The sequence below is a fragment of the Photobacterium arenosum genome (assembly GCF_014841115.1).
Lineage (GTDB): Bacteria > Pseudomonadota > Gammaproteobacteria > Enterobacterales > Vibrionaceae > Photobacterium > Photobacterium arenosum.
The window spans coordinates 517,215-574,885 of the sequence record NZ_JACYTP010000002.1; the positions used below are offsets into that span (position 1 = coordinate 517,215).

49 protein-coding genes and 1 tRNA gene (1 of these 50 only partly in view) are annotated in these 57,671 nt (G+C 49.9%); 31 read left to right on the forward strand and 19 right to left on the reverse strand.

Annotated features, from left to right (window positions below; translation table 11 throughout):
* Positions 1–1,803, forward strand: the 3' portion of a protein-coding gene (gene ydiJ, locus IFO68_RS05595) for a D-2-hydroxyglutarate dehydrogenase YdiJ (protein ID WP_192014963.1). It extends 1,257 nt beyond the left edge of the window; the window shows 1,803 of its 3,060 coding nt (coding positions 1,258–3,060); the start codon falls outside the window, past its left edge; the stop codon is at positions 1,801–1,803.
* Between the two features lie 58 nt (positions 1,804–1,861).
* Here ydiJ and IFO68_RS05600 read toward each other — a convergent pair whose 3' ends face one another.
* Positions 1,862–2,710, reverse strand: a complete 849-nt coding sequence (locus IFO68_RS05600) for a UDP-2,3-diacylglucosamine diphosphatase (protein WP_192014964.1) — start codon at positions 2,708–2,710, stop codon at positions 1,862–1,864.
* 267 nt (positions 2,711–2,977) lie between these two features.
* Between IFO68_RS05600 and IFO68_RS05605 the strand changes: the two genes are divergently transcribed.
* The 6 genes from IFO68_RS05605 to IFO68_RS05630 all read left to right on the forward strand — a co-directional run bounded on the left by IFO68_RS05605 (position 2,978) and on the right by IFO68_RS05630 (position 9,197).
* Complete coding sequence (locus IFO68_RS05605) at positions 2,978–4,792, forward strand: diguanylate cyclase (RefSeq protein WP_192014965.1); 1,815 nt, start codon at positions 2,978–2,980, stop codon at positions 4,790–4,792.
* A 103-nt stretch (positions 4,793–4,895) separates the two neighbouring features.
* A complete protein-coding gene (locus IFO68_RS05610; RefSeq protein WP_192014966.1) occupies positions 4,896–5,051 on the forward strand; it encodes a hypothetical protein in 156 nt (51 codons plus the stop codon).
* Between the two features lie 342 nt (positions 5,052–5,393).
* Positions 5,394–5,930, forward strand: a complete 537-nt coding sequence (gene ectA / locus IFO68_RS05615) for a diaminobutyrate acetyltransferase (RefSeq protein WP_192014967.1) — start codon at positions 5,394–5,396, stop codon at positions 5,928–5,930.
* 23 nt (positions 5,931–5,953) lie between these two features.
* Positions 5,954–7,219: a diaminobutyrate--2-oxoglutarate transaminase gene (gene ectB, locus IFO68_RS05620; RefSeq protein WP_192014968.1), complete on the forward strand. Its 1,266-nt coding sequence runs from the start codon at positions 5,954–5,956 to the stop codon at positions 7,217–7,219.
* 11 nt (positions 7,220–7,230) lie between these two features.
* Positions 7,231–7,626 (forward strand): ectoine synthase, encoded by a 396-nt coding sequence (locus IFO68_RS05625; RefSeq protein WP_027252509.1) that lies wholly within the window; start codon positions 7,231–7,233, stop codon positions 7,624–7,626.
* 137 nt (positions 7,627–7,763) lie between these two features.
* On the forward strand, positions 7,764–9,197 hold the full coding sequence (locus tag IFO68_RS05630; protein ID WP_192014969.1) for an aspartate kinase: 1,434 nt from the start codon (positions 7,764–7,766) through the stop codon (positions 9,195–9,197).
* Between the two features lie 92 nt (positions 9,198–9,289).
* On the opposite strand, the gene IFO68_RS05635 is transcribed toward IFO68_RS05630, so the two are convergent.
* From IFO68_RS05635 to IFO68_RS05655, 5 genes are all read right to left on the reverse strand, one after another.
* On the reverse strand, positions 9,290–11,572 hold the full coding sequence (locus tag IFO68_RS05635) for a YgiQ family radical SAM protein (protein ID WP_192014970.1): 2,283 nt from the start codon (positions 11,570–11,572) through the stop codon (positions 9,290–9,292).
* Between the two features lie 335 nt (positions 11,573–11,907).
* Entirely contained in the window at positions 11,908–12,318 is a 411-nt protein-coding gene (locus IFO68_RS05640; protein ID WP_192014971.1) for a DUF2000 family protein, read from the reverse strand.
* A 35-nt stretch (positions 12,319–12,353) separates the two neighbouring features.
* Positions 12,354–12,965: a LysE family translocator gene (locus IFO68_RS05645; protein ID WP_192014972.1), complete on the reverse strand. Its 612-nt coding sequence runs from the start codon at positions 12,963–12,965 to the stop codon at positions 12,354–12,356.
* 22 nt (positions 12,966–12,987) lie between these two features.
* Positions 12,988–13,815 carry an AraC family transcriptional regulator gene (locus IFO68_RS05650; RefSeq protein WP_192014973.1) on the reverse strand — a complete coding sequence of 276 codons (828 nt, stop codon included), beginning with the start codon at positions 13,813–13,815 and terminating at the stop codon, positions 12,988–12,990.
* Positions 13,816–13,981: 166 nt separating this feature from the next.
* Positions 13,982–15,526 (reverse strand): methyl-accepting chemotaxis protein, encoded by a 1,545-nt coding sequence (locus IFO68_RS05655; RefSeq protein ID WP_192014974.1) that lies wholly within the window; start codon positions 15,524–15,526, stop codon positions 13,982–13,984.
* Between the two features lie 295 nt (positions 15,527–15,821).
* Here IFO68_RS05655 and IFO68_RS21980 point away from each other — a divergent pair, with 295 nt between their 5' ends.
* Complete coding sequence (locus IFO68_RS21980; protein WP_272872718.1) at positions 15,822–15,953, forward strand: hypothetical protein; 132 nt, start codon at positions 15,822–15,824, stop codon at positions 15,951–15,953.
* A gap of 8 nt (positions 15,954–15,961) precedes the next feature.
* On the opposite strand, the gene asnS is transcribed toward IFO68_RS21980, so the two are convergent.
* From asnS to queE, 3 genes are all read right to left on the reverse strand, one after another.
* Positions 15,962–17,362, reverse strand: coding sequence for an asparagine--tRNA ligase (gene asnS, locus IFO68_RS05660; protein ID WP_192014975.1), 1,401 nt, complete (start codon positions 17,360–17,362; stop codon positions 15,962–15,964).
* A 207-nt stretch (positions 17,363–17,569) separates the two neighbouring features.
* Entirely contained in the window at positions 17,570–20,431 is a 2,862-nt protein-coding gene (locus IFO68_RS05665) for a hypothetical protein (RefSeq protein WP_192014976.1), read from the reverse strand.
* A 206-nt stretch (positions 20,432–20,637) separates the two neighbouring features.
* Positions 20,638–21,306, reverse strand: coding sequence for a 7-carboxy-7-deazaguanine synthase QueE (queE, locus tag IFO68_RS05670; protein ID WP_192014977.1), 669 nt, complete (start codon positions 21,304–21,306; stop codon positions 20,638–20,640).
* Between the two features lie 282 nt (positions 21,307–21,588).
* Here queE and mlc point away from each other — a divergent pair, with 282 nt between their 5' ends.
* Both mlc and IFO68_RS05680 read left to right on the forward strand, forming a co-directional pair.
* On the forward strand, positions 21,589–22,806 hold the full coding sequence (mlc, locus tag IFO68_RS05675; protein ID WP_192014978.1) for a sugar metabolism global transcriptional regulator Mlc: 1,218 nt from the start codon (positions 21,589–21,591) through the stop codon (positions 22,804–22,806).
* A gap of 119 nt (positions 22,807–22,925) precedes the next feature.
* Positions 22,926–23,291 carry a thiol-disulfide oxidoreductase DCC family protein gene (locus tag IFO68_RS05680; RefSeq protein WP_192014979.1) on the forward strand — a complete coding sequence of 122 codons (366 nt, stop codon included), beginning with the start codon at positions 22,926–22,928 and terminating at the stop codon, positions 23,289–23,291.
* Between the two features lie 9 nt (positions 23,292–23,300).
* On the opposite strand, the gene IFO68_RS05685 is transcribed toward IFO68_RS05680, so the two are convergent.
* Positions 23,301–23,870 carry an LON peptidase substrate-binding domain-containing protein gene (locus IFO68_RS05685; RefSeq protein ID WP_192015062.1) on the reverse strand — a complete coding sequence of 190 codons (570 nt, stop codon included), beginning with the start codon at positions 23,868–23,870 and terminating at the stop codon, positions 23,301–23,303.
* Between the two features lie 130 nt (positions 23,871–24,000).
* Positions 24,001–25,260 carry an adenosylmethionine--8-amino-7-oxononanoate transaminase gene (gene bioA / locus IFO68_RS05690; RefSeq protein ID WP_192015063.1) on the reverse strand — a complete coding sequence of 420 codons (1,260 nt, stop codon included), beginning with the start codon at positions 25,258–25,260 and terminating at the stop codon, positions 24,001–24,003.
* A 191-nt stretch (positions 25,261–25,451) separates the two neighbouring features.
* Here bioA and bioB point away from each other — a divergent pair, with 191 nt between their 5' ends.
* The 4 genes from bioB to bioD are packed head-to-tail and all read left to right on the forward strand — an operon-like array spanning position 25,452 to position 29,156.
* A complete protein-coding gene (gene bioB / locus IFO68_RS05695; protein ID WP_192014980.1) occupies positions 25,452–26,504 on the forward strand; it encodes a biotin synthase BioB in 1,053 nt (350 codons plus the stop codon).
* Positions 26,491–27,690, forward strand: a complete 1,200-nt coding sequence (gene bioF, locus IFO68_RS05700) for an 8-amino-7-oxononanoate synthase (RefSeq protein ID WP_192014981.1) — start codon at positions 26,491–26,493, stop codon at positions 27,688–27,690. Before bioB ends, bioF begins: the two co-directional genes overlap by 14 nt.
* 16 nt (positions 27,691–27,706) lie before the next feature.
* Complete coding sequence (gene bioC / locus IFO68_RS05705) at positions 27,707–28,486, forward strand: malonyl-ACP O-methyltransferase BioC (protein WP_225445053.1); 780 nt, start codon at positions 27,707–27,709, stop codon at positions 28,484–28,486.
* A complete protein-coding gene (bioD, locus tag IFO68_RS05710) occupies positions 28,479–29,156 on the forward strand; it encodes a dethiobiotin synthase (RefSeq protein ID WP_192014983.1) in 678 nt (225 codons plus the stop codon). The genes bioC and bioD overlap by 8 nt, the downstream gene beginning before the upstream one ends.
* Before the next feature lie 78 nt (positions 29,157–29,234).
* On the opposite strand, the gene IFO68_RS05715 is transcribed toward bioD, so the two are convergent.
* A complete protein-coding gene (locus IFO68_RS05715; protein ID WP_192014984.1) occupies positions 29,235–29,897 on the reverse strand; it encodes a hypothetical protein in 663 nt (220 codons plus the stop codon).
* A gap of 146 nt (positions 29,898–30,043) precedes the next feature.
* Positions 30,044–30,199: a hypothetical protein gene (locus IFO68_RS05720; RefSeq protein WP_192014985.1), complete on the reverse strand. Its 156-nt coding sequence runs from the start codon at positions 30,197–30,199 to the stop codon at positions 30,044–30,046.
* Between the two features lie 278 nt (positions 30,200–30,477).
* Here IFO68_RS05720 and htpX point away from each other — a divergent pair, with 278 nt between their 5' ends.
* Positions 30,478–31,356 carry a protease HtpX gene (htpX, locus tag IFO68_RS05725; RefSeq protein WP_192014986.1) on the forward strand — a complete coding sequence of 293 codons (879 nt, stop codon included), beginning with the start codon at positions 30,478–30,480 and terminating at the stop codon, positions 31,354–31,356.
* A gap of 44 nt (positions 31,357–31,400) precedes the next feature.
* On the opposite strand, the gene IFO68_RS05730 is transcribed toward htpX, so the two are convergent.
* Together IFO68_RS05730 and IFO68_RS05735 are read right to left on the reverse strand one after the other, a co-directional pair.
* Positions 31,401–32,531: a PQQ-dependent sugar dehydrogenase gene (locus tag IFO68_RS05730; RefSeq protein ID WP_192014987.1), complete on the reverse strand. Its 1,131-nt coding sequence runs from the start codon at positions 32,529–32,531 to the stop codon at positions 31,401–31,403.
* A 47-nt stretch (positions 32,532–32,578) separates the two neighbouring features.
* Positions 32,579–34,042 (reverse strand): aminotransferase-like domain-containing protein, encoded by a 1,464-nt coding sequence (locus tag IFO68_RS05735; RefSeq protein ID WP_192014988.1) that lies wholly within the window; start codon positions 34,040–34,042, stop codon positions 32,579–32,581.
* Positions 34,043–34,169: 127 nt separating this feature from the next.
* On the opposite strand from IFO68_RS05735, the gene IFO68_RS05740 reads away from it, so the two are divergent.
* On the forward strand, positions 34,170–35,048 hold the full coding sequence (locus IFO68_RS05740; RefSeq protein ID WP_192015064.1) for a DMT family transporter: 879 nt from the start codon (positions 34,170–34,172) through the stop codon (positions 35,046–35,048).
* A 138-nt stretch (positions 35,049–35,186) separates the two neighbouring features.
* Positions 35,187–35,277, forward strand: a tRNA-Ser gene (locus tag IFO68_RS05745).
* Positions 35,278–35,500: 223 nt separating this feature from the next.
* Here IFO68_RS05745 and IFO68_RS05750 read toward each other — a convergent pair.
* A complete protein-coding gene (locus IFO68_RS05750; RefSeq protein WP_192014989.1) occupies positions 35,501–36,448 on the reverse strand; it encodes a LysR family transcriptional regulator in 948 nt (315 codons plus the stop codon).
* 150 nt (positions 36,449–36,598) lie between these two features.
* On the opposite strand from IFO68_RS05750, the gene hutH reads away from it, so the two are divergent.
* The 7 genes from hutH (at position 36,599) to IFO68_RS05785 (ending at position 46,958) form a co-directional block, all read left to right on the forward strand.
* On the forward strand, positions 36,599–38,089 hold the full coding sequence (gene hutH / locus IFO68_RS05755) for a histidine ammonia-lyase (protein WP_192014990.1): 1,491 nt from the start codon (positions 36,599–36,601) through the stop codon (positions 38,087–38,089).
* A gap of 15 nt (positions 38,090–38,104) precedes the next feature.
* Positions 38,105–40,117 carry a urocanate hydratase gene (locus IFO68_RS05760; RefSeq protein ID WP_192014991.1) on the forward strand — a complete coding sequence of 671 codons (2,013 nt, stop codon included), beginning with the start codon at positions 38,105–38,107 and terminating at the stop codon, positions 40,115–40,117.
* Positions 40,118–40,947: 830 nt separating this feature from the next.
* Complete coding sequence (locus IFO68_RS05765; protein WP_192014992.1) at positions 40,948–42,303, forward strand: hypothetical protein; 1,356 nt, start codon at positions 40,948–40,950, stop codon at positions 42,301–42,303.
* Between the two features lie 223 nt (positions 42,304–42,526).
* Complete coding sequence (gene slyA, locus IFO68_RS05770; protein ID WP_192014993.1) at positions 42,527–43,009, forward strand: transcriptional regulator SlyA; 483 nt, start codon at positions 42,527–42,529, stop codon at positions 43,007–43,009.
* Between the two features lie 6 nt (positions 43,010–43,015).
* Positions 43,016–44,074, forward strand: a complete 1,059-nt coding sequence (locus tag IFO68_RS05775; RefSeq protein ID WP_192014994.1) for an HlyD family secretion protein — start codon at positions 43,016–43,018, stop codon at positions 44,072–44,074.
* Between the two features lie 12 nt (positions 44,075–44,086).
* Positions 44,087–45,127 (forward strand): DUF2955 domain-containing protein, encoded by a 1,041-nt coding sequence (locus IFO68_RS05780; protein ID WP_192014995.1) that lies wholly within the window; start codon positions 44,087–44,089, stop codon positions 45,125–45,127.
* A gap of 214 nt (positions 45,128–45,341) precedes the next feature.
* Entirely contained in the window at positions 45,342–46,958 is a 1,617-nt protein-coding gene (locus IFO68_RS05785) for a methyl-accepting chemotaxis protein (protein WP_192014996.1), read from the forward strand.
* 51 nt (positions 46,959–47,009) lie between these two features.
* On the opposite strand, the gene IFO68_RS05790 is transcribed toward IFO68_RS05785, so the two are convergent.
* Together IFO68_RS05790 and IFO68_RS05795 are read right to left on the reverse strand one after the other, a co-directional pair.
* The gene (locus IFO68_RS05790) at positions 47,010–48,599 is read right to left on the reverse strand and encodes an EAL domain-containing protein (RefSeq protein ID WP_192014997.1); all 1,590 of its coding nucleotides are present in this window, start codon (positions 48,597–48,599) and stop codon (positions 47,010–47,012) included.
* A gap of 213 nt (positions 48,600–48,812) precedes the next feature.
* Entirely contained in the window at positions 48,813–50,270 is a 1,458-nt protein-coding gene (locus tag IFO68_RS05795) for a diguanylate cyclase domain-containing protein (RefSeq protein ID WP_192014998.1), read from the reverse strand.
* A gap of 383 nt (positions 50,271–50,653) precedes the next feature.
* On the opposite strand from IFO68_RS05795, the gene IFO68_RS05800 reads away from it, so the two are divergent.
* The 4 genes from IFO68_RS05800 to IFO68_RS05815 all read left to right on the forward strand — a co-directional run bounded on the left by IFO68_RS05800 (position 50,654) and on the right by IFO68_RS05815 (position 54,482).
* The gene (locus IFO68_RS05800) at positions 50,654–51,172 is read left to right on the forward strand and encodes a GNAT family N-acetyltransferase (protein WP_192014999.1); all 519 of its coding nucleotides are present in this window, start codon (positions 50,654–50,656) and stop codon (positions 51,170–51,172) included.
* Between the two features lie 43 nt (positions 51,173–51,215).
* Positions 51,216–51,806 (forward strand): GNAT family N-acetyltransferase, encoded by a 591-nt coding sequence (locus IFO68_RS05805; protein WP_192015000.1) that lies wholly within the window; start codon positions 51,216–51,218, stop codon positions 51,804–51,806.
* A gap of 172 nt (positions 51,807–51,978) precedes the next feature.
* Positions 51,979–54,318: a membrane-bound PQQ-dependent dehydrogenase, glucose/quinate/shikimate family gene (locus tag IFO68_RS05810; RefSeq protein ID WP_192015001.1), complete on the forward strand. Its 2,340-nt coding sequence runs from the start codon at positions 51,979–51,981 to the stop codon at positions 54,316–54,318.
* A gap of 8 nt (positions 54,319–54,326) precedes the next feature.
* Positions 54,327–54,482, forward strand: coding sequence for a hypothetical protein (locus IFO68_RS05815; protein WP_192015002.1), 156 nt, complete (start codon positions 54,327–54,329; stop codon positions 54,480–54,482).
* Here the strand turns inward: IFO68_RS05815 and IFO68_RS05820 are convergent.
* Complete coding sequence (locus IFO68_RS05820; protein WP_192015003.1) at positions 54,479–55,162, reverse strand: hypothetical protein; 684 nt, start codon at positions 55,160–55,162, stop codon at positions 54,479–54,481. The two genes, IFO68_RS05815 and IFO68_RS05820, sit on opposite strands and share 4 nt — an antisense overlap.
* A gap of 384 nt (positions 55,163–55,546) precedes the next feature.
* Here IFO68_RS05820 and IFO68_RS05825 point away from each other — a divergent pair, with 384 nt between their 5' ends.
* From IFO68_RS05825 to IFO68_RS05835, 3 genes are read left to right on the forward strand one after another with little or no spacing between them, the layout of a single operon-like run.
* A complete protein-coding gene (locus IFO68_RS05825) occupies positions 55,547–56,065 on the forward strand; it encodes a GAF domain-containing protein (RefSeq protein ID WP_192015004.1) in 519 nt (172 codons plus the stop codon).
* A gap of 19 nt (positions 56,066–56,084) precedes the next feature.
* Positions 56,085–57,032, forward strand: coding sequence for an alpha/beta hydrolase (locus tag IFO68_RS05830; protein ID WP_192015005.1), 948 nt, complete (start codon positions 56,085–56,087; stop codon positions 57,030–57,032).
* Positions 57,033–57,072: 40 nt separating this feature from the next.
* Positions 57,073–57,507: a DUF2214 family protein gene (locus IFO68_RS05835; protein ID WP_192015006.1), complete on the forward strand. Its 435-nt coding sequence runs from the start codon at positions 57,073–57,075 to the stop codon at positions 57,505–57,507.
* The last annotated feature ends 164 nt before the right edge of the window (positions 57,508–57,671 follow it).

The window sequence follows — 57,671 nt, forward strand, 5'->3', positions numbered from 1 at the left end:
GCCGAAGATACCTGTGTCCCACCGGAAAATCTGGCTGACTTCATTGTTGAGTTCCGCCAGTTACTGGATGAGAAACAGCTGCATTACGGCATGTTCGGTCATGTCGATGCCGGTGTACTGCATGTGCGTCCGGCGCTGGACATGTGCGATCCGGCGCAAGAAAAAATGATGAAGGAAATCTCCGATCAGGTGGTGGCGCTGGTCGCCAAATACGGCGGTCTGATGTGGGGTGAGCACGGTAAAGGCTACCGTTCGGAATACGGACCTGAGTTTTTCGGTGAAGAGCTGTTTACCGAACTGCGCCGTATAAAAGCAGCTTTTGATCCACACAACAGGCTGAACCCGGGCAAGATCTGCACCCCACTAGACAGCGATGCTGAACTGGTGAAAGTGGATGGCTTAAAGCGTGGTTATTTTGACCGCCAGATCCCGGTGAAAGTCAGAGACAGCTTCAAGCAGGCGATGGAATGTAACGGCAACGGCTTGTGTTTTAACTACGACACCAGCTCACCCATGTGCCCGTCGATGAAAGTCAGTGCCGATCGCCGTCACTCGCCGAAAGGGCGGGCCGGACTGGTTCGTGAATGGCTGCGTTTGCTGGCCGATCAGGGTGTGGACCCGGTCAGGCTGGAACAGGATCTGATGGAAAAGTCGCCGACGGTGAAGCAAATCATCGATCGCTTCCGCAATACCTTCGGATCTCAGCGTAAAGCGTACGATTATTCGCACGAAGTGATGGAAGCCATGAACGGCTGTCTGGCGTGTAAAGCCTGTGCCAGTCAGTGCCCGATCAAGGTGGATGTGCCGAGTTTCCGCTCGCGTTTCATTAACATGTACTACAGCCGTTACCAGCGTCCTGCCAAAGACTATCTGGTTGGCTATGTAGAAAGTTATCTACCGGTTATGGCCAAAGCCCCGTCACTGGTCAATGCCGTAATGCGGCCCGGCTGGTCAAAATCTTTGACGGCGAAAGTGCTCGGCTATGTGGATATGCCTGAACTGTCGGTGCCGACGCTGATGCAGGGACTGGCGGGCAGCCATGCAACCCGGTTTGATCTGCAGTGGCTGCAGGCTTTGTCTCAAGAAGAGCGGCAGCAGTATGTGCTGATTGTGCAGGACCCGTTCACCAGCTACTACGATGCGGAAGTGGTGCGCGACTTTGTCCATCTGATTGAAAAGCTCGGTAAGAAACCTATGCTGGTGCCGTTTAAGCCCAATGGCAAGGCGCAGCATGTCAAAGGTTTCCTGCGTCAGTTTGCCAAAACAGCGAAAAACACCGCCGACTTCCTCAATCAGCTTGATGAGCTGGGTATGCCTATGGTTGGTGTCGACCCGGCTTTGGTGCTCTGTTATCGCGATGAATACAATGAAATGCTGGGTGATAAGCGCGGTGATTTCAAAGTAATGACAGCCCATGAATGGCTGACGCCATTGCTGAGTGAAATAACCTCGTTGGCGCCCCGTACTGACAGTGAGTGGTATTTATTCGCCCACTGTACCGAGAAAACCAAGATGCCAAACGCTGAGAAAGAGTGGGCGGCCATTTTCCGTCACTTCGGTGCCAGCATGAAAGCTGTATCTGTCGGCTGTTGCGGCATGGCGGGCACTTTTGGTCACGAGAAAGATAAGCTGGAGACGTCCAAAGGGGTGTTTAATCTCAGCTGGCAGCCGAATCTGGCACAGTTGGATGGCGACCGTTGCATGGCAACCGGTTATTCGTGCCGAACTCAGGTAAAGCGTTTTGAGCATATTAAGATGAAGCACCCGGTTCAGGTGTTATTACGTTTGGTGAGTACAGCCTGATAGCAGGCTGTCTGTAACAAACACGGTTACGGCGGAGTGCTCAGGCCTCCGCCGTTTTTCAGGCCACTTTTTCTTTCTGCTTCTCTTTTTGTTTCTCTGTGTCTTTGTCAAACAGGCTGGTGATCTGAGGGTTGACCTTAAACCGTTCTGTGCTGTCGAGGCATTTTGCCTGTTCCGTCCACTGAATCAGTTCGATCACGCCGTCATGGTGCTCGGCCAGAAACGTGCAGTTTTCAATCCAATCCCCGTCATTCAGGTATACGATGCCATCCTGCTCGGTAATTTCCGGATGATGTATGTGGCCGCAGACAATGGCATCGACGTCTTTGTGTTTGGCCATAGTGACAGCGGCATGGCGAAATCTGGCAATCGCCAGGTTGGCCTTTTCGACTTTGCTTTTCAGGTAACTGGCCAGAGACCAGTATGGTTGCCGGGTTAAGCGGCGGTAGCTGTTTAACCAGCGATTTAAGAATAGAAGGAAATCGTAACCGGCATCGCCCAGTAAGGAGGTCAGTTTGCTGTGGCAAACCATGCTGTCGAATTCATCGCCATGAAGAGCCAGAATGCGGTTGCCGTTTGCGCTGGTGTGGATGTAGCGGTGTGCCAGTTCAACATTGCCAAGATTAAACTGAATAAACTTGCGGACGGCTTCGTCGTGGTTGCCCGGAATATAGATGATCCGGCATCCCTGATCCGCTCGCTCCAGTAACAGGCGGACAGCTTTGGTGTGGCTTTCCGGCCAGTGAAACCGCGATTTCAGCGACCAGAGGTCAACGATGTCACCAACCAGTATCAGGGTGTCGGCCTGATAGCGGGATAAAAAATCCAACAGATAGTCGACTTTACAATCCCTGTTCCCTAAGTGTATGTCTGATAACCAGAGTGTACGGTAGGTGTGGTTTCCCATAGTCGATTCAACCCTTATATCAAGGTATCAGTGTCAGAAATAAGACTAATTTTTTTATATGACATTCGGGTGTCGTATCAGTGACTCCTTCATTGCAATGGAACGGTTGTAAAGTGTTACTACCAGTGGCTATTTGTCAATTAGGTTGCGACAGGCATCCGGCGATTAAGATATAATCATCAACTTTCAGATTTTGACCGATGTTTTATTCAATAGATATTTTAGATGAATTTTAAGCCTAAGTATTTGATTAAAATGGTTCTTCCATTGCTTGTTCTACTGGTGTCAGCACTGGTGTATTTAGGCTATTCAGATTATCGTTCTATTCGGGAAAGTGCATACTCACAGGCGCGGGCTAATTTGAACGTGGCGAAAGGGTATTTAGACCTGAATTACATTGCGGCAACGAATCAGTTATTTTTATTATCTGAGATCCTGAAAGGATCAGGTAATATCCCGGCATTTCTTGATGCGGCTAACTATGTGGTTAACAACCAGAATAAATTTCTGGAAGTCGGATTACTGGTAGATTCAGACTATTACGGGACAGACGGATTTCGTTTGTCGGGGATTGATGAGCGGGTAAAGCGCCGGCCCTGGTATTCTGAAAGCCAGAAAATCGGTGATCTTTTTCTGTCTGACTTTTATCACAGTAACAGCACCAAAAAGTGGTGCGTTGCCTTGGTGAAAAAACTGGCGATACCCGGGAAAAAAAACGTCAGGATCATTATTGAGCTTGATGCCGGTGCGATGTCCGATGATCTTTCCGATCTGAAAACGATGACGAAGGGTTATGTTTATGCGATTGAGCCGCAGACGAGAAGAGTTGTTATTCATCCCGATAAAGCACGATTAGGTGTAGACTCTGTCAGTATAAACCCCGAATTACTGACAACAATCATGGCTGGCAATGGTAACGGTAATATCCCTTCTTACGAATATGATAATCAATATAAATTCAGTGTTTACGATGCCAATAATAATTTTAACTGGGTATTATTATCCGGCACCAGCAACAGTGAAATTGCGTCCAATGCTTTGAAAGTGGGCGCTGTGGGCGGCACTTTTCTGGTCGTCGTATTTTTTATTTTACTGGCAGGCTACCTGCATACTCGCGTTCATCAGGTGGGTGGTCAGTTAATTGAAGCGCAGGAATTCGATGAACTGCACGAGCAACTGTCTGCGTTATTAAACGATACTATGGGCAGTAGCCGGGTGTATCTTTTCGTAATGAATGCCAATGAAGGGGTGCTGGAAGAGGCCTATCACAACTTACGGGTAAATGTGCCGGCAGATTTACTTTGCCGTATTGCTGGCTGTCAGCAGCTTGGCCGATTCTGCAAGCCCGAGCAGGATGATATTGTCCGCCTTATTGCGCCAAGCGAGCCCTGTATACGGCTGCCTTTAGTCAACAGCGCAAGACAGAATGATTACCAGCGCCCGGCAAGTCAGTTGATCGGTGTGCTGTATATATGCCAGCCCGGTGCGGCTTACCCATTTTTCGCCAAAATGATTGCCAACTACACGCTCAGCGCATTGAATCAGATACTATTGACTCAGCACATTCGCAGTGAAGATCAGATGACGGGGCTGAAAAATAAGAACAGTCTTCGTCAGCATATGGATCAGAAACTGATGGACAGTGGCGCCGGCTACTTTCTGGCCATGATTGATGTAGACGACTTTAAGTCGGTCAATGATACCTACGGTCATTTGCTTGGCGACGAAGTCATTCTGAACATAGCGAGTCTGATGAAATACAGTTTTCCGGCACAAGCAGTCCTGTGTCGATACGGTGGGGAAGAGTTTGCGGTGTTAATGGAAGCACCAGACACAGAGACAGCCCTGAAGGCATTGGATGATTTCCGTGCAAAAGTAGAGGCCAGCCGTATTGATATTGATGAAGACACATCTTGCGCCATTACCGTCAGCATTGGTGTTGCTCCTTTACACAAGGGAATGGAATCGACTATCTCGTCTGCAGACAGGGCGCTGTATCAGGCGAAATCGCAGGGTAAGAACCAGGTGCTCAGCGCAGAAATGTGTTCAATCGGTACAGAAACGGAAGCGGCAACAGCCTGATTCTGTAATTGGTGCTAAGTTGAAGAGTTGGCAGTGAATTTCACAGACGGACATATCCTTGATATAACAATCAGGCGATTAACAGACATCAACAGGGGGAGGCATGCTTAAACTTGGAGTGATAATTCTGCTGATTACAGCGGCGGTAGCCATGGCTCGATTTTTGGACGAGCGAAATCAGAAAAAACTGTATATTGGTATGCTGATCTGTGCCGTCATTGCTATTGCGGTTTTTATGGCAACGGAACTTGCCAGGTAATGTCTGGTAATTAACGGATTCTTTATTTTTTCCTTCTCAACGTCAAGTCGCTGAGTCTGACGGCAGCGGCTTGAAACGTCCTTATCTTCTTTTCCCACCACTGAATTGAGCATTTCTGGTCAGCAGATCTCACTTATCGTGGCTTGATGTCGCTTTAATGACAGCAATATGATTAGTTCTGTAATTATTAGCTTTGTAATCATTTTCTGGTATTAACTGGATATATATCAATAACTTATGGGTATAATCAGTGATTTGTTATAAATGTTGGGGTTGATCTTATCATTCGAGTCCCTATAATTGTTTTTGAATTCATTAGAGCACTAAACAATGTGGCGACCAATGATTACAATGGCACCATGGGCAATAGACCCAGAAACATCGACTAAGACTCAGGAAGAGTTTGTTTTTCGAAAACCGGAACGAACAGATGGTAATCGAGTGCATTCACTGATCGAATCTTGTCCCCCATTAGACACCAACTCCTCTTACTGCAATTTCCTGCAGACCACTCACTTCAAAGACACATGTATTGTTGCTGAATCAGACGGTGAGATGGCAGGGTTTGTCTCGGCTTACAGAGTCCCTGAGAAGGAAAACACTCTGTTTATATGGCAGGTTGCTGTCGGCGAGAAGGCGCGTGGTAAAGGGCTCGCTTTCAAGATGATTCAACAACTGCTGGCGCGTGATGATCTCAGCGATATTCGCTGTATCGAAACGACCATCACCCGCCTCAATAAAGCCTCTTGGGCGTTGTTTAAGAAGGTGGATCAGGCGAACGGTAACTTAGGTGAAGTCTCGCTGTTCCTCGACGAAGAGAAGCATTTCGACGGTGAACACGACTCGGAATATCTCTATCGCATTCCACTTAAACAATAAATCACGACAAAACAGGATAAGTCATGAATATCTTTAATGCGCAGGAATCAAATGTTCAATGTTACGCCAAAAACTTCCCGGTGGTGTTCTCATCCGCAAAGGGCTGCTGGTTGAACACCAGCGAAGGCGAGCGTTACCTGGATTTCCTGGCAGGCGCTGGTGCGTTGAACTATGGCCATAATAACCCGGTGCTGAAAAAAGCACTGATGGATTACATCGATCAAGATGGCCTGACGCACGGTTTGGATATGCATTCCGAAGCAAAAGCGACATTTCTTGAAAACCTGAAGAATTACATCCTGACCCCTCGTGGTCTGGACTACAAAGTACAGTTCACTGGTCCAACCGGTACTAACGCCGTTGAAGCGGCACTGAAACTGGCGCGTAAAGTCAAAGGACGCCAGAACATTGTTGCCTTCACGAACGGCTTCCACGGTGTGTCTTACGGTGCACTGGCGGCTACCGGTAACCAGCATCACCGTGGTGGTGCGGGTATGGCACTGAGCGGTGTAACCCGCCTGCCATATGAAGGTTACGCCGACCTGGACGGTCTGGCACTGTTTGAAGCTATGCTGACTGATAACTCCAGCGGCCTGGATAAACCGGCTGCTGTCATCCTCGAAACCGTACAAGGTGAGGGTGGTCTGAACGTGGCTTCCGACGAGTGGTTACAGCGCCTGAGCGCTATCTGTAAACGTCACGACATTCTGCTGATTGTCGACGACATTCAGGCAGGTTGTGGCCGTACCGGTACTTTCTTCAGCTTTGAGCCGTCCGGTATCAAACCGGATATGGTGACCCTGTCTAAATCTATCGGTGGTTACGGTTTGCCAATGGCGGTGGTACTGCTGAAACCGGAGCTGGATAAGTGGTTGCCGGGCGAGCACAACGGTACGTTCCGTGGTAACAACCACGCGTTCGTGACAGCCGCAGTCGCTATTGAAGCCTACTGGCACAACGACGAGTTTGAGCAGCACATCAATGCACGCGCTGCCCAGCTGAACGTAACATTGCAAAAAGTACTCAAGCAGTACCCGGCAGTATTTGAAAAAATCAAAGGCCGCGGTCTGATGCAGGGTATTGCCTGTCACGATGGTGAATTTGCGGGTGCAATCGGTAAGCTGTGTTTTGCAAACGGCATGATTATCGAAACCGCTGGTCCGGATGATGAAGTGCTGAAGTTCTTCTGCCCGCTGACTATCAGTGAAGCGGAACTGGAAAAAGGCCTGCACATCTTTGAAAAAGCGGTGGCTGAGTATGCAAAATCCAGCATGAAGAAAGCGTCTTAAGGAGAATAAGAATGATTGTACGCACCCTTGAAGAGTGCCAGAACAGCGAACGCCGGGTAGTGGCTGAAAACGGTAACTGGGAAAGTGTCCGCATGCTGCTGCGTGATGACAACATGGGCTTTTCGTTCCACATCACCACTATCTTTGCCAATACCGATACCCATATTCATTACAAGAACCATCTGGAATCTGTGTATTGCGTATCGGGTGAAGGGGAAATCCAGACCACAGCCGATGGCAAGACTTACGAGATCAAGCCTGGCACCCTGTATGTGCTGGACAAGCATGATGAACACCAACTGCGTGCCAATAAAGGTGTCGATATGGTGATGGCTTGTGTGTTTAACCCGCCACTGACGGGCATGGAAGTCCACGACAAAGACGGTGTTTACCCAGCAGCCGAATAATCGCAGCTGTATTGACGCAAGTGATTAACCCTCCTTGCGATATCAACCTGAGGGTTACCGGAAGGCGGTGCAAACCGCCTTTCAAAACCATCAGGCTAAGCGCTCTCGCTTAGCTGATGAAAATAAAAGGAGTTACCATGACTCATACCGTTGAAAAGATTGGCGGTACTTCCATGTCTGCGTTCGATGCGGTAATGGACAATATCCTGCTCTATCCAGACAATCCTTATCAACGTATGTTTGTTGTTTCGGCCTATGGCGGTATCACTGACGCACTGTTGGAATGCAAGCGAACCGGTGAGCCGGGTATCTTCCGCTACATTGCAGAACGCAATGATGTGTGGCGTGAGAAATTGAAAGCACTGGAGCAGCGTATGCTGCTGATTAACGACACTATGTTTCCTGAGCTGTTCTGTCGTAACCGTGCCGATAATTTTGTCAAAGAGCGTATTGCTAACGCTATTACCTGTATCGAAAATATTCTGGAAACCTGTCAGTACGGACAGTTTTCTCTGACCAGTTATCTGCCGCAAATCCGCGAGTTTCTGTCTTCTATTGGTGAAGCGCATTCTGCCTTTAATACCACGCTGATGCTGAATAACCTGGGTATTAACTCTCGCTTTGTTGATTTGTCGGGCTGGGGCGCTGAGAACAATGTCCAGGGCGATCTGGATGCGGTGATTCTGGATGCGATCAAAGATATCGATCTGAGCAAAGAACTGCCAATCGTCACCGGCTATGTCTACTGTGATGAAGGTCTGATGAAGACCTATGATCGCGGTTACAGTGAGATGACATTCAGTCGTCTGGCGGTATTGAGCAAGGCCAGCCGCGCAGTGATCCATAAAGAGTATCACCTGAGCAGCGCTGACCCCCGTATCGTTGGTCCTGAGCATGTTCGCCCGATTGGAAAAAGTAACTATGACGTTGCTGACCAGCTGGCTAACCTGGGTATGGAAGCGATTCACCCTAACGCCGCTTCAGGACTTCGTCGCGCCGGTATTGAGCTGGCGGTAAAAAATACCTTTGAACCAGAACATCCGGGCACCCTAATTTCTCAGCATTACCAGCCTAATACGGGTAAAGCCGAGATTATTGCCGGCCGGGATAAGGTCTTTGCGCTGCATTTATTTGATCAGGCTATGGTCGGCCAGGTGGAAGACGTCAGCTATGAGCTGATGGAAATCATCCGCGAAGAGAACGTTCAGCTGATCAGTAAAGAGATGAACGCCAACTCTGTGACTTACTATCTGGACGGCAGTACATCGAGCCAGAACAAGGTGCTGTCCAAAGCAGAGAAGCGTTATCCGAAGGCGAAGATTACCGGAAAAATGGTGGCGCTGATTTCGGTTATTGGTTCGGCTATCGATACCAATAAAACCATGAGTCAGGGTGTATTGTCCCTGCTGGATAAAGATATCAGTCCTAAAGCTGCTCACGCTTCCCTGCGTAACGTTGATGTGCAGTTTGTGGTGAAAGACAGTGATTATCACGGCGCAATTTGTGCGCTGCATGAGAGCTTCATGAGCGAAGGCTCGGCAGCAGTCTCGACAGAGAAAGTCGTCGCTTAACAGTCAGTCACTGTTACTTCCCCCTGAAATGAAAAAGGCAAGAGCATCGCTCTTGCCTTTTTGATCATTATTTAAAGCGGCTGAGTTCAGTATCAGGCCCGTGCGCCACGTTTTGCTGACGGTTTACCGCGAGACTGAGGCTTACCCTGTGCTGAAGGGCGTTTGCCAGCGCTTTGTGGTTTGCCGTTACCCTGAGCGTTGCTGCCAGCCTGGGTTTTCGGTTTACCCGGACCCTGACGCTTTGCCGTTCCGTCTTTACGGATATCCGGCTGATTCGGGTGCTTGGTGGCGAAACGCTTGGCACCGTGCCGGCTTGAACCGCGACGGGTTGCCGGCGTCAGGGCCGCATCGCTGCCTTCAGCGGGCACCAGACAGTCGGCGCGGTCGCCGATCAGGTGTTTTTTACCCATGCTGATCAAGGCTTCACGGATCAGCGGCCAGTTAGCCGGATCATGGTAACGCAGCAAGGCTTTATGCAGACGACGCTGACGCTCGCCTTTGGCTACAAACAGATCTTCCCGTTGTTTGTACTTAACGCGTTTCAGCGGGTTCGTTTCCGAGTGATACATGGCCGTGGCATTACACATAGGCGACGGGTAGAAGTTCTGTACCTGATCGCACTGGTAATCATTTTTCTTGAGCCACAATGCCAGATGCAGCATGTCGTCATCGGTTGAACCCGGATGGGCCGAAATAAAGTACGGGATCAGATACTGCTTCTTGCCGGCTTCGGCGCTGTATTTTTCAAACAGCTCCTTGAAGCGGTCATAGGTGCCCATGCCCGGTTTCATCATCAGATCCAGCGTGCCTTTTTCAGTATGCTCAGGCGCGATTTTCAGATAACCACCCACATGGTGTGTCACCAGCTCTTTGATGTATTCCGGTGATTCGATAGCCAGATCGTAACGCACACCCGAGGCGATCATCACTTTCTTGATCCCTTTCACTTCCCGGGCTTTGCGGTACAGATCTATGGTGTGTTTGTGGTCAGTATCCAGCTTCTCACAGATTTTCGGGAAAATGCACGACGGACGACGGCAGTTTTTCTCGGCGCGGGGATCGGAACAACCCAAACGGTACATGTTCGCCGTCGGGCCACCCAAATCGGAAATGGTGCCGGTAAAGCCGGGCACTTTGTCGCGGATGTCTTCCAGTTCCTGCAAAATCGACTCGTGAGAGCGGTTTTGAATAATCCGGCCTTCGTGCTCGGTAATCGAGCAGAAAGAGCAGCCACCAAAACAGCCTCGCATGATGTTGACACTGGTCTTGATCATGTCATAAGCCGGGATCTTGGCTTTTCCGTAGGAAGGGTGCGGCACCCGTGCGTACGACAGGCCAAACACAAAATCCATTTCTTCAGTGGTGAGCGGGATAGGCGGCTTATTGACCCATAATTCACGGTCACCGTGCAGCTGAATCAGTGCGCGGGCAGAATAAGGGTTCGCTTCCAGGTGCATCACACGGCTGGCATGGGCGTACAAAATGCGGTCGTTGCGCAGTTTCTCGAAAGAAGGCAAACGCACGGCGCTGGTAAAAGCGTCGTGGCGGGAAGGCTGAATCTGCACCGTCTGAGCTTTAACCGGCTCAGCATCGGCTTTGGATTTATTGGTCTCGCAGACTTCTTCGGTGGCGTACGGATTAGGCATCACCATAGATTTGCCCGGCTTATCGATGCGGGTGGAATCGATAATTTTATAATGGGCAGGGGCTTCTTTCAGGATCACCGCCGTACCGGCGATGTCTGTCATGGTGCTGATGTCTTCGCCGCTGGCAATGCGGTGTGACACTTCAACCAGTGCCCGCTCGGCATTACCGAACAGCAGGATGTCTGCTTTGGCATCAAACAGCACAGAACGGCGCACTTTATCAGACCAGTAATCATAATGCGCCAGACGGCGCAGGCTGGCTTCAATGCCACCCAGCACAATCGGGGTGTCTTTATAGGCTTCACGGCAACGCTGCGAATACACCAGCACGGCGCGATCAGGACGCTTGCCGCCAACATTGTCCGGGGTATAGGCGTCATCATGGCGCAGCTTGCGATCCGCCGTATAACGGTTGATCATCGAGTCCATGTTGCCGGCCGTAATCCCGAAATACAGGTTCGGCTGACCCAGCGCCATGAAGGCATCTTTATTGTTCCACTCGGGCTGAGCGATAATCCCGACACGGAACCCCTGAGCTTCCAGTACCCGACCGATCACCGCCATGCCAAAGCTCGGGTGATCGACATACGCATCACCGGTCACAATGATAATGTCACAGCTATCCCAGCCTAACGCGTCCATTTCTTCACGCGTTGTCGGCAGAAACGGCGCTGTTCCATAGCACTCGGCCCAGTATTTCGGATACTCGTTAATCTTCTTTAAATTCATGCGTTTACTGTTGCTCGCTCAATGTAGGGCATTTGGGGCAGATATAAAAAACGTACGATTTTACCATGTTCCCGCAGTAATACATCATTTTCTATTGATGGAAGCAATCTCTGTTACTACATCCTTCGGCTGGAAACTCTAATTATGTGTGTAATTAATCAGGGGGAGGTGTACAAGTATCGATAGACGGGGACTTTAGTGGCACCGCGCCACACTTGCTCGTCTTGTGAGAACAGCTCTTAGTGGCTTGATGATGCTGTATTGCCTAATCAAATGAATAACACTAAAGCGTAGCGTAAGGTCGTGATAGTAGGCGCTACAGGAATGCTGTGTTTTCATTGATGCAGTTTCGCACCTTTAAACACTTTGTCTACAGTATTAATCTCAGATCTTATCGCCATACCAACCAGTGGCAGGTGATGCGTGTTGTGTCGTTTCACGACTTCACGGTTGGCTGCATCATGGCCTGTGCTGAACATGTCTTCGATATAAATGGCTGGCTGAATACAATGCATTTTTGCTCTGCTGATAAAAGCTGAAAACTTGGCTCTTGACGCAGATAAAATAATGGTGGGTTGGATGCAAATGGGGAGATAGATTTCGCCATTTGCATCCTCATAGCTTGCACCAATTATATCAGGGTGCTGAGCGACAATGCCTGAAGACATATAAGAAACGACATTTAATTTTTGCCAGATGGCTAAGTCTTCGGCATCAACAATGGCTAGTTTAGTATCGAATTTCATTAATTTTTCAGCTCGCATTTAAAGGATGAATGAATTTAAAGGTGTTTGAATAAATCAATGTAAATATGGGTGTAGGCAATTTTCATCGCTACATAAGCTAATAAGAGTGCCATGAAGAGTTGGAACTTTTTGAAAAACACAGATCTGTTCACTCGTTGACCTATTAGCCTGCCGGTGAGTGAATAACTTAAGGGCGCACCGAAAGCGAACACAGATAATGCAATAGAAATAACCAATGCCTTTAATCCGACAATATTCAGTGCCGGAAACTGAATGGTCACAATGGGCAGACAGGCAATAAAACCTTTCGGGTTCAGTAACTGAAGCATCAGCCCATCCCGGAATGTCAGATCAGACAAGGCAGAGGATGTATTATCCGGTTCTCGTCCTGATGTGAACAACTTCCAGGAGAGAAAAAGCATATAAGTACAGCCCAGAATACTGATATATGGAATGATGGTTTCATGAACAACCGAGTGACTGAGAAAGCTCAATGAAAAGAAAAGAATTAACATGGCGAAACTCACGCCCATGAAAAAACCTGTATTCTTATTTGTTTTATTATTTAGTCCTGTATTAAAGCTGAGCAGATTTACAGGACCAGGTGAATACATTATTGAAAATGCATATAGCCAGATCTCAAGCATATTTTTATCCAGTTGAAAGTTGTTAGCGTGTTATTTGTAATTGATATTGTTTGGGTGTCATGCCGTAACTGCGTTTGAATCGGCGGTTTAAATGGCTGATATCAGAAAATCCGCAATCTGTTGCGACATCAATCACGGACTCGCCCGTCTCCAGTGCTTTTCGTGCATTGTTAATCCGGCAATTAATTACGTATTGATGGGGTGTAATCCCAAACTGGGAGCGAAACAGCCGTATAAAATGGTACTTCGACATAGTGGCCGCGCTGGCAATATCATCGATGGAAATGTTCTGGTTCAAATGCGCATGTATATACTCTTTCGCCCGCAGTAACAGTGTGTCGATACGATTCGTGGGTGGCTGTTCATTCAGCTGTCCGCCTCGGCGTACCAGCGAATGTGAAAGCTGAAACAGTCCCGATTCCAGTTCTATGTTTGTGGTGGCCGGATTTTCCATCAGCGCAGAGAGCTTCAGCGTCTGCTGACGCAAAATCATATCGTCAAGTAAGGTACCGCTGATTCTGGGAAGTTGCCCCTGACGTACACCTAAGGCTCTGAACTGGGGAATAAATACCTCCGGATGTATGTATAACATCCGGTACTCAAGCTCCTGAGTATCGCCGGAACAGCCGTCATGGACGTCTTCCGGGTTAAATATCAGCACCCCGCCAGGCGGACTGCGATGAAAAGCCCGTTGGCAAAAGAAATCTTGCCGCCCTTTGAGGGTCACACCAATGGCATATTCTTCGTGAGCGTGTTTGTCATAGGAAAAGTCACTCATTGTGGCATGAAGCAGGGTAACGCCAGCCAGATGAGGGCTGGTAATAAATTGAAAGCTATTGTCCGGTTTCATTCCTGTCCTCCTGAGTGATGGCATAAAGACAGGTTAAACAAAATGTGTACTGATTGCTTGGACAATATTGCTCATCTCAATCGCAACCATAAAAAAGGCCGCATCGCGGCCTTGGGGGGTTACGGGCAGTGGTCGGGTATAGCACTGCTTTTTCAGGGGGAAAGGGTTAACCGAAGGATTTACTCAAGCCTTCCAGAAACGTCACTTTCTCGCGCATTTGGTTTGCGGCCTGTTCCATGCGCGACATCATCACAAGGTTTTCAGACGAGGAGGTGGAAATCTGATGGACGTTGTTACTGATCTCCTGGGCCACAGTGCCTTGTTCCTCCGCCGCTGCGGCAATTTGCGTTGAAATATCAGCAATTTCATCCACCATGGACACCACTTCCAGAATACTGGCTGCCGTATCATTGGTATGGGCGACACATTGCTGAGTTTTCTCAATACTCTCGGAAGAGGTTGCCTGCCACTGGTTCAGGGTAGCGTTGATGTTGACAATACTGGTTTGAATATTTTCTGTCGCGCCGTGGGTACGCTGAGACAAAGCGCGCACTTCGTCTGCCACGACCGCAAACCCCCGCCCTTGTTCGCCAGCCCGTGCCGCTTCGATAGCAGCGTTCAGTGCCAGCAGGTTGGTTTGCTCTGCAATGCCCTGAATTTCCATCATCATGGTTTCAATCTGTTCCGACACCTTCACCAGTGACTGGGCCGTTTGCGCCGCATTTTCGGTGTCTTTGGCCAAATCATTGATATTGTTCTGCGTGAGTTGCAACACTTTGGTGGTGTTGGCGCATTTTTGCTGCGCGGTGAGCACTTTGTCTGTCGTCAGCTGAGTATTCTGCGCAATTTCTGTGGCAACAGCCGACATTTGGGTAATGGATGTGGCGATATGCTGGGTATCTTTGTCCTGATTGGAGATCGAGTCTCGGGTGGATAGAGTGACATTGGTGAGTTCATCTGTGACTTCGCGAATGGTCAGCGCCGCATCATCCACCCGGCCCAGCACGGTTTTCAGCCGGGCATCGTTTAATTTCAGATGGAAATCGGCAATGGATGTCATGTCATCACCGCTGTAGACAATCCGGGTGAGGGCATCATAGTTATTCGACAACTGCTGAAAAAAACGGGGTACAGCAAATAGTTCACCCCGACAAAGGATCGCAATGAAGATCAATGGAACAGCAGCGGATAGGAATTCGAACTGAGGGATATAAAAGTGCGTAAATGCCACGCACAGCACGGTGAGCAGGGCAGACAACCCCAGCTTGGCCCAGCTGGACAGACGGAATCCATAAGGATTTTTGTCATTGTTCAGTTGCTGATAGACATTCGTAGCTGTGTTGACCATGTCCTGAGTAGGCTTGCGGCGTACGGACTGATAGCCAGAAACCCGATTGTTTTGGTATAGCGGGGTGACGTAAGCATCCACCCAGTAATGACTGCCGTCTTTGCAGCGGTTTTTAACAATGCCCCGCCAGGGTTTCTCTGCTTTCAGGTGGCTCCACAGGTCACCAAAGGCCGCCCTGGGCATGTCCGGATGGCGAATAATATTGTGGTGTTGCCCGACGAGCTCGTCAAAACTGTAGCCACTGACTTCTACAAATTCGTCATTGGCATAGGTAATGACACCTTGCAGATCTGTTGTTGTCACTAATTGAGCATTAGGATCAAGCACCACTTCCCGGTCATTAACCTGGCGATTTTTACGCATGAGTTGTCCCTCTTCGTAACGCAATAGATGGCAGCATTGTTGAACTGTTAGCAGTTCTTTTAATTATGTGACACGTCTGACTCAACTCTAGATGAGGGGTATTTAACCGCACAAGGCAAATACCGGGGATTTGAAATTCCTCAAAGAATGCAAATTTAGTGGCAGAAAAAGTAAGCAAAGCTGAAATCAGCGATTATTATTTATGCCCACAGAGTATATTTTACGCTTAATAAGTCAGATGGATTGGGTGACATAATTCCATATAAAGAGTGCGTCAATTCTGGGTGAACATTTAATGGATAGTCTGCATCACGCGATAACAGCCAGTATTTGTCTGAATATTGTCTTAAGTGGCGAAGGTGTGGTCGATCAGGCAAGAAAAAACCCTGCGAGCGAAAGCTGGCAGGGTTTGATATCAGCCGAATAAATGACTGATTAGAAGTTCGCGGAACGCGGTGTACGTGGGAATGGAATTACGTCACGAACGTTAGCCACACCGGTTACGTAAGAAACCAGACGCTCAAAGCCCAGGCCGAAACCGGCATGTGGTACAGTGCCGTAACGGCGCAGATCGCGGTACCAGTTCATATCTTCCGGGTCGATGTTCATTGCACGCATGCGCTGATCGAGAATGTCCAGGCGCTCTTCACGCTGTGCACCACCGATGATTTCACCAATGCCAGGTGCCAGAACATCCATGGCCGCTACTGTTTTGCCATCATCGTTCATACGCATGTAGAAGGCTTTGATGTCTTTCGGGTAGTTCTTCACGATAACAGGCGCGTTAAAGTGCTCTTCCGCCAGATAACGCTCGTGCTCAGAAGACAGGTCGATACCCCACTCAACGTCGAACTCGAACTGACGGCCGGACGCTCTCAGGATCTCAATGGCATCTGTGTAGTCAACCTGAGCGAAATCAGAATCTACAAATTTCTCCAGACGGGTGATTGCTTCTTTGTTGATGCGCTGTGCGAAGAATTCCAGATCATCGCGGCGCTCAGCCAGCACGGCTTTGAACACATACTTCAGCATGTCTTCTGCCAGTTTAGCGACATCGTTCAGATCCGCGAATGCCACTTCTGGTTCAACCATCCAGAACTCAGCCAGGTGACGGCTGGTGTTGGAGTTTTCAGCACGGAAAGTCGGGCCGAAAGTGTACACTTTGCTCAGAGCACAGGCGTAGGCTTCAGCGTTCAGCTGGCCGGAAACCGTCAGGAAAGTCTCTTTGCCGAAGAAATCTTCGTTGAAATCGACATTGCCTTGTTCGGTACGTGGCAAGTTTTCCAGATCCAGCGTAGACACGCGGAACATCTCACCGGCACCTTCTGCGTCAGCGGCAGTGATCAGCGGTGCAGAGACCCAGAAGTAACCCTGCTCGTGATAGAAGCGGTGAATGGCCTGAGACAGACAGTTACGCACACGGGCAACCGCGCCAATCACATTGGTACGCGGACGCAGGTGGGCCACTTCACGCAGGTACTCAATCGAGTGGCGTGTTTTCGCCATTGGGTAGGTGTCAGGGTCATCAACCCAGCCAACCACTTTGACGTCAGTCGCTGCCAGTTCGAAGTCCTGACCCTGAGCCGGAGATTCAACCACTTTACCCGTTACTTCCACCGAACAGCCAGTTGTCAGCTTCAGGACTTCTTCCTGGTAATTATTCAGTGCATTCGGGACCACGGCCTGAATCGGGTCGAAACAAGAGCCGTCATAGATGGCAAGGAAAGAGATTCCGGCTTTGGAATCCCGACGTGAACGGATCCAACCGCGTACAGTGATTTCACTGTCTACCGCAATCTTACCGCTCAGTACGTCTGAAACAGGCGCGTAAGTCATGATGTCATTATTCTCCGTTTAGGCACGACTGAGTGCTGTGCTTAATTTACTGTCCAAAACAGCAATATTACCTGTCTTGACACAAGCATCAAGCCTTGATGCGTTACCTGATGGGAAATAATCACATTGTGTCGTGTTTTGTGTTGATTAAATAATCGTTGAGGCAACTCTGGCGGCCGGTTTAAGACCGCCAGAGTGATTTTTAACCTAAGGCGCGGGTGTCGCCGGCGGTGTTAAGTCGCATGTTTGTCCGTCCCTTAATATGGTGCCGGGGTACGGGCTGTCAGGAAGCGGGGCTTCTGTGGGGGTCTGCACCGTAAAGGCCGGCACATTCGCTGCCGGGATCAGCGCAACCAGATCGCTCCACATCTCGCCGTCGTCTGCACCCAGAGCCGGTGTCGCACTCTGCCAGCGGGTGAAATGATTGAAGCCTTTGACCGTGAATGCCAGACCATCGGTATCTGAGACTTTTATCCACTCTTTGAAGTTGCCGGTCGGGAATTTTTTCGCGCCATTGCTGAAGGTTTCATCAATCTGCGCCTGAGACATGGCATTTTCGTAATACAGAGTGCCATCCGCTTCGAGTTTCCAGCGGATCGGGATGTCAAAGCCACAGCCGTCGCTGTCTTTGTAGCGACCGGTATTAAAGCCGCTCTGGCTGTCTGCCTGCGCATTTAATACCAAATGACGGGAGGTATCGCTGAACGTCAGGGCTTTACCTGCCAGCATGTTCTGGGTGAAGCGGGGGGTTCTCCCTTCCCAGCTGACGGTACAGCTGGCTGCCTGGCTGGTGAAGGTAGCCTTGGTTTTTGCTGTTGCAGGCATCTGGCTGCCGCTGTTCCAGCCAGAATCGTTGGCGGTGCAGGCAACCAGAGTGTCGGGGGTATATTGCTTGGTCATCAGGTTATCAATGACGCTGTTATTGGCCCCGCCTAAGTCACTCTGACTGTAATATTTGACGGCCAGAATCGGACGATCCTGGTATTTCTTGTGGGTGAGCGCCCATAACTGGTAATCGCTGAAGGTATCATTGCTGTTTTCAGTCAGACGCAGGAAACCCTTGTCATTCAACTGCCAGCTGCGATTGCTGCTGCCCGGTTGCAAAACGGTGTTGAGGTAATACTCCCAGGTGTTGTCGCTTTTCAGGATCAGGGTTTCCAGCTCGCCCAGCGAGCTCGGGTCAGTGGAGATTTGTACCAGATGCTGATCAACCAGGCTGTTGACACTGTCTGTGACGAAACGCTCATCGCCGCCACATTCTGTCACAGAATTGAGGAACTGATCTTCAGTGGCAGGGGAGGTATTGCCAAAGCTGCAGTCGCCAAAAGCAGGCAGATTGTCACGGGAAGTCACCGCATAGATCTCGTCTTTGGCGGCGTTATTAAAGCCGGCAAAGTGGTAGTCGGTGTCTTTCAGAATGGCCTCACCCTGATGAACCGCCCCTTGTTCGACGACCAAAAATAAGTAGGGCGTATCAAAGGGGTAATGGTTGGCAAGTTGTTTGACAACATCAGGTACGGCGAACTGGAACATCTCTTTGCCCAGGGTCGACACCGCACCCCAGATACCGGTTTCAACTACAATCCAGTCATCACCGCCGACATTGACCCAGTAGTTGGCCTGATGCGTGCCGTTAAGTACCAACTCCACCACGACGTTATCGGTCAGATGGTAACCGTTGACCTGCTCAATACTGCCAGCGCGTTCTACCGATACCATATCCTCAAGGGCTGTGTAGGGGACGGTCGGGTTGTCTCTGGGCGCCACAGTACACTCGTCGCCACCGACCTGTGTGTTACACAGCAGCATACGGGTAGCCACCGGATTCCAGGTGAAATAGTAGCCTTTGGCAGCCTCGCCAAAGGTGGTGTCGGCGGGCACGTAGCGGGTCATGAAGTGGTTTTCTTTGGTGGTGAGAAAATCATGCATTTTCAGGCCCGCCAGTGAATAGCTGTTGACCCGCATGGTGATGTTGCGGCCATCGGCTTCTTCGAGTCCGGCATCTGTCATGCTGGCGGTGCTGCTGGACGAAATCAGCACCTTGAAATACTCGTACAGATCCTTCCATCCGCTGGAGGTCAGGATCTGGCCTTTAATCGCGTCTTCTTTGCTGTCGAACTGAACCAACCCTTGTTCGCTGAGGTAGGTGAAATCTTCCGTCAATGTGATATCACTGTCGCCATTTTTGGTCCAGCGCCAGTCGATCTGACGGGTTTCATTGTCAGCGGTATCCGGGCTGCTGTAGTCCATCATATCGGCTTCTAGCGTGCTGCCGGTGTTTGAGCTGTGGCTGGCCAGTCGCCAGAAACCCGAGTTGAAGATGGTGGCTATCTCGTCTTTTTGTGCCGTCAGCTCGGTGTATTTGCGGGTCATGATGCCTTCAAGGATGTCGTTGACTATGCTGAGCGACATCAGATTGCTCAGGCTGACGCCATTGAGCCCCAGTTTGGGGATCAGGGTGACACTCAGTTCATCAGCCAGCTCATTAACGAAATCGCCGGCATCCCGGACATCGATATTACTGGGGTCACTGACAGTTTCACCAAATATGCCCCAATGGCCGTCTGTGGCGACGCGTTTTATCAACGCACGGTAGGCGAGTGTGGTTTTCAGGGACAGGGCGATCTCGGTGTCCGTTAACGGTGTCATGAAGAGATTGGTCGGTAAGTCGTCGCCGATGGCAAATTGCGGCACGCCATTGAGATCCAGCACCAGCACGCCATGCAGCAGCAGTGGCACCTGAGCTTCAATACTGTAGTTACCGTCTGTCATCGCAAAACTGGTGATGTCACCCTGACCCATCACTTTGCCCTGCTGATTGATAAACAGTACAGCAAAGTTGTCCTGATACAGATCCGGTGTGGCCGCGTAAGCCTGGCTGACAGGACTCCAGCTCAGCCTTTGCTGTGCTGTCATCAACCCGGCAGGCAAGTCGACAGTGACGGTAAATTTGGTTTTGACGGGTGGCAGCTCAGCAGGTTGAATGCCTGCATCATCTCCGCCGCCACCGCACGCAGAAAGCAGTCCAGCCAGAAACAGGCTCAGACCAAGTCTCAGATAGGTGCGCATAACATTTCCCCTGAATACTCAATGCAGCACGTGTTATACCAATCTCATGGCCGATCATAGGCGGCTGGATTGGTTTCGGTGTTTGGGCTGAGTATAGGTAAACGGTGGGCAGGGGAATGTAAAACCCTATGGGTCGTCTCATCTGTTGAGACAGCATCTAAGAATTGAGACGACCGAAAACAGGTGGGGCTGAGGTGTCAGCTTAATCAGGCAATCGACAGGTATTTATGTGTCTGGATAGACAGACGCCAGTTCCGGGCAATACAGGTTTGAATGCAAAGTTCGGTAGCTCTGGTTTTCTGGCTGATGGGCTGCAGGGCGATGGTAACCTTGTCCTGCAGCGGCACACCGGCTAACAGCGCATCTAACTGGTCGATATCCTTTTGCGTCCCGACAGGGTGCTTGATTTCATTAGCGCGTGACAGTGCGCCGGGCAGAACCGGCAGCTTGCCTTTCATGTTAATTTTCGGCGAGACAGTCACCCAGGTCTTGTCTGTGGCCAGCACCTCGTAAGTGCCACTGGTTTCAATCTGGCAGCCAAAGCCGTTGGCTTCCAGTTGTTCAGTCAGCGGGCGTAAGTCATACAGACAAGGTTCGCCACCGGTAATTACGACATGACGAGCTGTGTATCCCTGCTCAATCAGTAGGTTGACAATGCCGCCGGCATCCAGAGACGTCCAGCTTGGCGAGTCGCCCTGTTTGGTAAGCATAGTGCTGACGTTAACTTCGTCCTGAGGCTCGGCGCTCCAGGTTTGTTTTGTGTCGCACCAGGCACAGCCGACAGGGCAGACTTGCAGACGGACAAAAATAGCCGGCACGCCTGTGAAAACACCTTCACCCTGGATGGTTTCAAAGATTTCATTGATTTTGTACACGGCTGACCTCAAAACAATCAATCAAGTTAACGTGAAAAAGGGTGTTTTGGTACCCTGAGCCTCAAAGGGCGCGTATTATGTCAGAACCCTGCGTCATTGTCTCTAGAGCCACATATCTTTCAATCATGCTGCTTGTTTGTCCGGCCCGGTAATGCGAAGACCAAAAGGGACAGGCTGGTCGTGACTGGGTTCACGTCCTTGGCACAAGGGGCTTCACAATTACTTCGCAAAGTAAAAAAATTCAATTTCTTGCGTATTCGTTAACCTTTGAGGATCCAGAGCATGTATGTCGCTCAACCCGGTCATATCGATCATATCAAAAGAAACAATGCCGGAAGCGTCTACAAACTTATCGATCAGTATGGGCCTATTTCCCGTATCGAGCTGTCGAAAAAGAGCCAGTTAGCGCCAGCCAGTATTACCAAAATCACCCGTGAGCTGTTTGACGGGCATCTGATCAAAGAAGCTGAAATTCAGGAATCAGGCAATCGCGGCCGTCCGGCCATTGGCTTAGTACCCGATAATGATGGCTGGCAATTTTTAGGTATTCGTCTTGGCCGGGGTTACCTGACCATTGCCTTGCATGAGCAGGGTGGCGACATACTGTTCGAGGAGCGTCAGGATATCGAAGAACTGGCGCAAAATGATGTGTTGCAAAAGCTGCTCGGTGAAATTGAAAGCTTTTTTGCCCGCCACGCCAAGCAGCTGGATCGCATTACCGCTATTGCCGTTTCCTTACCGGGCTTGGTGAATTCCGATAAAGGCATGGTGCTGCAAATGCCACACTATGAAGTGAAAGATTTACCTTTAGGACCGGCAATTCATGAAGCAACGGGCCTGCCGGTTTTTATCGGCAACGATACCCGTTCCTGGGCGTTGGCCGAGCAACTGTTCGGCAATGCCAAAGATGTGGCGAATTCTATCCTGATCTCCATTCATCATGGGGTGGGTGCAGGCATCATTCTGGATAACAAAGTGTTACAGGGCCGGATTGGCAACATCGGCGAGCTGGGCCATATTCAGATCCAACCTGATGGTCTTCCCTGTTATTGCGGCAATAAAGGATGCCTGGAAACGGTAGCCAGTTTACAGGCCGTCAGGCAGCAGGTGAAATCCCGCCTGGCCTTGGGGGAAGGGTCATCATTGTACGGCAAAGAACTGACTATCGAGACCATTTGTGAGGCTGCCGTGCAGGGCGATCCGCTGGCATATCAGGTGATCACTGAGCTGGGCTTCCACTTAGGCCGGGCCATTGCCATTATGGTCAATCTGTTCAACCCTGAGAAGGTGCTGATCGGCGGCGAATTCAATCAGGCCAAATCGGTGTTGTATCCCGCCATTATTGAGTGTGTAAAGAGCCAGTCTTTGCCTGTGTACAATCAGGATCTGCGTATTGAAGAAACCAGTTTTTATACCCAGGCGACCATGCCTGCCGCCGCGCTGGTGAAGCAGGCCATGTATGACGGCCATCTGCTGGTGAAGCTGATTGAAGAAGGCTAGCCGCTTTCAGATGCAACTTTGGTAAAACGCAGTAAACTACCCGTTCGCTGCGTTTTTTATGCCTATTACCCGTTATCAGCCAGACTTAAAGTAAGCGTCCGGCGATCAGGAGAACCTTCATGAAAACAAGCAAAATCACTGTGTTTTATGACGGAGCCTGCCCGACCTGTGTCCGCGACCGGAAATGGTATGAATCCTGGCTGGGTAAGCATCCGCATCTGGTGGAATGGTACGACATTACCGGTAAAGATGAAGAGTTGGCCGCGATGGGCATTGTGCCCGACGAAGCGCTGAGAGAGCTGCACGTTCAGGACAACAACGGGGCGGTTCACAAGGAAATGGATGCCTATATACTGCTGCTTAAACAAATCTGGTGGATGCGGCCTGTGGCCTGGCTGATGGGGCTTTCCGGCATCCGGCAGGTGTTATCTGCCGTTTATCGCCGTATGGTTGATCAGCGGTTAGCCCGCGAGGGGCGAGGTTAAACGGCGGCGCTATATATCGTCGTGCCTGAGCTCTTCATCTATCACATTGTGCAAGAAAGACAGTGCTGCACGATGGTCATTCCGGCTCATAAACCATTGTTTTTGATTAGTTTCTAAAGGCAGTATTTCCAGCCATCGCTGGCAGACCCAGGCCATGTCAGTAAAGTCGGGATCCGGGTAATTTGCGGCGTAATCGGGATATTCATCAAACAAGGCTTCCAGGCTATTGGCAATGGGTTTGTCGATGAAGCGGGTGGAACTGGGTGTCCAGTTTTTTATCGCACTGACCTCGCCAAATCTCAGGCCGTCTTTTTCCTGCCAGTGATTGTTGATAACGAATTTTTCTATACCCCGTATAGTGATGCCCAGTAATCCGTCAGGTAATTGTTCAAAATCTGTGATTTCGACCCGGGTGCCGAAATGACACAGAGAATCACCATCTTTCATGCACAAGCCAAAACCATCGCCTGATGACATCGCCAATGTCACTAAGCGGGTATAGCGGGGCTCAAAAATTCTCAGTTTACTAACGCCTCCCGGCAACACATAGAGTCTGAGCGGGAAAAGGGGTAACTGCATCATACTTGGCCTTCTGACAGCATGTTTGTAAAAGGCCGCTAAATGGTGCGGTGTATTATATGACGGCCTTACAATGACTCTTACATAGAGTATATCTGGTCAAACATGAGGATCTGTCTGTTTTTCGATATTAGTGCAATGATTGTAAAATGGCGAAAATCAGTTTATTAAGCTGCTGATTATTAATGATAAATGGCGGCATGATGTAGATAAGTTTACCGAATGGACGAATCCAGACACCATTGTCTACAAAACTTTGCTGTATCGTGACCATGTCCACAGGTTCATACAACTCCACCACACCAATTGCACCGAGCCAGCGAATGGCTTTCACTTTGTCAGACTGAGCGACCACGGGCAGTAATTCAGCCAGTTGCGCTTCAATCTGGCTGACCTGCTGCTGCCATTCACCCGTTTCCAGCAAAGACAGACTGGCATTGGCCACGGCGCAGGCCAGCGGATTGCCCATGAAAGTCGGGCCGTGCATAAAGCAGCCTGCAGCACCGCTGCACACTGTGTCGGCAAGGTGCTTGGTGGTCAGGGTTGCAGCCAGGGTCATATAGCCGCCGGTCAATGCTTTACCGACACACATGATATCCGGGCTGATGCCGGCATGTTCACAGGCGAAGAGTTTGCCTGTCCGGCCAAACCCGGTCGCAATCTCATCGACAATCAGCAGCACACCATAGACATCGCACAATTCTCGCACACGACGAAGAAAGGTAGGGTGGTAGATACGCATTCCTCCTGCGCCCTGAACGACAGGTTCCAGGATGACAGCGGCAATGTCCTGATGATGATCATCGAGTTTGGCAGCGAAGTCGGCAATATCACTCTCATCCCACTCGTCATGAAATCCGAGCGTGGGCGAATCTGCAAAAAGATGCTCTGGCAGAAATCCTTTATACAGGCTGTGCATTGAGTTATCGGGATCAGTGACCGACATAGCGGCAAAGGTATCACCGTGATAACCATGCCGCAGTGTCAGGAATTTTGCCCGTGGTTCACCTTTTGCGTGCCAGTACTGAAGCGCCATCTTCAAAGCCACTTCCACCGACACTGAACCGGAATCTGCCAGGAATACCTGCTGCAGAGGCTCAGGCGTCATGGCAATCAGTTTGCGGCACAATTCAACCGCAGGCTGGTGGGTAAGGCCGCCGAACATGACATGCGACATCCTGCCCAGCTGATCCTGTGCGGCCTGATTCAGTACCGGGTGATTGTAACCGTGAATCGCCGACCACCAGGAAGACATACCATCAATCAGTTCCCGGCCATCTTCCAGATACAGGGTCACGCCATCAGCATGAGTCACAGGGTAGCAGGGTAGCGGGTTAATGGTGGAGGTGTACGGGTGCCAGACATGCTGACGATCGTAGTCCAAATCCACCTGTGAAGCCGTGAAGTGGTTGGAGGAGTTCTTTTTACTGGTGATGTTTTGCACAGATGTAAACCCTGTATTTTCTTTGTGGTTGACAGTGTACTTACTGAAAGTAGACTTGCAAGTATTCAAACCCGTGGAATTGTTACGGTTATCGTGATCAATCTGCGGGTAATAAGAACAAATAAAGAGGTTTACACGTGGAAGTGAGACACGATTGGAGCGTTGCAGAAGTGCAGGCGCTGTTTGAAAAACCCTTCATGGATCTGGTGTTTGAAGCGCAGCAAGTTCACCGTCAGTATCATGAACCCAACAAGGTTCAGGTCAGCACCCTGCTGTCGATCAAAACCGGCGCCTGCCCGGAAGACTGTAAATACTGCCCGCAGAGTGCCCACTACCGCACCGACGTTGACCGTGAACGCCTGATGGAAGTTGAGCGGGTGCTGGATGCGGCAGAAAAAGCCAAAAGCTCGGGTGCGACACGTTTCTGTATGGGCGCAGCCTGGAAAAACCCCAAAGAGCGCGACATGCCGTACCTGCTGGAAATGGTACGCGGTGTGAAGTCTATGGGGCTGGAAACCTGTATGACGCTGGGCATGATTACCGGCGATCAGGCCAGCACGCTGGCCGATGCCGGTCTGGATTACTATAACCACAATCTGGATACCTCGCCTGAGTATTACGGCAATATCATTACCACCCGTACTTATCAGGATCGTCTGGATACGCTGTCGCATGTGCGTGATGCCGGTATGAAGATTTGCTCCGGCGGAATTATAGGAATGGGCGAAAGTGCGCGTGACAGGGCAGGCCTGCTGGTTGAGCTGGCGAACCTGCCGGTGCACCCGGAAAGCGTACCTATCAATATGCTGGTGAAAGTTAAAGGGACGCCGCTTGATAGCGTGGATGATGTCGATCCGCTGGACTTTGTCCGCATCATCGCGGTTGCCCGCATTATGATGCCGGCTTCCGCTGTTCGCTTGTCGGCTGGCCGTGAGGGAATGAGTGAAGAAACTCAGACACTGTGCTTTATGGCGGGCGCTAACTCTGTGTTCTACGGATGCAAGCTGCTGACCACACCTAACCCGGAAGAAGACAAAGACATGCAGTTGTTTAACAAGCTGGGTATTAACCGGCAGGAAAAAGCCGCTAAGCCGGATGAGTATCAGGAACATGAACTGCTTGGTCAGGTAGCACAGCGTGTGGCTGCCCGCCCGGCAGCAGATGACTTGTTCTACGATGCCTCTCTTTAATTCCCGGATATCACAGTCCCTGAGTCAGCGACAGACTCAGGGACTGTATCGTCAGAGAAAGCCACTCAGCAGGCAGCCATCCTGCGTGCAGTTTGCCGGTAAACAACAAGCGCATATTAACTTTTCCAGTAACGATTATCTGGGACTGGCTCAGTGCCCGGAATTGATCGCGGCCTGGCAGCAGGGGTTGTCTGTTTATGGCGCAGGCAGTGGCGGTTCACCTTTGGTGACCGGGCATCAGGTACCGCATGCAGAGCTTGAGTACCGGCTGGCGGATTGGCTGGGGTACGACAGAGCCTTGTTATTCAGTACCGGATTCAGTGCCAATCAGGCGGTGCTGTTTGCCTTACTCGGCAAATCAGACCGGCTGATCCAGGACAAGCTGAATCATGCCTCTTTGATGGAAGCGGGCCTCTTATCACCGGCGCTCATGCGCCGCTTTGCTCACAACGATCTCAATGCCCTGGATGCATTATTAAAAGCCGGGTCAGGCGATTGTGCCGCTACTCTGGTGGTAACGGAAGGCGTGTTCAGCATGGATGGTGATCAGGCGCCGCTGGCGGCGATCTCAGCCCTGTGCAGTGCTTCACAAAGCTGGCTGATGGTTGATGATGCCCATGGTTGCGGGGTGCTGGGGGAAGGCGGTCGGGGCAGTGCGGCGCTGGCAGGCATTAAACCTGAGATCAGCATTGTCACATTTGGCAAAGCCTTCGGCATGCACGGCGCGGCGGTGTTGTGCAGCGATGAGGTTGCAGAATACCTGATTCAGTTTGCGCGGCATTATATCTACTCGACGGCGATGCCGCCGGCACAGGCACATGCACTGTGTACCGCTTGCGATCTGGTCCAGAGTGGAGACTGGCGCAGGGAGAAGCTGGCAGCATTAGGACATATTCTGGCAGACGAACTATTGCCGGAAGTGGGTCTGGTTGCGACAGAAACACCGATCAAACCTGTATTGCTGGGCAGCAGTGAACTGGCAATAAACCTGTCTGCAGCTCTGGCTGAAAAAGGCATTTGGGTGTCGGCTATCCGACCGCCCACAGTGCCGGTCAATCAGGCCAGATTACGTATTACCCTGTCTGCCAGCCATACAGAGAAACAAGTCAAAGCGTTGGCAACATCGTTGAATGCGTCTTTTGAAGAGGTACAGGATGCAGGAAATCAGTCCGACAGTGGCGGTTAGGCCACGGAATCAGAACTTGTCTGATTCAGACAAGCAGGCGATTGCCGCCAGTTTTGGTAAAGCTGCAAAACAATATGATCAATCGGCGGCTTTTCAGCGACAGGTGGGACACCAATTGCTGGATACATTACCCAGCCTGCCGGAAGGCAGCCACTGGCTGGATACCGGATGCGGAACCGGGTATTTCACCCGCCAGCTGCAGGCCATGCACTACCAGACCACAGCCATTGATCTGTCAGAACAAATGCTGGCGCAGGCCAAAGCGCGCTGTGATGGCGCAGGCGTGTTTTGTGTCGCTGATGCCGAATCGCTGCCATTTCCGGACAACCACTTTGATGCGGCCTTTTCCAGTCTTGCTCTGCAATGGTGCTCAGATCTTGCCGTTCCGCTGCGGGAGTTGCAGCGGGTTGTCAAACCGGGCGGGGTGATTGGAATCACCACGCTGGCAGAGGGCACATTGTTTGAGCTTGAACGCGCGTGGCAATCGGTTGATACGCAGCGGCATGTCAATCAGTTTGACTCTGTCACTCAGCTTTCACAGGCCGTGGCAGAGGCGGGGCTGAATGCGGCAGAGTTATCGGTTAAGCCAGTGGTTATGCATTATGAGCGTGCACTGGATTTAATGAAGGATCTGAAGGGGATAGGTGCCACTCACCTGTCGGAGCAGCGTCGGCAAGGGATGTTCGGCCGGACGGCGCTGAACCGGATCGAAAATGCCTATGCGTGTTTTCGCGACAGTACGGGTCAATTACCCGCAACGTATCAAGTTTGTTTTGGAGTGTTCACAAATGTCTAACGCATTTTTTGTTACAGGAACGGATACCGATGCAGGAAAAACGGTAGTTACCCGTACTTTAATTGAATCCTGTGTTCGCTCTGGGCAAAGAACAGCAGGGTTTAAACCGATTGCATCAGGCAGTACGCTGACCGCTTATGGTATGCGCAATTCTGATGCACTGTTTTTACAAGCCGCTTCCCAGCCAGAATTGCAGTATGAAGAAGTTAACCCTTATACGTTTGAGCCGCCCATCGCGCCTCATATTGCAGCAAAGCAGGCAGGTATTAGCATAGATCCTGCCAGATTGTCTGAAGGTTTATCAAAGCTGAAGCAAAAAAGTGATGTGGTGTTTGTTGAAGGTGCCGGCGGGTGGCGTGTTCCTCTTTCCGACACAATGAAACTGTCTGACTGGGTAAAGCAGGAAGAAATGGCAGTCATATTAGTGGTGGGGGTGAAACTGGGTTGCCTGAATCATGCGATGCTGACCGCAGAAGCGATTCAAAATGATGGCCTGACGCTGGCCGGTTGGGTGGCAAACCTTGTTGATCCGGATACCCATTGTTATGAGGATAACCTGAAGTATCTTGAATCTTACCTGCCCGCCCCAAAGTTAGGTGAAATCCCCTATTTGCCCGGTATTGCCAAGCGGGACTTAACGGCCTACCTGAATATGGATCTTTTGGTTTAAACCGTTTTTTCCATTTTATCGCACGGTACATAACACGACAACGCCGCCAGTAAGGCGGCGCTGTTGCATTTCATGCTGTTAATAGCGTTGTTTTTTGTTGACCAGGCCCGGCAAACAATACCAGATAGCCGCAGCCAGGATTAAACTGTAACCCAGCAGCTCGACCCCTTCTTCAGCCAGGTTTTTTACTTCTCGCATATAGTTATCCTGCATCGCGGTTTGCCAGATCTCTCCCATGCCAAACAGGCGTGAGAACACCAGCAGGGTAGCCAGACCGCCCAGCATCAGACCGAAACTGGCGTGTTTGCTGTATCGACTGAGTGGCTGTTGTGTTGTCGGCAGATGTTTACGGGCATATGCCATCCCCAGCACCGCAACCACGGCAGCTGGGAATTTCCAGAAACCGTGCCGGATAAGGTCCAGCAGCCCATCCAGCTCCCGGATCAGCAGCACCATAAAAAACGTGGAAACCAGAACAGCAAAGCCTTTTTGTGCTGGCTGCTTCATGGCCAGGCCAAAAAAGAGTGCGCTGGTCAAAAACAGATAAAGTTCCTGAGTATATTCCACGAGAGAGTTTTCGCCGAGATTGCCACTCAGTTGCAGCACTTCGATTTTTATGATGAGTGCTGCAATTGCCGCGATAACGGCAACAGCCATAAACATAGCAACGGGAAGGAGCAGAGTGCGCACGTCTTCCCGCGAAGTGGCGCTATCCATAGTGTGTGAATAGAGCTTTTTCATAATTTACCTGTACAGTATTCAGAATGATTTTTGGGACTAGTATCACATAAACATTCTGAATGAGAACTTGCGTAAGGACATTATGACGCAAAAATGACAAAGCCTCCGAAAAGGAGGCTTTGAGTCCAGCATTTGGTACAAGGAAATCAGTTATCGCTGAGTAAAGGCATCTGCTCAATGGCTTCAGTTGGCTGAGTCGTGATTGGGTCAATCCCCAGCTCTGCGCAGGCTTCTTCAGCCGTCATGCCAAGATGGCAGCGCAGGATATCAATTGCGACTTGGTAGTTTTCTTGGTCAGCCATCTTGCCTCCTTGTTAGATACTGTGAATTCGAATACGCAACGACAATAGAGAATGGCGGCATCTTATACAATACGACCAAAGTCTAAGACCCTGCTGATCGGGCAAACCATGATTTCTGTCTCAGAAGCGGATATCTCTTACCAAAAGTAACAATTTCCTGCTTCCGCTTGTTTTTAGATTGAACGACCATACTATAAGTACCATCTTATTGATGCGCCAGCCATTAGGAAGGCGCAGAAGCATTTGACACCCAGACCTTTGTTGGAGAAAAGAAAGGTATGAAGCGAATTGGCTTGTTCCTGGCAACCAACCTTGCCGTAATGCTGGTATTCAGCATTGTGCTCAATATTATCTATGCCGTTACTGATTTACAGCCAGGCAGTTTAAATGGCCTGTTGGTTATGGCAGTGCTGTTTGGTTTTGGCGGCTCTTTGATTTCCCTCTTCATGTCTAAGTCCATGGCGCTCAGGTCTGTGGGTGGTATGGTGATTGAACATCCGCGTAATGAAACAGAACACTGGCTGATGGAAACGGTTGCACGTCAGGCGAAACAGTCTGGTATCGGTATGCCGACTGTGGCTGTTTATGATTCACCGGATATCAATGCGTTCGCAACAGGTGCCAAGCGTGATGAATCTTTGGTGGCAGTGTCTACCGGGTTGTTACACAGCATGACCCGCGATGAAGCGGAGGCCGTGCTGGCACACGAAGTCAGCCATATTGCCAATGGTGATATGGTGACTATGACCTTGCTACAGGGGGTGGTGAACACCTTTGTGATTTTTGTCTCCCGTATTATTGCGGGTGCTGTCAGTGGTGTCAGTAACAACAACGAAGAAGGCGAGGGCGGCAGTTTTATGACCTACTTCATTGTTTCCACCATTATGGAATTACTGTTCGGTTTCCTGGCCAGTATTATTACCATGTGGTACAGCCGTCACCGTGAATTCAAAGCCGATGCAGGCTCTGCACATCTGGTTGGTAAAGAGAAGATGATTGCTGCGCTGGAGCGCCTGAAAGTCAGTCAGGAATCTCACCTTGAAGGTTCAATGATGGCGTTCGGCATCAACGGCAAGAAAACCTTGTCTGAACTCTTCATGACACACCCACCGCTGGAAAAACGTATTGATGCGTTGCGTCGTGGTGAGCACCTGTAATCCACTCAGACTAACGACAGCCCCCGCACTATGCGAGGGCTGTTTCATTTGGGCACAATGCGGTACAGGTTGCCGTTGTCAGTACCGAAATAGACAATCCCTTCTGCACTTTGCGCCAGTGAGCGCACTCTTTCATTCAAGTCTTCAAACAGCCTTTCTTCTTTGACAGGATTTCCCTGCGCATTAAGGGCGACTCGATTCAGGTGCTGTAACACCAGTGCACCGGCAAACAGATTACCCTGCCAGGCCGGAAAAGCGCTGCCCTGATACATCATCAGGCTGCCGGGGGCAATGGAGGGGACATAGACTTTTTTCGGTGACTCAATACCGGCTTTTTCTTTGGATTCACCGACATCCAGCGGCCCCCAGTACTCTTTACCGTGTGAGGTAACTGGCCAGCCGTAATTGCGCCCCGGCAGGATCAGGTTGATTTCATCCCCACCGCGCGGGCCATGTTCAATTTCCCATAACCTGTCTGTCTTTGTATCAAATGCGATGCCTTGCGGGTTGCGGTGACCATAGCTCCAGATCTCTGCCGATGCACCAGACTGACCATAAAAGGGGTTGTCTTTCGGCACTGTGCCATCGAGATTCAAACGTAATATTGAGGCGGCGTGATTGCTCAGATCCTGCCCGTTCGGGCGATTTCCTCTGTCACCGACAGAGAAAAACACATGCCCTTTCATATCAAACGCTATCCGGCTGCCATAGTGTTTGCTGGCCTCACTGTGCGAACGGGAAACCAGCAAATCCTGCCAGTTGGTGAGCGTCTGGCCTGATAATTTGGCTCTTGCCAGTGTGGTGGCACTGCCGTTGTTGACCGGTTTGCTGTAGGTAAAATAGATCCAGCCATTTGCCGAGGGGTCGGGGGATACAGTGACATCCAGCAAACCACCCTGGCCCCGGGTATAAATATCTGGCAGGCCACTCAGGGTGCTTTGCTGTCCTGAGCGGGTATCGACCAGGACCGCCTTTCCCTGACGCAGCGTAATGAGCAGTGTTGTTGGGTCAACAAAGGTCATTCCCCACGGCACTGACAGGCCGTCAGCCACTTTTTCAAGCTGATAAGCCATGCCTTCACTGGAGCCGGTACTGATAATGCCGGGCGCGGATGTCACTGAGAAAGACAATGTGCTTAACAATGCACCGATGAAGGCAAGGTGTCGGAATCTCATGGTATCTTCCTTAATAAAATGATCTTTTCAGTAAGCCTAGTCGATGCTCACTCTGTGTTATCAATCAGTGGTCTGATATGTTCGGCAATCAGTTGCGCCAGCTTTTTCACGCCTGAGTTCCAGTGCGAATTATCTTCGAATGCCGCATAGCTGAGCCGGAGACAATGGCGGTACTGATCCTGAGTGCAAAACATATTGCCGGGTAACAGGCTGATGCCGGCCGCCAGTGCCTGCTGATAAAGCTGATAGCTGTCGGCCTGCTCGGGCAACGTCAGCCAGCACAGAAAGCTGCCATCGGGCAGGTGTAAATGATACTGGCCAGCCATCCAGGGATAGCTGTCGAGCGCAGCACAAAGACGCTGACTGAATGCGCGTTGATTACGCTGGTAATAGCGTCTGACTTTATTGAGGTGAGTGCGGTATTTGCCGGTCTTTAAAAACTCAGCCACCGCTGACTGCATCAGATTCAGGCTGCCCATGTTGTCTGCCAGCAGGCGTTTTTCAATCAGCGGCTGATACTGTCCGGCCAGCATCCAGCCAATACGCAAACGTGAATCCAGCGTTTTAGATAACGAATTGCAATAAATTACCCTGTTATCAGTATCCAGACTGTAAAGTGCGGGCGGGCGTTTGCCGTAACCCAGATCACCAAACACATCATCTTCAATAACGGGGATACCTGCGGTGATGCTGAGAAAGCGCTCGCGCTCACCCCGTGGCATCACAGCGCCGGTTGGATTATTGAAGCTCGGGTTGATCAGAATCGCCGCGACGGGCCACTGCGCCAGAGCGAGTGACAGGTGCGTTAGATCCATCCCGCTCTGCGGGTGAGAGGGGATCTCCACCACTTTCAGGCCAAGTGATTCCAGCAGCAGCAGATTGCCGAAATAGCAGGGGGAATCAACGATGACGGTATCGCCGGGTTGGGTCAGCACCTGCAATGCCATGCTGATCCCTTGCTGTGCGCCGTGGGTGATCAGAATGTCATCGGGCGAGGTCGAAATGTCCAGCCACTGGTTAACAGTGACCAGCTGCTTTCGTAATTGCTCATCACCTGGCGGGAGCAAATAATGGCTCGGCAGATGAGTCTGGTAACGGCTATGGCGGCCAATTTCAGCATACAGCGAGGTAATGGCCGGAAATTGCGTATTCGGGTGCGCGCTGCCGGTTGGCAGCAAAGACGATGACGGGGACTGTTGCAATATGGTTCGGCTTAATGTCAGTAAATCGACAAAGCCGGGGGCCTGCATCGTCAGAGGGGCAGTCCGTTCGGCAGTGATAACCCGGTAGCCAGCGCGGGGATGCGCTTCAATTTTCTGAGCCGCTTCAAGTTCCTGATACGCACGTATGACAGTGTTTTTACTTACCGTGAGCTGTTCACTTAACTGACGAATCGAAGGAAGCTTATCACCCGCCTGATACACACCGCGCTCCATACGCAGTGTCAGTTCCCGGATCACTTGCCGGTATTTGGCCTCTGTACTTGGCTGATCATGCTGTGCTTGTGTCATCTGTACCCTAAAGAAATCATAAAACTGTCACTTTCGACTTTTTTTGTACCCATCTACAGTAGTGGAAAATCATGATAATCACCAGAAGGACGTCTCAGTGGCTCGGTTTATTCCTTTCATATTTGTGATGCTGTGGAGCACGGGTTTCATTGGTGCCCGTTTTGGTCTGCCGTATGCGGAACCTGCAACGTTTCTTTTTATACGCATGGCGTTCAATATTCTGATTTTTATGGTGTTGTTGTACTTACTTAACGGGCAGCTCCCGGCAGGTCGCGCACGGCTGCACAGCATGGTCGCGGGTGTGCTGATTCATGGTTTTTATCTGGGCGGCACCTATTACGGTATTTACCTTGGTATGCCAGCGGGCCTGTGCGCCTTATTGGTTGGATTACAACCTGTACTGACGGCACTCTTGTTAGTCGCAATGGGGCAGGAGCGTCTGGCATTATCACAGTGGCTGGGGCTGCTGGTGGGACTGATGGGCATTACTTTGGTACTGCAGGGCAATATGAGCTGGCAGCAGGAAGATCATAAAATAGCCGCCTATTTGTGTGCCGCGACCGCTTTGCTCGGTATTACGCTCGGTACACTGTATCAAAAGCGTTTCTGCCAGCAGGTTGATCTGGTCGGTGGCTCGGTTTACCAATACCTGACGGCTGCGCTCTTGTTCGCACCTGTGATGATGACGATGGAAACTATGCAGGTGGAATGGAATCTGACATTCACCCTGACTCTGGCCTGGCTGGTACTTGGGGTGTCTGTGACCGCAGTCTGGCTGTTGCTGTATATGGTGAGACACGGGGAAGCCTCGAAAGTCGCCTCAACTTTCTATCTGGTGCCGCCGGTGACAGCGCTGCAAGCCTGGCTGGCATTTAATGAAACCTTCGATGCGATGAGTGCCGTCGGTTTTATGCTGGCTGCGATGGCGGTTTATCTGGTGATGCGAAAACCCAAGACGGTGCAAACGCAGGAAAAGTCATTGGCTTCTGTGCAACAGGAAAGCTAAAGGGGCAACAGGAAAGCTAAAGGGCTGAAAAATCAGCCAAAGCGAAAATGAATGTGTCAGATTGGCGATCAAGTGTGCATTTGATTCTTTGGGGTATTTACAACATGGGATCGGCTGGGTATCATGCGCACCACTTACGGAGAGATGGCTGAGTGGTTGAAAGCACCGGTCTTGAAAACCGGCATACGTTAATAGCGTATCTAGGGTTCAAATCCCTATCTCTCCGCCACATTTGAAGAAACCGCTGCCAGTTCAGCGGTTTTTTTTCGCCTGAACCTTGGCAAGATGAGATAGGGTGAAGAACCCTGGAAGGGTACGGACGGCCAGTCTCAGCCGAGCGAATCGAGACCACGTTGCCTTCAGGCAACGCCCGAAGGGGCACGAGCTTGCGAGTGATAAATCCCGCCATACCTTGTTCTGGCTCCACCACATTCGAAGAAACCGCTGAACTATCAGCGGTTTTTTTTCGTCTGAACCTTGGCAACACTGGCATTGGATGATGGGGCAAGGCTATGACAACGCTTAATCTCTTTAATCAGTGCCTTGGCCAGTGGCGACGCTGAGTTGTTTTTTAACGTGATCAGCATGACCGGGATTTGGTAAGTATATTTCTCGGGCAAGATAGGTTTAATCAGTCCCTTGCTGACCCAGTTGCTGGCGTAGTGCTCGGGCAGGTAGCCGATAAACGCACCGGATAAAATCAAATGCGCAATCCCCTCATCGTGATAGGCGATGGCCGTATTCTGATAATTCAGTGCGTCGTTGCGGGTTTCCTTATCCCGCATATAGTTACTGGTGATCACTTCTGCTTGTTGTAACAGCGTATCGATTTCCGATGGGTGGCAATCGAATAGCGGATGGCCTTTGCCGCAATACAGATAGTTCGTTTCATTATGCAGAGGGTAATAGTCGAGCCCTCTGAGCGGGTGACGACTAACGCCGATTCCCACCAGCGAGCGCCCATTCACAACGGATGTTTCAACTTCGCGCGCTTCGCATACATTGATGTCGAACTGTAAGTTATTACTTCTGCTTTTTAACCCCGAAATAACCTGTGCCACATGGCAGCGCGGATCGTTGACTAAGGTATCGATCATGGCAATCGTGACCCGGCCGGACAGTTCGTTTTTAGAACTCGCCACTGTGGCGGCAAAGGCTTCGCACTGCTGGAGTAACTCCAGCGAGGCTTGATAGGTCACGCGGCCGGCCTCTGTGACCTCAAAGCCGCTTCGGCCGCGTTTGCAAAGCGTAATCCCAAGACGCACTTCCAGGTCGGATAAGTGAGAACTGATGGTGGATCGACCAATGTTTAAGCGCGATTCTGCCGCCGACAGACCGCCACACTCAACGATAGCAACGAATATTCTCAGCATACGTAAATCAACATCTTGAATCTGCATAGGGGCTCTCTGTCAGCTTGTGTTTTTTGTTCGATAAAACCGGAATGAACTACGAACATTATGCTTTTATAAAACATACAGGGCAAGCTAACATCATTTTATAGAAGAAATCTGATACAGAGATATCAGTCAGTCAGGAGAACAAACAAGATGTTTAGATATGGTGTTGATCAACTCAATCTGGATATTGTCAACGGCATAGCGGATGGCAGTATCAAAGCGGAACTCTGTGAAGAAGCGCTCGATAAAATCAATGCAAGCCGTCGTAATGTGGACATCATTGCCGCCTCAGACAAGGCGGTGTACGGCATCAATACCGGATTCGGCCCGCTGTGTGATACCCAAATTTCACCGGAAGAAACGCATCTTTTACAAAAAAACCTCCTGATCACCCATGCGGTCGGTGTGGGTGAGCCAATTGCTAAACCCATCTCAAAACTGATGCTGATCACCAAGATACATGCCTTAAGTCAGGGTTACTCAGGTATTCGTTTGGAAGTTGTTCAGCGTATGCTGGCGTTTCTCGAACACGATCTGATCCCTGTTGTGCCGGAGCAAGGCTCTGTTGGCGCGTCGGGTGACCTGGCACCGCTTTCTCACCTGTTTTTACCCCTCATTGGCGAAGGTGAATTCTGGCAAGGCGACAACACAGTGCCAGCCGCGCAAGCGCTGCGTGAATACGGCTTAGCGCCGCTTGAGCTGCATGCAAAAGAAGGTCTGGCGCTGATCAACGGCACACAGTTTATTCTGTCTCATGCTATTACCGCACTCACGAAAATGCGTTATCTGCTTGATTTAGCAGATCTTTCCGGTGCGATGAGTATTGAAGGGATGCAGGGCAGTGGTTCGCCATTCAGAGAAGAGCTGCACCTGACGCGTGCCTTTGCCGGCAATATTGAAGTCGCCGCCCGGATGAGACGTTTCTTCAAAGGCTCGCAAAACATGGCCTCGCATGCTGATTGTGTTCGCGTGCAAGACCCTTATTCCCTGCGCTGTATTCCGCAGGTGCATGGTGCTTCGCGCAATGCCTACAATCACTTGAAAGAACTGGCTGAAATTGAAATGAACTCAGTGACTGATAACCCGATTGTTATCAGCTCCGAAGAAGCCATTTCCGGCGGTAGTTTCCATGGGCAACCGCTGGCCATGGTGCTGGATTATGCCTCTATTGCTGCCGCGGAACTGGGTAATATTGCAGACCGTCGCTGCTACCTGTTGCTTGAAGGCTTGCACGGTTTGCCGCGTCTTTTGACGGCATCTGGTGGCCTGAACTCGGGCATGATGATCCCGCAATACGTGACAGCGGCTCTGGTCACTGAAAACAAATCACTCTGTTTTCCTCCGTCTGCTGACAGCGTGCCGACCTCTATGGGTCAGGAAGATCATGTTTCTATGGGCAGTATCTCGGGCAGAAAGCTGAATCAGATTTTAGGCAACCTGGAAAAGATCTTAGCTATCGAACTGATGTATGCGGCACAAGCGATTGAATTCAGACGTCCGAACCGCTGTTCAGATGTGATTGAAGAAAACTACCGAATTATTCGTGAGAAAGTGGCCAAGCTGGAAGAAGACCGCCTGCTGAAGCCAGACATCGACGCCATGATCGCATTGGTGAAAACACAAGCGTTTAATGTGAACTGAAGGGAGCCTGTAAGGATGGACACTGTATTCAATTTTCAAGAACAAATTCGACAAGGGATCCCTAGCGTACTGCCGGAGGCTAAACCGTATCCGGCCGGTGTTAACCGTGCGCCTAAACGCAAAGACATCCTGACGCCGGAAGAAAAGCAATTGGCCATTCGCAATGCCTTGCGTTACTTCCCGAATGAATGGCATCAGGAACTGGCTGCTGAGTTTGCTCAGGAACTGAAAGATTTTGGCCGCATTTACATGTACCGCTTCAAGCCTAACTATGATCTGAAAGCGCGCTCTATTTCAGACTATCCGGCGAAATGCGAGCAGGCAGCCGCCATCATGCTGATGATCGACAACAACCTGGATCCGGCTGTAGCGCAGCACCCTGAAGAGCTCATCACTTACGGTGGTAACGGTGCGGTATTCCAGAACTGGGCCCAATACCTGCTGACCATGAAATACCTAAGTGAGATGGAAAGCGATCAGACGCTCCATTTGTACTCGGGGCATCCGATGGGTCTGTTCCCGTCGTCGGAAGAGGCACCGCGCGTTGTGGTGACCAACGGTATGATGATCCCGAACTACTCAAAGCCAGATGACTGGGAAAAGTTCAACGCATTAGGCGTGACGCAATACGGCCAGATGACAGCGGGTTCGTTTATGTATATCGGCCCGCAGGGCATAGTACACGGCACCACCATTACTGTCATGAACGCCTTCCGCAAAGTGCTTGAAAAAGGTCAAAGCCCGAAAGGGAAGATTTTCCTGACAGCGGGTCTTGGCGGCATGAGCGGTGCACAACCAAAAGCCGGTAATATCGCTGACTGTATTACGGTATGTGCCGAAGTGAACCCGAAAGCGGCGATTAAACGTCACGAACAAGGCTGGGTGGATGAGCTGATCGACAATATGGATGCGTTAGTCGAACGTGTTCGTGAAGCACAAGCCAACGACGAAGTCGTCTCGATTGCCTTTATCGGCAACGTGGTGGATGTGTGGGAAACCTTCTACGAGAAGGACATTTTTATCCACCTGGGTTCGGATCAAACCTCGCTGCACAACCCTTGGTCAGGCGGTTACTACCCGGTTGACATCAGCTATGACGAATCGAACCGTCTTATCCGTGAAGAGCCAGAGCTGTTCAAGGTAAAAGTACAAGACACACTGAAGCGTCATGCGGATGCGGTAAACAAACACACAGCCCGCGGCACTTACTTCTTTGACTACGGTAATGCTTTCCTGCTTGAAGCGTCGCGTGCGGGTGGCGATGTGATGGCTGAAAACGGCATCGACTTTAAATACCCGTCATACGTACAGGACATTCTGGGTCCTATGTGTTTTGACTACGGTTTTGGCCCGTTCCGTTGGGTCTGTACTTCAGGCAAGCCGGAAGATCTGGACAGAACCGATGCGATTGCCGCTGAGGTGCTGAGCAAGATTATGGCCGAGTCGCCAGAAGAAATTCAGCAGCAGATGCAAGACAACATCACTTGGATCAAAGATGCGAAGCAAAACAAGCTGGTCGTCGGTTCACAAGCGCGTATTCTGTACGCTGATTCACAAGGTCGTATGGAAATTGCCAAAGCGTTTAACGATGCGATCCATCGCGGTGAAATCGGTCCTGTCGTACTGGGCCGCGACCACCACGACGTCAGTGGTACGGATTCACCATTCCGTGAAACGTCGAACATCTATGATGGCAGCCGCTTTACAGCTGATATGGCCATTCACAACGTGATCGGCGATGGCTTCCGCGGCGCGACTTGGGTCTCTATCCATAACGGTGGCGGTGTAGGCTGGGGTGAAGTGATCAACGGCGGTTTCGGCATGTTGCTTGATGGCAGTGAAAGTGCCGAGCGCAGGCTGAAGTCTATGTTGCTGTTCGATGTTAATAACGGTATTGCACGTCGCAGCTGGGCACGTAATAAAGAAGCGAACTTTGCCATTCAGCGTGAAATGGCAAGAACGCCTAAGCTAAAAGTGACGTTAGCGAATCAGGTTGACGATGACATTATCAATAATCTGACATTCTGAGTAACCTGCCAATCATTGTTTTCTGAAAGCCTCGTTATGACGAGGCTTTTTCTTTTGGGTTCAGAGTTGTGTTACGAGATTTAAACCTCCCTCCCTCCCTCCCTTGTTATGGCTCTCTCGCCCGACATATATCAGGCCTTAAATCTTAACTATTCATTCGAAGCTGTGTTTCAACGCTGGTAATTCTTCCCGGTTATTTTAACCGAAGCCACCTTTCAGTTAACGGTTAACCAGACTACGAACATGATTACGCTGGATGAAATATTTATTCATGAATGGGTTTAACTACCAGATAACTCAGTTTCTTATTATTTATTCATGTAAAAGCATCAATGTATTCCTTTTGTGAATAATTGTGGCTTGTTGTTTTTATTTTGGTATTCATGAGGTTCTTGTTTATCTCAAATTGGCATCATTAATTTGTGTGATAATAATCACAATAATATAAATTAACAGGCGCTATTAGTGAGTAGCTCGATTTTTTTGTTTTATGTCATGGGGTTGTCAATTTAATTGTGTTGATAACAATCCCTAATTAGCGCTCTTTTACATTTTTCGTCATCAGAATTGCCAGATTTATTTTTAACATATCAATAGTGAAATATTTCGTTTCACTATTGATATGTATATTAATTTTCTTTGTTGAAGCTCTTGATGGTCGAATACTTCATTTAAGTTTACGTTTGTGGGGATTAATGCTTTTGAAATGAATGTTTAATATATTAATTAGAGCGAATCGTTGAGTGTCTCAGTTTTCCTGCCTGTATTTGGATCCGCGAAAACAAAATACTATAAAAGCAAAAAAACACATATGCAGAGGGACAACAACAATGAAAAGAAAACTATTAAACTTGTCGATTGTGGCAGCACTGGGTTTTGCGATCAGTGCTTGTGGCGGTGGCAGTAGTTCTAGTAACGATACAGCCAACAACAATTCATCCGGTGGTGATCAAAATCAATCCGGTGATGTATCAACCGGTCGTTTGATTGACGCTGCGGTCCAAGGCATGGACTATGTTACCGCCACCCAGAGCGGAACCACCAATGCCAATGGCGAATTCAGCTATAAGCCGGGTGAAAAAGTCACCTTCAAAATGGGGGGCCACAGTTTTACCTCTGTTGATGCCGGGAATGTGATTACCCCATTGGACTTAGCTGGCACTGATGATATCAACAATAACGCTGTGGTGAACATTGTCCGCCTGCTGATGACTCTGGATACTGACGGCGATCCTTCAAATGGCATTGCTATTAACGAAACAGTGAAAAACACCGCGTCTCAAATTAACTTCAATGTTGCGCCCGCTGATTTTGGTAATGAATCCAATGTCACAGCGCTTCTGTCTCAGGCAGGTAAATCTGCCAGCGACCTGCCAGATGAGGCTGAAGCAAAAGCCCACTTTGAAGAAAGCCTGAGTACAACAACGGCTGATTTAAAAGGTATGTTTAGCTTAGGTTGGGAAGTGGGTGAGGATTCTGAATATGCAGGTATTGTGAACATTTTCCCTAATGGCCATTTTCTGGTTGTGGAATATGAATATGAAGTTGAAGACCAAGATGAAGATTTGTGGCAAGGTTTTCAGTATGGGAGCTTTAAGCTGAAAGGTACGGATTTAGTAGGGAAAAAGATCAGCTGGTCTAAAGATAACGACAACAACGGTATTGCAGATGACCATTTTGATGGCGGCCTGGCCAGTGATGACATCATCACCAATTTTGTCGTCAGCGATGCTTCACTTTCTCTGACCTGGACTGATCCAACACCGTCTGATGATGAAGACGCTTCCGGTGACGAAGTTTTCCCTCGAGTGGCAACCTCCAATACTATTGTGGGAAGCTGGGAACTTAAAGAAGAGCCAGCCGAAGAAGGTAATAATTCAGGACATGTCATTTTCAATTTCCGTGATGACGGTAAGTTTTTCTTGGTTCAACTGGCCGATAGCGAAGTGCCAGAAGGTGAGGACGGTGATATTGGGATTGAGTACGGTACTTATTCACATATGAATAACGTTGATCTGACTCTAGACCTGATTTTTGACGGTTCAGGGCCATCTCTCCTGCATGACAATGGAGTTCAATCCATGATTCATTCTGTGACCGTATCAGAAGATGGGAAGACGTTGACGCTGGATATAACCGATAGTCTCAATGAAAGATATGATGTCGAATTTAACCGCCTGCTGTAAGTATCATTGATCCACAACGCCAGAATATGAGCTCTCTCATTCTGGCGTTATTGTTTTCAGAACCCCCCGACCTTGTCTGATTTCGCTCCAGTTTCCCCTCGAACAGCGCATGCTGCGTCAAAATGCTTGTACAGGCATGGTGTGAGATAAATCACGAAACATTTACTTAGCCTGCTAACTATATTATATTGCTTAGCAGGCTAAGTATTTTTGGTGAAGCACCATGATTCAAGATATCAATATACTGCGTGATCTGCCGTTAGCTGAGCAGCTCAGCCGTGTTTCGCGTTTGTGGAAGATGGTGGCAGACCGCGAACTGGCCCCTTTGGGCCTCACTCATCCGCGCTGGACGGCTTTGTGGAAACTGCAGCGGTTGGGCGATCACGTCAGTCAGAAAACATTGGCAGAAGCGCTGGAGATCGAACTGGCCTCGCTGATGCGCACCCTGAAACAGCTTGAAGAACAGTCGCTGATTACACGCCGTTGCTGCGACAGTGATAAGCGCGCCCGAATTGTCAGCCTGACGGATGAAGGACGACAACTGCTCACCCACATGGAAGCACGCATCATGCAGGTGCGCAAACAGCTGCTATCGCATATTAACGATCAGGAATTACAGAAGCTGGGCTTAATTCTGGAGCAGATTGCCCACAATGCGCTGGATTCTCTGAATAAAGAACACAATAACGATTCTAAGGAGACATAAACCTCTATGACACCTGATCAAAAGTTTGCCCGCTGGATTAAATACGCCTGTTTCGCATTTGTGTTGGTCTTTGCCTATTTTTTGATGGCCGACTTGGCTATGCCTTTGACCCCACAAGCGATGGCGACACGGGTTGTTACCAAAGTCGCTCCCAGAGTGAATGGCCCGATCACCGAAATACATGTGCATAATAATCAGGCCGTCCATCAGGGCGACGTGTTGTTTGTTATCGATCCGGCCCCGTATAAGCTGGCCGTCGAACAAGCGCGTCTGAATCTGGAAAAAGTGATCCAGAATAACAGCCAGCTGGATGCCTCTATCCTGGCCGCAAAGGCAGAAGTCGCGGCGAATGAAGCCATTTTGCAACAAAAAACACGCGAAGCGCAGCGACTGAGCACACTGTTTCATCGCAACGGGACATCACAACAACTGCGTGATGATGCTCAGAGTGCTGCCATCGCAGCCAAAGCGAATTTGTCTGCCTCGAAAGCGCGCTTAAAAGAGCTGGAAGTCAGCCGGGGCGAAATCAGCGATAAAAACCTGAGCATTCGTGTGGCGAAAAATCAGCTACAACAGGCAGAACTGAATCTGTCTTATACCCGTGTAGAAGCCAAACGTGACGGCGTAATTACCAATCTCCAGCTGGAGCAAGGCGCATACGCGGCAGCCGGTAATCCGCTGGTGGCACTGGTATCAACGGATGTCGATATCATTGCCGATTTCCGGGAAAAGAGCCTGCGACATTTCAGTAACGACAGTCAGGCGCTGGTTGCTTTCGACAGTCAGCCAGGGCAGGTCTTTAGTGCACATATCAGCAGTTTGGATGCGGGTGTCAGTGCCGGACAGTTTGATGCGAATGGCCGTCTTGCCACGCCTACAGAGTCTAACCGATGGGTGCGGGATGCCCAGCGAATGCGTCTTCATCTGAACATTGATGGGGAATCGCCGCAACAGTTACCCGCAGGTGCGCGTGCCACGGTACAGCTGGTTCCGGACAGTGGCCTGTTCGCCTGGATGGCTCATGCTCAGATTAAGTTCCTTAGTGCGCTGCACTACATCTACTAAGCCGGAGGTGCCATGAAGTTATGGGATCATCCGATGTCGGAAAACGATGTCCGCCAGTGCCTGAGAATTGCAACCGGTGCCACGCTCGGCTTTACGATCAGTAAAATTTTCGGCTGGAACTACGGCGTTTTTTTTACTGTTACCCCCATGCTGTTGCTGGGAATGGTGCCTGTGATGAGTGCGCATGCCGCGCGTCAGCTGCTGGCTGCGGCGATAGTGTGCGGGTTGGAAGTGGGGATACTAGGCGGATTCTTTGGCGGACATCCGGGCATGATGACCCTGATTGCTTTCGTGCTTTTTCTGTACAAATTTGCCTGTATGTCCAAAGGAACACTCTTTCTGTTCGGGGCGAACAGCGTGCTCAGCCTGAGCATTATGCTGCACTTTGCCAGTTACCCGAGTTCAGATTTGAATGATCTTATCTTCAGCAACCTGCTGGCCAATGTGCTGTCGGTGGTGATTGCTTACCTGATGACGTTTTTGATCCCTGATGCCGAACCTCGTCAGCCACCAGCACGTCCCAGTGAACCGAAGGCTTCTCACCGAATGCGCCATGAAGCACTGATGGGCGCCAGTATTGCAACACTGTCGTTTCTGGTTTTTCAGATCTTTGATCTGAATGACTCGATGTCAGCGCAGGCGACCACCTTGTTACTGCTTTTTCCTATGCACTGGAATGGCGCTTTGGGTTATGCCCGTAAACGGGCGATGGGCACTATCATGGGGGTCGCCTTTGGTATGGCAGGGCAGTTGCTATTGTACGACTGGTCCGGAATGCTGGTATTGATCATTCCATTGCTGTGGATAGGCGCTATGTTGTTCAGCTATATGCATGTTAAGGAATCCAGCGGCTCAGGCGCCGGCTTTGGCGGACTGACAACCCTTGGCATTTTATACGGGCAATACCTGACTCCGGGTAATGATCTGGTGTTCAGCGCGCTTTATCGGGTCAGCAGTATCTTCTTCGCCATAGTTGCCACCTTACTGGTGACATACCTGATCCACCGTTTACTGAACAGCTTCGAGGCGACACGATTCAGCCCGGCTCAGTAGCCGGGGCTTGTGTTGCACTGAGGTTGATATCGACAGATTTCCACATAGTCAGTTATAGGACATTGAGCGAGTTGTATATGATGCATGTCACATATTATTAGGTTAAATACCTGTCAGGCATAGAGTTTCAACTTTCTTTGATTTCAGATAACTCTTCCCCGGATTCCCTGCTGCAAAATACGTGCTTTGTTGCTTATTTTGGCAGGGACATCACGTGAAACTTGGAAATATATCAATAAAAATAAAGCTGCAACTGCTGGTGGCAATAGCCGCCGGGATTATTGTATCTGTCTGTATTTATAATCTGGCGCAGCAGCGCAGCGCTTCATTCAGCGAGCGTGAAGATAAGCTGCGCGCACAAGTTGAAACCGCGCAAAGTATCATTCAGTTTTTTGCCGCTCAGACGGCGGATTTAGGTGCAGAGCAGGCGAAAAATATGGCACTGCAGGCCATTGATCAGCTCAGGTATGATGATGATAACTATTTCTGGATTACCAACCCAAGGCAACAAGTCATTATCCACCCGTTAAAGCCGGAATTGGACGGCGCTGATGCTTCTGCGATCCGCGATGGTTCTGGCAAGTATCACTGGCGTGAAATGGCGAGTATCGCGTCGGCAACAGGCCAGGGGTTTCTGGATTATACCTGGCGGGCACCGGATGGTCGGCTGCACGAAAAAATATCTTATGTGATGTATTTTCCTGAGTGGGACTGGATAGTCGGCTCGGGCGTACTGGTGTCGGATATAGACGATGTCTTCTACAGTGATCTGGCGAAGGCATCGGTTTTTGCTGCCGCTGCGGTGATCATTCTGGCATTGTTCGGGTACTTGCTGGCACACGATATTGTCACACCGCTCACTGCGCTGGTCGAAAAAGTTCATGTGATTGCAGACGGTGATCTGAAAGTCAGGCTGAATAAAAAGCGTAAGGATGAAATTGGTGAAATGGGGCGGGAAGTCGATCGCATGCTGGATAAACTGCAGGCGGCACTCAAAGTGGCCAGTCAGTCTGCGGAGCAATCACGTGAAATGGCTGGCCGAATTGCCAGTGCCAGTGAAGAGACGGCAACCAGCGTCGAATCTCAGCACGTACAGCTTGAGCAACTGTCGGCGGCGATGAATGAAATGTCGGCAACCATTAACGATGTCGCCCAAAATGCAGAAAGTACCTCCGAGGCCACTGTTCACGTTGCTGAGCAGGCTTCGCAAAGTAGTGTCAGCATGAAAGCCACCAGCGATAATATTCAGTCGGTGGCTGAAAACATCACCCAGGCAGACAGCTTCGTCAATGAGCTGTTACAGGGGGTAAAGGATATTCATGCTGTGGTGAACGTGATTCAGGATGTCTCGGAGCAGACCAATCTGCTGGCATTGAATGCCGCCATTGAAGCGGCCAGAGCCGGTGAGATGGGACGCGGATTTGCCGTGGTTGCCGATGAAGTCAGAAATCTTGCCAGTCGCACTCAGCAGTCGACATCAGAGGTCAAGGTCAGTATCGATAGACTGACCAGTATTGCTGAGCAATCGAGCAAAACCATGCAATCGAGTCATTTTCAGGCGGCAAGCTGTGTCGATGTTGCGCTGGAAACCCGGATCACCTTTGAAAATATGGTGTCAGACTTGAACCAAACCACTGACAGAGTGGTGCTGATAGCGGCCGCGGCGGAACAACAAGGCATAGTCGCCAATGAAATGAATGAAAATGTCAGCAGCATTCACCTGTCTGCTAACGTGATGAAAGAATCATCCATGAACCTTGCTCAGGAAAGTCAGGCAATGGCGCAAGTCTCTGAATTACTTAACCAGCACCTGGCCTATTTTAAGGTGTAGCGTTTACTTGATGATAATGAACAGCAGGGAGTTTGCTCCCTGCTTGATTCGTTAGCCATTCAGTGAAAGATCAGCGGATAAGCGTGCCTGTCTGTCGCTTTGCTGCTGCATTTTCTCTATGAAAACCGCTGGAGGTATGGGTTTATCGTAGAAATAGCCCTGGAAAAACTGAATGTTGCGCAGCTTGAGATAGGCTTCCTGTGTCGCGTTTTCCACCCCTTCTGCAACGACATCTATGTTCAGTCTGTTGGCCAGATCAACCACGTTATCTACGATATGGCTCGGCATGTCTACGGAACCAATCAGGTGGGTAAAGCTCTTATCAATTTTAATAATGTCGATGTTGAACTGGTTGATATACGCCAGCGATGAATGACCGGTGCCGAAATCATCCAGCGCAATTTGAACCCCCAGATTATGCAGCTTCTCAAACAGGAGGGCAGCATTCCCTGTATCTTCAATGAACTCCCGCTCTGTCAGTTCAGCGACCAGTTTTACCTTTCCTTCCGGAAAGACAGACATGAAACTCAGGCAGTCATTATAGAAAAGCAGATCATTACACTGGCCTGGGCTGATATTAATGGCCAGGTGAAAGCCGTCGGGTAGATAGTGTTGATTCTGAAGTAAATAAGATTTCACGCTGGTCAGCATCTGAGTCGTCATGATTGTAATCAGGCCGGTGTCCTCTGCCAGAGGGATAAATAAGTCTGGCATGATGAACCCCTGGTTCGGGTGGTGCCAACGCATTAATATTTCCGCACCGCAAATCCTGCCTTGATGGTTCACTATAGGTTGCAGGTAAGGCAGAAACTCATTGTCTTCTACGGCCCGCCGTAATTCCTCTTGAGGTGAGCGCGGGCGCTTGAGCTGGCGGTAGCCATTGATGCTGATGATAATGGCAATAATGATGCACAGATATATGGGAATGTATAAATGCGACAGCATGTAATCCAGATACATTTGCTGGCTTATCCGAGATGAAATGGTGAACTCATCATCCCGGGAATTCAGGGCGATTAATGTGCCGTTTTTTGTCTCAGAGTAAAAAGTGTTGTATGTCACTCTCTGCTGGTTATTTAACGTAACTGTTAACGGAATTTTCTGTCCAATAGTCTTGAGTGTTTTTTTTATATAATGGACATCAATACTTGCGATTGCATACCTGTCACCAGCTTTTGAGCTGAGAAAAAGAATGTTTTCATTTGGATTGAAATAATTATGCGTGGCCAGAAACAGCCGGTTGTCGATTGAGATGTGGGTGTTAGCATTCTTTTTCAATGTCCTGCTGAACAGTGATGAACAGTAAACGTAATCATCTTTGACTAAGTTAATGGTGCGAATATTAGGGCTGAGCACGGAAATGCGCTTTAGCTCTTCCGCGGTTGCAGGGGTACAGGCGGCACCGAGCAATGGAGTAGCCTTATTAACAGCAATATGGGCTTCATCCATGGTGTTTTGCAGAAGCGCACTCGCAATGTTGGATTTTTCGTTTACAAGGCTTTCCAGACTCCCCCTGGCATGCAGGTAAATACCGCCCAAGCCGAAAGCTAAGACGCTGAGTCCCAGTAACACTGCCAGCAGAAAATGTTTATACCGAATGGCAAAACGAATAATGAACCAGCTTTTACAGGTTAAAGTCATGTGAATACTAATAAAGGAGAAGTAAGCATGGTTACTCCGTGATTGTTATGTTTTTTGCACTTATTATGACTTTCATTAATACGGCAGCGCGAATGCTACAGTATTCTGGTTATATTTTAAACACTGGTCACATTTTTATTGTATCGGTTGTTGATATACATCAATGAACAGGGTGCTTTTACAGTTGAACCTTTCGGGTGCAGCGAAGTACGGTCAGACTTTTTCAGCGGAAATCTGCTGTTGCGCCAATGCAAACTGACACTGATTTTTGCCGTTTTTCTTCGCGCAGTACATGGCCTGGTCAGCATGTTTCAGCAGAGATTCGCGGGTCGTGCCGTGTGACGGATACATTGACACGCCTATACTGACGCCGAGATGGAGTGGGTTATCTGTCAGCATGAAAGGACGGCTGAACATGGTGAGTATTTTGTCTGCCAGCATTGTGGTTGTATCCGTCGATGCGATATTTTCCAGTATCAGTATAAATTCATCGCCACCAATTCTGGCCACTGTATCGGTTTCTCTCAGTGAGTTTACCAGTCTGATCGATACGGCTTTCAGCAGTTTGTCTCCGGCATCATGCCCGAAGGTGTCATTCACGTCTTTAAATCCGTCCAGATCGACAAACATTAAAGCCATATTGGTATTGCTGCGTTGGCAACGCAGGATGGCACTGTCAATTTTTTCCTGAGCGTAGCGAAGGGTGGGCAGATTGGTCAGCGCATCGTGATTGGCCATGTGTCTCAGCCTTGCTTCAGTCTGGCTGTGTTTTTTGATCTCATCCTGCAATCGGGTTATCCAGAATCCAAGCACAAGAATGATCACCAGTGAGACTGCAGACCAGCGATAAATATCTGTGAAATTATGACGTTCTGTAATAGTGAACTGTGTCCATTTTCGGGAAATCTCTCGGTGTTCTTCAGGGGTAATAGATTGCACTGCCATGTTCAGTAACCTGAGCAACTCGGGCTTATCCAGCCTGACCCCGACAGCAACAGGCAGCGAAAAGTCGAGCTTGGCAATGATCTTTTTACGAAAGACATCTTCTTTCAGTTCATCTATCAGTGAATCTAACGGGGCAACAAAGGCGTACACTTCCCCGGCATTTAACAGGTGCATGGCTTGCAAAGGGGTGGCGGCATAGACTTGCTGAATCTCTGGGTGGGTGTGTTGCAATCTGGTCATTACAGCGGAGTGTTTTGGCCCGGCAATGGATTGTCCGGCCAGTTCATCCAACGAGGTCAGCATGGGTTTATCAGCCTTGGCAACCAGCACGTTGTGAATCTGATAGTAAGGTGAGGTAAACGACAGGTATTTTTCCCGCTCTGGGGTTTGGCTGATAGCCGGAATAAAATCGCAGTGGCCGAGTTGCAGGGCGGTTAAGGACTCACTCCAACTGCTCGTGAAATAGGGATGAAAAGTGACGCCCAGATAACGCTCAATAAGGTGCAGATAATCGGCAAAAATGCCTTTGTGCTGCTCTTGCTCCTGGTAATCGTACGGACGCCAGGCAGGATTGAAGCAATAGGACACTTTCTGTGAAATCAGTTCAGTTGCCCATGGTTCGTGATCTGCTAAAGGTTGTCTCAATGGATCCTGATGAGAGGCACACGTGATTACCGGTGCAAATCCTGCCAACAATATAAAAAGCTTGAGAAACTGATTTCTCATTGCTCCTCCCTGAGAACTGCAATCCATACCACTGTTTTAGAGAAAATGAATGTAACGATTTGTTTGATTTTTGACCAAGCTCCCACAAGTCTAATTCAGTAAAAAAAATAAGCAGGTCGAAATGACAAAAATTTAATCTTCTGCACAAAGTTTGATTCTTAACGCTTATTGATTAACAGGTAAATTCAGAGAGATCATCGCATTAAGTGAAATAGGCATTGTATTGAAAGAGTGAATTTCATTAATGAATATTTTTGTGCAACCTGGTTTTATGCGGCTGTGTTTTATGCGGCTGTGTTTTATGCATCTAGGTTTGTGCGTCTGTGTTTCTGGTGTAAGGTAGCGGGCTGATGAAAAACTGAAGAGTTATGATTGGAGTAAGCATGATAATCAGAAAAGTGGCATTAGATGATGCTGAAAGGCTGGTGGCTCTGTTTCATTTGCTCGATACAGAGACAGATTTCATGCTGTTTGAACCCGGAGAGCGTCAGCTGACGATAGAGCAGCAAAGAGAGCAATTGCCGGAATGGGTGGATTCCAATCAGCAAACGATGTTCGTTGCAGAAAACGAGGCTGGCGAAGTGATCGGCTTTATCGTCGGGGTGGGCGGCAAAATGAACCGTATCAGGCATTCTCTTTACTGCGCCATTTGCATTCAAAAAAGTGCTCAGGGTAAGGGTGTCGGCCGGCAACTGATGGCGTCTTTAGAAACGTGGGCATGTCATCATGCTTTTCACCGTATTGAGCTGACGGTGATGGCACATAATGCACCAGCTCGTCATCTATACAAGGCTGCCGGATTTGACGAAGAAGGGATCAAGCGAGACGCCATGCGGGTGAATGGTAAGTATGTGGATGAAATTTATATGGCTAAGTTGCTGAACGCGAGTTCACAGCAGTGATCACATGGCTGTGATCGCCAAACAAAACCCAGGTAGATAACCAATGTTTGAAAAATTAAAGAGAGACATTTGTCAGTTGCAGACCGAAAGACTCATCATCCGGCAATGGAAAGAAGATGACAACGTACCGTTTGCTGCCATGTGTGCAGACCCGAATGTGATGAGGTATTTCCCCGCAACCCTGAGTGAAGATGAAAGCGTTCAGCTTGCACACAAAGCGACCTCATTGATTCAGAAAAACGGGTGGGGTTTTTGGGCAGTAGAAAGAAAGGATACCGGTCAGTTTATTGGCCTGGCGGGTTTGCATTATCAGGACCTTGATATACCCGATACCCCCTTTATTGAAATTGGCTGGCGACTGGCCGCCGATCAATGGGGGAAAGGGTTCGCACCTGAAGCAGCACAACGTGCTTTGAGTTATGCGTTTGATGAGCTGCAGGCACCTGCTGTTTATGCGTTTACTACCTTAGCCAATCAGCCTTCCCGGCGTGTGATGCAGAAGCTGGGCATGTCGGATTGTCAGAAAAACTTTATGCATCCTAAATTGCCGCATGATCACTCACTGGCTGAACATTGTTTGTACCGGATAACACGGCAAGAGTGGCTGATGTTGAATACGCCAGACAGACTGTGAATGTACCTGCCTTGCATGGCAGTATTGAGCGATATTTTCTTAGTCACATCTGATTGAATTTCAGTACTTCTTTTCCACATAGTCTACGCTTTTTTAGGTACGGTCAGCTTGTCAGTGACCCGTTATGTTTACCGTCCGAATTGGCCGAATAACACTAAGAAGGAAGAGGCGCATGGGATTCATCGCATTTCTGTATTTCCTCATCGGGCTGGTGCTGTTTGGAGGAGGTCTGTGGCTGATCTCCCTGGGGGGTAGCTGGTATTTTGCCATCGCTGGCGTGGTGTTTTTGCTGGTTGCAGCCAAAATCAGAACCAAGCGGGGTAACGCGCAGATCCTGTACGGTTTATTTTTGCTGGCATCGTTGATCTGGTCATTGTGGGAGTCCGGTTATGACTGGTGGCCACTGGCCAGCAGGATGGGATTACTGCTGGTTTTAGGTATACCGCTGCTGTTTTCTTTCCGTCTGATGGGGCGAACCAGAATCAGCCGTCTGACCGCGTACTGGTGGTTAGTCGCGCTGGTGACGCTGGGCAGCATGTTTAACGACACCCACAAGCTGGAAGGCCAGTTAAACACATCCACTATTGTCCAGACACCGAAGCTGGGGCAGGTACCTGAAGGGGATTGGTACAGCTACGGCCGCAGCAATTTTGGGCAGCGTTACTCGCCGCTGGAGGATATTACTCCGCAGAATGTGGGTAAGTTAGAGCAAGCCTGGCAGTACCAAACCGATGATGTGAAAAGAAAAGGGGATATCGGGGAATTTACTTATGAGGCTACGCCGCTGAAAATCGGCAATACCTTGTATTTGTGCACACCCCACAACTGGCTGGTGGCACTGGATGCCGACAGCGGCCAGCAGCGCTGGGTGTATAACGCGAAAGTCGGCGAGGACAACCAGCGCCAGCACCAGACTTGCCGCGGGGTGTCTTATCTCGCGCCTCAGGCAGGTGAACCGGCCATGATTTCGCAGCCCGGTTCCGGTGCGGCGGAAACATTAGCCAGTGTTGACTGCGATGCGCAGATCTTTTTGCCGACCTCAAATGCCAGGCTGATTGCGCTGGATCCGGCCACCGGCGCACGCTGTAAAAATTTCGCTGAAGACGGAGTGCTGGACTTACTGCACAATATGCCCTTCCCAAAATCCGGTTATTATTATTCCACCTCTCCGCCTGTGGTGGCGAAAGGGGTCGTGGTCGTGGCCGGTTCCGTCAATGACAACTATGACATCAACTCGCCATCCGGTGTTATCCGTGCCTACGATGTCAAAACCGGAGCCTTGAAGTGGAATTGGGATTCGGCCAATCCAACCGATACCCAGCCGATTGCCAAAGATAAACTGTATGCGACCAGTTCGCCGAACAGTTGGTCTGTCGCCAGTGCAGACGAAGCGCTGGGCTTGATATATATCCCTATGGGCAACCGTACCCCGGATCAGCTGGGCATGTTCCGCACCCCGGAGGAAGAAAAATACGCTTCTTCGGTCGTGGCATTGCGCCTGGATAATGGTCAGCCAGTCTGGGTACAGCAGTTTGTTCATCATGATTTGTGGGACATGGATACCCCCGCGCAACCGAGCCTGTTAGATATTCAGACCGACAGTGGTCTGCTGCCTGGGCTGGTTGTGCCGACGAAACAAGGCGATGTCTATGTACTGAACCGGGCGACTGGCGAGCCGATCCATCCGATTACCGAAGTGGCAGCACCTCAGGGAACAATTGATGGCGATTTTGCCTCTCCGACCCAGCCTGAATCAGCACTGAATTTTAATCCGCCGCCGCTGGAAGAGAAAGACATGTGGGGCGCTACGCTGATTGATCAGCTCTACTGCCGTATTCAGTTTCGCCAGCTGCGTTATGAAGGCCGCTATACCCCGCCATCAGAACAGGGAACTATCGTCTTTCCCGGTAATTTCGGTGTCTTTAACTGGGGCGGGATCGCCGTGGATCCAGAGCGGCAGGTGATGTTCGGTATGCCGCTTTATCTGGCTTTTACTTCTACCTTAATTAAGAAAGACAGCAGTGCGTCACTGGGTGAGGTCAACGTAGGGGAACATGGTGTGAATGCCAACCAAGGTGCTGATTACGCCGTGAGCCTCAAACCTTTCTTATCACCGCTGGGCGTGCCTTGTCAGCAACCGCCCTGGGGTTATGTGGCCGGTGCTGATCTGAGTCAGGGCAACGTTGTTTACAAGCACAGAAACGGGACAATTCGCGATCTGACTCCCTTGCTGCTGCCCATCGAAATGGGCGTCCCCGGCATAGGCGGGCCGATCATTACCAAAGGCGGCGTTGTCTTTATGGCAGCCGCAGTCGATAACTATCTGCGTGCTTATGATCTCAGCGACGGTGAAGAAATATGGAAAGCCCGCCTGCCTGCCGGTGGACAAGCCACACCTATGACTTACCTCAATAGCCAGGGCGAGCAGATGGTGGTGATTGTGGCCGGGGGACATGGCTCAATCGGCACAACGCTTGGGGACTATATTGTTGCCTTTAAGCTGAAAAAATAGCCTGAGCCATGATGTCTTTGGTGGTGACTGGCACGGAATTCTTCGGTGCTCTGGCGGCATTCAGTGCCAGTCTGTTTTGCGGCGCGGCTTGCTATATCAGCCTTGTTGAGCATCCCGCCAGACTGGAATGCGGTGCGGAACTGGCGGCGACTGAATTGAGCTAGCCGGTAGAGACCACTTCCCACGTACCGTCCGGCAGTTTGCAGGCGGTGCCGACAGCGGTTTCTGTTGTCTCGTTCACTGTGACCAATTGCTGAAACTCTCTGCAATAGCGGCCACTGGTGGTTGTACCTTCCCGCGTTGCTTTCACCGAGCCAGAAGCGGCGCCGTCCTGCCATTGTACAGTGCGGCCCACTGGTGATGTGGTAGCCGTTATCTGCGCTTGTTCATGACGCCGTTGCTGGTGTTCATTGAGCTGGTTTAGCAGTTCGAAGTGAATAGCGGTGAAACCCAGCCAGTTGATGGCTTCCTGATTCGTTCGATATTGTCCGTAGCCATCATACCAACTGCCGTAAGGTCGGGTGACCCGAATGCTGTTAACCACAAAGTAACGATCCGGTGGGACTGCAGCATTGCTCTTGTTCTGTCTGGCCAGATAGTCGTCGATGTCAACATAGTGACGGCTGTCCATCACGCCATTTTTTAATTCTTCTCTGGTGATTCGCCCTGTGCGCTTTTCGATATTCACCTGTGGTGAGTAGATGGGTTGCTGGCCGCTGAGCAGCGCCAGTTTCTTGCCGGCTGAAAATGCAGTATCGGTGGCGTGAGCGCCGGACGCCGCTAAAATCAGGGAGGACAGCAGTAAGGATGAGCCTGACAACATAAGAGAGACTGTTCGATGCATTGTCGAGTACTCCATATCTAAGGGCTGTACATTGAGTAACCAAATGCCTCCTGCCTGTTATGTCTATACTCCCTTACGCCTTCAGTATAGGCAGCCTATTCATAGGCTTGTGGATTCCATGTCCTGGGTCTAAAAATCGATACATCTTCAGGCAGAATGGTCAGCAAAGGCTATCCTTGACGATATCAGTGACAATGAACTCTGATGCTTCCGGTGGTAAATGCTCTCTGTTCATGCATTAATAATTTATGCATAACGAGTTGCTTATCTGTCTTTACGCAGGTTGTCTGTTTTTACGCAGACAATACGTTGTTCTGACTCAGTACGGTTGAGTTATTAGCCATATCCACTGTGTCTGATGCAGCGAACAAAACAAGGGAATGTATGCACACTGAATATTCTGAAAGCGAAAATGTGATTCGCCGTTTAAATGAAATTGCCCAGCTTTACGATAAAGGCTTCGATGTCCAGATGAATGCGCTCATTCAGCTGGGACTGGAGCAATTCAATCTGGACATCGGTATCCTGGCGCAGGTGGAAGGTGACACTTACACCATACGCCATTGTATTTGCCCGGAACACATGCCTCTTATGCCCGGCAATCAATTTGAATTTGGTATGACGTACTGCGCAGTCACTTGCGAATCAAACGGTGTCGTTGCCGTTGAGCATGTCGGTAACAGCGATATACTGGGGAGCCATCCAGCCTACCGGCACTTTGGGCTTGAATCCTATATTGCTATTCCTATCCATGTGGGTGGAGTGACCTGGGGAACACTGAACTTTTCCAGTCCGGCCCCTTATCCCCGCGCATTCAAAGACATAGATACCGATACTCTGCAACTGATGGCGAGCTGGATAGAAACCGAGCTGGTACGGCGAATGCAGGAAAATGAACGGTAAGGAGTCCGTCGGCTAAGTCATGGTAAAACTGGATAATGGATTGAAAATCTGGCTGGATGCCTACAATCAGGGGCTGGCGCAACTGATGCAATCTGGCTACGTTGCCACTGCTGAAGCCGTACGGGACGGACTGTCGACCCTGACGGCAACTTGTGTGACTGATTCGCCCCACATAGCCAGAGTACTCGACACCTGTGTCACTGAGCACACACAGGTTGTTCCTGTCCGTATTTATCATCCAGCACCTGACAGGCCGTTGCCTGTTATTGTTTTTCTGCACGGCGGTGGCCACATGGCAGGCAGTGTGGCTGTGTACGATGCTATCTGCCGGAAACTGTCAAAAGCCACGCAACACATAGTGGTGTCGGTTGATTACCGTTTGGCGCCCGAGTGGCCCTATCCCAACGGATTATCGGATGCCCGCATTGTTATCGGTCAACTCTGGCCTTTGCTTGAACAGCATCAGTTAGCGTATTTACCGACACTGTCACTGGTGGGGGATTCAGGGGGCGGCGCGATGGCGGCCACACTGAGTGCTGACTATCAGGACTATCCCAACGTTAGCATAGATAATCAGGTGCTGATTTATCCCAGCCTGGATTACACCATGAGCCAGCCTTCGGTCACCGCAAACGGCAAAGGGCTGTTTCTCCAGCAGGATAAAATGCAGTGGTATTTTGATCATTATTTTCAGCATGGCGAGGACAGGCAGGCCGCTTCCCCGTTGTTTATGGCTAAGAGCGCCCAGCTGCCCCGAACGCTGATGATCACGGCTGAATTCTGCCCCTTAAGGGACGAAGGTGTGGCTTATGTACAGCAATTGTCAGCGCTGGGAATCCCTACCGAACATTTTCATCTTGATGACATGATCCACGCGTACCTTAATCTTGAATCGTTAGTGCCGATTCAGTGTCGCGCCACCTATCAGAAAATTGCAGATTTTTTAACAACATCGGGTGATAATTAACTCTTTGCACCTTTGTTACTTTGCACAATAAGGACCCAGTATGTTCGAAATCGTGATCCGCTATTTCCACTTTATCGGTATTTTTGCACTCTTCTCCGTGCTGGTGGTCGAGCATATGTTGATCAAACGTCGCCTGACAGCTGAGGAAATGCATCGTCTGGCAAGGCTGGATGCTGTCTATGGCATTTCAGCCGTTGTTGTGCTTTTGGCCGGGCTGGCAATGTGGTTTCTGGTGGGCAAACCTGCCGACTTTTACACCGCGAATCCGGTCTTTCATGCCAAAGTGACCTTGTTTCTGATAGTGGCTGCTTTGTCGGTTTTTCCCACCGTTTTCTTTTACAGACACAGACGCACAACCCGCGAAACCATTCCGGTGCCGCCTGCCATTGTTATTCTTATCCGTCTGGAGTTATTACTGCTGCTTGTGATTCCCTTACTGGCTGTACTGATGGCACGAGGTGTCGGGCTTGGCTGATGCTTGCGGGATACAGCCTGACGACAGCGCGCGACGCGCCGATATTGATTCAGATCTCCCTCTTAAAACTGCCTGAAACTCAGTATGTTGCAAAATCGCATCTAAGCTTAATGTAAGAGCGAACTGTAGCTGTTGTGCGGTGCTGCTCTGCGGGTTGAGCAAAA

Bases quoted from the DNA above. Each gene is read 5' to 3' on its own strand.
- IFO68_RS05600 (WP_192014964.1), bottom strand. From the start codon at position 2,710: ATGGGAAACCACACCTACCGTACACTCTGGTTATCAGACATACACTTA.
- IFO68_RS05610 (WP_192014966.1), top strand. From the start codon at position 4,896: ATGCTTAAACTTGGAGTGATAATTCTGCTGATTACAGCGGCGGTAGCC.
- ectA (WP_192014967.1), top strand. From the start codon at position 5,394: ATGATTACAATGGCACCATGGGCAATAGACCCAGAAACATCGACTAAG.
- ectB (WP_192014968.1), top strand. From the start codon at position 5,954: ATGAATATCTTTAATGCGCAGGAATCAAATGTTCAATGTTACGCCAAA.
- IFO68_RS05625 (WP_027252509.1), top strand. From the start codon at position 7,231: ATGATTGTACGCACCCTTGAAGAGTGCCAGAACAGCGAACGCCGGGTA.
- IFO68_RS05630 (WP_192014969.1), top strand. From the start codon at position 7,764: ATGACTCATACCGTTGAAAAGATTGGCGGTACTTCCATGTCTGCGTTC.
- IFO68_RS05635 (WP_192014970.1), bottom strand. From the start codon at position 11,572: ATGAATTTAAAGAAGATTAACGAGTATCCGAAATACTGGGCCGAGTGC.
- IFO68_RS05640 (WP_192014971.1), bottom strand. From the start codon at position 12,318: ATGAAATTCGATACTAAACTAGCCATTGTTGATGCCGAAGACTTAGCC.
- IFO68_RS05645 (WP_192014972.1), bottom strand. From the start codon at position 12,965: ATGCTTGAGATCTGGCTATATGCATTTTCAATAATGTATTCACCTGGT.
- IFO68_RS05650 (WP_192014973.1), bottom strand. From the start codon at position 13,815: ATGAAACCGGACAATAGCTTTCAATTTATTACCAGCCCTCATCTGGCT.
- IFO68_RS05655 (WP_192014974.1), bottom strand. From the start codon at position 15,526: ATGCGTAAAAATCGCCAGGTTAATGACCGGGAAGTGGTGCTTGATCCT.
- IFO68_RS21980 (WP_272872718.1), top strand. From the start codon at position 15,822: ATGGATAGTCTGCATCACGCGATAACAGCCAGTATTTGTCTGAATATT.
- asnS (WP_192014975.1), bottom strand. From the start codon at position 17,362: ATGACTTACGCGCCTGTTTCAGACGTACTGAGCGGTAAGATTGCGGTA.
- IFO68_RS05665 (WP_192014976.1), bottom strand. From the start codon at position 20,431: ATGCGCACCTATCTGAGACTTGGTCTGAGCCTGTTTCTGGCTGGACTG.
- mlc (WP_192014978.1), top strand. From the start codon at position 21,589: ATGTATGTCGCTCAACCCGGTCATATCGATCATATCAAAAGAAACAAT.
- IFO68_RS05680 (WP_192014979.1), top strand. From the start codon at position 22,926: ATGAAAACAAGCAAAATCACTGTGTTTTATGACGGAGCCTGCCCGACC.
- IFO68_RS05685 (WP_192015062.1), bottom strand. From the start codon at position 23,870: ATGCAGTTACCCCTTTTCCCGCTCAGACTCTATGTGTTGCCGGGAGGC.
- bioF (WP_192014981.1), top strand. From the start codon at position 26,491: ATGCCTCTCTTTAATTCCCGGATATCACAGTCCCTGAGTCAGCGACAG.
- bioD (WP_192014983.1), top strand. From the start codon at position 28,479: ATGTCTAACGCATTTTTTGTTACAGGAACGGATACCGATGCAGGAAAA.
- IFO68_RS05715 (WP_192014984.1), bottom strand. From the start codon at position 29,897: ATGAAAAAGCTCTATTCACACACTATGGATAGCGCCACTTCGCGGGAA.
- IFO68_RS05720 (WP_192014985.1), bottom strand. From the start codon at position 30,199: ATGGCTGACCAAGAAAACTACCAAGTCGCAATTGATATCCTGCGCTGC.
- htpX (WP_192014986.1), top strand. From the start codon at position 30,478: ATGAAGCGAATTGGCTTGTTCCTGGCAACCAACCTTGCCGTAATGCTG.
- IFO68_RS05730 (WP_192014987.1), bottom strand. From the start codon at position 32,531: ATGAGATTCCGACACCTTGCCTTCATCGGTGCATTGTTAAGCACATTG.
- IFO68_RS05735 (WP_192014988.1), bottom strand. From the start codon at position 34,042: ATGACACAAGCACAGCATGATCAGCCAAGTACAGAGGCCAAATACCGG.
- IFO68_RS05740 (WP_192015064.1), top strand. From the start codon at position 34,170: ATGCTGTGGAGCACGGGTTTCATTGGTGCCCGTTTTGGTCTGCCGTAT.
- IFO68_RS05750 (WP_192014989.1), bottom strand. From the start codon at position 36,448: ATGCAGATTCAAGATGTTGATTTACGTATGCTGAGAATATTCGTTGCT.
- hutH (WP_192014990.1), top strand. From the start codon at position 36,599: ATGTTTAGATATGGTGTTGATCAACTCAATCTGGATATTGTCAACGGC.
- IFO68_RS05760 (WP_192014991.1), top strand. From the start codon at position 38,105: ATGGACACTGTATTCAATTTTCAAGAACAAATTCGACAAGGGATCCCT.
- IFO68_RS05765 (WP_192014992.1), top strand. From the start codon at position 40,948: ATGAAAAGAAAACTATTAAACTTGTCGATTGTGGCAGCACTGGGTTTT.
- slyA (WP_192014993.1), top strand. From the start codon at position 42,527: ATGATTCAAGATATCAATATACTGCGTGATCTGCCGTTAGCTGAGCAG.
- IFO68_RS05775 (WP_192014994.1), top strand. From the start codon at position 43,016: ATGACACCTGATCAAAAGTTTGCCCGCTGGATTAAATACGCCTGTTTC.
- IFO68_RS05780 (WP_192014995.1), top strand. From the start codon at position 44,087: ATGAAGTTATGGGATCATCCGATGTCGGAAAACGATGTCCGCCAGTGC.
- IFO68_RS05790 (WP_192014997.1), bottom strand. From the start codon at position 48,599: ATGACTTTAACCTGTAAAAGCTGGTTCATTATTCGTTTTGCCATTCGG.
- IFO68_RS05795 (WP_192014998.1), bottom strand. From the start codon at position 50,270: ATGAGAAATCAGTTTCTCAAGCTTTTTATATTGTTGGCAGGATTTGCA.
- IFO68_RS05800 (WP_192014999.1), top strand. From the start codon at position 50,654: ATGATAATCAGAAAAGTGGCATTAGATGATGCTGAAAGGCTGGTGGCT.
- IFO68_RS05805 (WP_192015000.1), top strand. From the start codon at position 51,216: ATGTTTGAAAAATTAAAGAGAGACATTTGTCAGTTGCAGACCGAAAGA.
- IFO68_RS05810 (WP_192015001.1), top strand. From the start codon at position 51,979: ATGGGATTCATCGCATTTCTGTATTTCCTCATCGGGCTGGTGCTGTTT.
- IFO68_RS05815 (WP_192015002.1), top strand. From the start codon at position 54,327: ATGATGTCTTTGGTGGTGACTGGCACGGAATTCTTCGGTGCTCTGGCG.
- IFO68_RS05820 (WP_192015003.1), bottom strand. From the start codon at position 55,162: ATGCATCGAACAGTCTCTCTTATGTTGTCAGGCTCATCCTTACTGCTG.
- IFO68_RS05825 (WP_192015004.1), top strand. From the start codon at position 55,547: ATGCACACTGAATATTCTGAAAGCGAAAATGTGATTCGCCGTTTAAAT.
- IFO68_RS05830 (WP_192015005.1), top strand. From the start codon at position 56,085: ATGGTAAAACTGGATAATGGATTGAAAATCTGGCTGGATGCCTACAAT.
- IFO68_RS05835 (WP_192015006.1), top strand. From the start codon at position 57,073: ATGTTCGAAATCGTGATCCGCTATTTCCACTTTATCGGTATTTTTGCA.